General features: G+C 47.2%; 64 protein-coding genes. 8 read left to right on the top strand and 56 right to left on the bottom strand.

Annotated features, from left to right (window positions below; translation table 11 throughout):
* The 44 genes from KO537_RS22615 to KO537_RS22395 form a co-directional block, all read right to left on the bottom strand.
* The coding region (locus KO537_RS22615) for a phage tail tape measure protein (RefSeq protein WP_219235945.1) at positions 1-2,126 on the bottom strand (2,126 nt) is incomplete at its 3' end.
* A 207-nt stretch (positions 2,127-2,333) separates the two neighbouring features.
* Positions 2,334-2,612 carry a phage tail assembly protein gene (locus tag KO537_RS22605; protein WP_219235941.1) on the bottom strand — a complete coding sequence of 93 codons (279 nt, stop codon included), beginning with the start codon at positions 2,610-2,612 and terminating at the stop codon, positions 2,334-2,336.
* An 86-nt stretch (positions 2,613-2,698) separates the two neighbouring features.
* Positions 2,699-3,208 (bottom strand): phage major tail tube protein, encoded by a 510-nt coding sequence (locus tag KO537_RS22600; RefSeq protein WP_173248891.1) that lies wholly within the window; start codon positions 3,206-3,208, stop codon positions 2,699-2,701.
* A 38-nt stretch (positions 3,209-3,246) separates the two neighbouring features.
* Entirely contained in the window at positions 3,247-4,392 is a 1,146-nt protein-coding gene (locus KO537_RS22595; protein WP_219235939.1) for a phage tail sheath subtilisin-like domain-containing protein, read from the bottom strand.
* Between the two features lie 98 nt (positions 4,393-4,490).
* Positions 4,491-4,718 (bottom strand): tail fiber assembly protein, encoded by a 228-nt coding sequence (locus KO537_RS22590; protein ID WP_219235937.1) that lies wholly within the window; start codon positions 4,716-4,718, stop codon positions 4,491-4,493.
* 9 nt (positions 4,719-4,727) lie between these two features.
* Positions 4,728-5,438 (bottom strand): hypothetical protein, encoded by a 711-nt coding sequence (locus KO537_RS22585; RefSeq protein ID WP_219235934.1) that lies wholly within the window; start codon positions 5,436-5,438, stop codon positions 4,728-4,730.
* Positions 5,439-5,441: 3 nt separating this feature from the next.
* Positions 5,442-6,104 carry a hypothetical protein gene (locus KO537_RS22580; protein ID WP_219235931.1) on the bottom strand — a complete coding sequence of 221 codons (663 nt, stop codon included), beginning with the start codon at positions 6,102-6,104 and terminating at the stop codon, positions 5,442-5,444.
* Positions 6,105-6,416 (bottom strand): hypothetical protein, encoded by a 312-nt coding sequence (locus tag KO537_RS22575; RefSeq protein WP_219235930.1) that lies wholly within the window; start codon positions 6,414-6,416, stop codon positions 6,105-6,107. It lies immediately after the preceding gene.
* Entirely contained in the window at positions 6,416-6,802 is a 387-nt protein-coding gene (locus KO537_RS22570; RefSeq protein ID WP_219235927.1) for a hypothetical protein, read from the bottom strand. The genes KO537_RS22575 and KO537_RS22570 overlap by 1 nt, the downstream gene beginning before the upstream one ends.
* Positions 6,803-6,810: 8 nt before the next feature.
* Positions 6,811-7,335: a phage tail protein gene (locus tag KO537_RS22565; protein WP_219235925.1), complete on the bottom strand. Its 525-nt coding sequence runs from the start codon at positions 7,333-7,335 to the stop codon at positions 6,811-6,813.
* The gene (locus tag KO537_RS22560; protein WP_219235923.1) at positions 7,332-8,078 is read right to left on the bottom strand and encodes a phage tail protein I; all 747 of its coding nucleotides are present in this window, start codon (positions 8,076-8,078) and stop codon (positions 7,332-7,334) included. The genes KO537_RS22565 and KO537_RS22560 overlap by 4 nt, the downstream gene beginning before the upstream one ends.
* Positions 8,075-8,935, bottom strand: coding sequence for a baseplate J/gp47 family protein (locus tag KO537_RS22555; RefSeq protein WP_219235921.1), 861 nt, complete (start codon positions 8,933-8,935; stop codon positions 8,075-8,077). Before KO537_RS22555 ends, KO537_RS22560 begins: the two co-directional genes overlap by 4 nt.
* Complete coding sequence (locus KO537_RS22550) at positions 8,928-9,281, bottom strand: hypothetical protein (protein ID WP_173248874.1); 354 nt, start codon at positions 9,279-9,281, stop codon at positions 8,928-8,930. Before KO537_RS22550 ends, KO537_RS22555 begins: the two co-directional genes overlap by 8 nt.
* Before the next feature lie 44 nt (positions 9,282-9,325).
* Positions 9,326-9,958 (bottom strand): phage baseplate assembly protein V, encoded by a 633-nt coding sequence (locus KO537_RS22545; RefSeq protein WP_219235919.1) that lies wholly within the window; start codon positions 9,956-9,958, stop codon positions 9,326-9,328.
* Positions 9,955-10,509 (bottom strand): hypothetical protein, encoded by a 555-nt coding sequence (locus KO537_RS22540; RefSeq protein ID WP_219235917.1) that lies wholly within the window; start codon positions 10,507-10,509, stop codon positions 9,955-9,957. The genes KO537_RS22545 and KO537_RS22540 overlap by 4 nt, the downstream gene beginning before the upstream one ends.
* On the bottom strand, positions 10,499-11,113 hold the full coding sequence (locus KO537_RS22535; RefSeq protein WP_219235915.1) for a hypothetical protein: 615 nt from the start codon (positions 11,111-11,113) through the stop codon (positions 10,499-10,501). The genes KO537_RS22540 and KO537_RS22535 overlap by 11 nt, the downstream gene beginning before the upstream one ends.
* A complete protein-coding gene (locus KO537_RS22530; RefSeq protein WP_219235913.1) occupies positions 11,094-11,417 on the bottom strand; it encodes a hypothetical protein in 324 nt (107 codons plus the stop codon). Before KO537_RS22530 ends, KO537_RS22535 begins: the two co-directional genes overlap by 20 nt.
* Before the next feature lie 56 nt (positions 11,418-11,473).
* Complete coding sequence (locus KO537_RS22525) at positions 11,474-12,472, bottom strand: major capsid protein (protein ID WP_219235910.1); 999 nt, start codon at positions 12,470-12,472, stop codon at positions 11,474-11,476.
* A 38-nt stretch (positions 12,473-12,510) separates the two neighbouring features.
* A complete protein-coding gene (locus KO537_RS22520; RefSeq protein WP_219235908.1) occupies positions 12,511-12,870 on the bottom strand; it encodes a head decoration protein in 360 nt (119 codons plus the stop codon).
* A 56-nt stretch (positions 12,871-12,926) separates the two neighbouring features.
* Positions 12,927-14,306, bottom strand: a complete 1,380-nt coding sequence (locus KO537_RS22515) for a S49 family peptidase (protein WP_219235906.1) — start codon at positions 14,304-14,306, stop codon at positions 12,927-12,929.
* Positions 14,303-15,796, bottom strand: a complete 1,494-nt coding sequence (locus KO537_RS22510; RefSeq protein WP_219235905.1) for a phage portal protein — start codon at positions 15,794-15,796, stop codon at positions 14,303-14,305. The genes KO537_RS22515 and KO537_RS22510 overlap by 4 nt, the downstream gene beginning before the upstream one ends.
* Before the next feature lies 1 nt (position 15,797).
* On the bottom strand, positions 15,798-16,010 hold the full coding sequence (locus tag KO537_RS22505) for a hypothetical protein (protein WP_047533215.1): 213 nt from the start codon (positions 16,008-16,010) through the stop codon (positions 15,798-15,800).
* A gap of 11 nt (positions 16,011-16,021) precedes the next feature.
* On the bottom strand, positions 16,022-18,085 hold the full coding sequence (locus tag KO537_RS22500; RefSeq protein ID WP_219235903.1) for a terminase gpA endonuclease subunit: 2,064 nt from the start codon (positions 18,083-18,085) through the stop codon (positions 16,022-16,024).
* The gene (locus tag KO537_RS22495) at positions 18,078-18,578 is read right to left on the bottom strand and encodes a DUF1441 family protein (protein ID WP_173248854.1); all 501 of its coding nucleotides are present in this window, start codon (positions 18,576-18,578) and stop codon (positions 18,078-18,080) included. The genes KO537_RS22500 and KO537_RS22495 overlap by 8 nt, the downstream gene beginning before the upstream one ends.
* Before the next feature lie 213 nt (positions 18,579-18,791).
* Positions 18,792-19,016, bottom strand: coding sequence for a hypothetical protein (locus KO537_RS22490; RefSeq protein ID WP_173248852.1), 225 nt, complete (start codon positions 19,014-19,016; stop codon positions 18,792-18,794).
* Positions 19,004-19,333 (bottom strand): hypothetical protein, encoded by a 330-nt coding sequence (locus KO537_RS22485; RefSeq protein ID WP_173248850.1) that lies wholly within the window; start codon positions 19,331-19,333, stop codon positions 19,004-19,006. The genes KO537_RS22490 and KO537_RS22485 overlap by 13 nt, the downstream gene beginning before the upstream one ends.
* Positions 19,334-19,456: 123 nt before the next feature.
* Positions 19,457-19,885, bottom strand: coding sequence for a M15 family peptidase (locus KO537_RS22480; protein ID WP_173248848.1), 429 nt, complete (start codon positions 19,883-19,885; stop codon positions 19,457-19,459).
* A gap of 50 nt (positions 19,886-19,935) precedes the next feature.
* Positions 19,936-20,217 carry a hypothetical protein gene (locus tag KO537_RS22475; RefSeq protein ID WP_173248846.1) on the bottom strand — a complete coding sequence of 94 codons (282 nt, stop codon included), beginning with the start codon at positions 20,215-20,217 and terminating at the stop codon, positions 19,936-19,938.
* A 582-nt stretch (positions 20,218-20,799) separates the two neighbouring features.
* Positions 20,800-20,979, bottom strand: a complete 180-nt coding sequence (locus KO537_RS22470) for a hypothetical protein (RefSeq protein WP_219235901.1) — start codon at positions 20,977-20,979, stop codon at positions 20,800-20,802.
* Entirely contained in the window at positions 20,979-21,350 is a 372-nt protein-coding gene (locus tag KO537_RS22465; protein WP_173248842.1) for a hypothetical protein, read from the bottom strand. Before KO537_RS22465 ends, KO537_RS22470 begins: the two co-directional genes overlap by 1 nt.
* Positions 21,351-21,360: 10 nt before the next feature.
* A complete protein-coding gene (locus tag KO537_RS22460; protein WP_173248840.1) occupies positions 21,361-21,651 on the bottom strand; it encodes a hypothetical protein in 291 nt (96 codons plus the stop codon).
* 6 nt (positions 21,652-21,657) lie between these two features.
* A complete protein-coding gene (locus KO537_RS22455) occupies positions 21,658-21,819 on the bottom strand; it encodes a hypothetical protein (RefSeq protein WP_173248838.1) in 162 nt (53 codons plus the stop codon).
* An 11-nt stretch (positions 21,820-21,830) separates the two neighbouring features.
* The gene (locus KO537_RS22450) at positions 21,831-22,145 is read right to left on the bottom strand and encodes a hypothetical protein (protein ID WP_219235899.1); all 315 of its coding nucleotides are present in this window, start codon (positions 22,143-22,145) and stop codon (positions 21,831-21,833) included.
* A gap of 69 nt (positions 22,146-22,214) precedes the next feature.
* Entirely contained in the window at positions 22,215-22,565 is a 351-nt protein-coding gene (locus KO537_RS22445) for a hypothetical protein (protein ID WP_173248834.1), read from the bottom strand.
* A 16-nt stretch (positions 22,566-22,581) separates the two neighbouring features.
* Complete coding sequence (locus KO537_RS22440) at positions 22,582-22,989, bottom strand: hypothetical protein (RefSeq protein WP_219235897.1); 408 nt, start codon at positions 22,987-22,989, stop codon at positions 22,582-22,584.
* Positions 22,990-23,300: 311 nt separating this feature from the next.
* Positions 23,301-23,459, bottom strand: a complete 159-nt coding sequence (locus KO537_RS22435) for a hypothetical protein (RefSeq protein WP_219235895.1) — start codon at positions 23,457-23,459, stop codon at positions 23,301-23,303.
* Positions 23,460-23,469: 10 nt separating this feature from the next.
* A complete protein-coding gene (locus KO537_RS22430) occupies positions 23,470-23,958 on the bottom strand; it encodes a hypothetical protein (protein ID WP_219235893.1) in 489 nt (162 codons plus the stop codon).
* A gap of 292 nt (positions 23,959-24,250) precedes the next feature.
* Positions 24,251-24,451, bottom strand: coding sequence for a hypothetical protein (locus tag KO537_RS22425; RefSeq protein WP_219235892.1), 201 nt, complete (start codon positions 24,449-24,451; stop codon positions 24,251-24,253).
* Between the two features lie 39 nt (positions 24,452-24,490).
* Positions 24,491-25,759 carry a tyrosine-type recombinase/integrase gene (locus KO537_RS22420; protein ID WP_219235890.1) on the bottom strand — a complete coding sequence of 423 codons (1,269 nt, stop codon included), beginning with the start codon at positions 25,757-25,759 and terminating at the stop codon, positions 24,491-24,493.
* Between the two features lie 41 nt (positions 25,760-25,800).
* Positions 25,801-26,145 carry a hypothetical protein gene (locus KO537_RS22415; protein WP_219235889.1) on the bottom strand — a complete coding sequence of 115 codons (345 nt, stop codon included), beginning with the start codon at positions 26,143-26,145 and terminating at the stop codon, positions 25,801-25,803.
* A gap of 96 nt (positions 26,146-26,241) precedes the next feature.
* Positions 26,242-26,739 carry a hypothetical protein gene (locus tag KO537_RS22410; protein ID WP_219235887.1) on the bottom strand — a complete coding sequence of 166 codons (498 nt, stop codon included), beginning with the start codon at positions 26,737-26,739 and terminating at the stop codon, positions 26,242-26,244.
* Positions 26,740-26,793: 54 nt separating this feature from the next.
* Positions 26,794-27,021 carry a hypothetical protein gene (locus KO537_RS22405; protein ID WP_219235884.1) on the bottom strand — a complete coding sequence of 76 codons (228 nt, stop codon included), beginning with the start codon at positions 27,019-27,021 and terminating at the stop codon, positions 26,794-26,796.
* 1 nt (position 27,022) lies between these two features.
* Positions 27,023-27,436, bottom strand: a complete 414-nt coding sequence (locus KO537_RS22400; RefSeq protein WP_219235882.1) for a hypothetical protein — start codon at positions 27,434-27,436, stop codon at positions 27,023-27,025.
* Entirely contained in the window at positions 27,433-27,642 is a 210-nt protein-coding gene (locus KO537_RS22395; protein WP_219235880.1) for a helix-turn-helix domain-containing protein, read from the bottom strand. The genes KO537_RS22400 and KO537_RS22395 overlap by 4 nt, the downstream gene beginning before the upstream one ends.
* Before the next feature lie 195 nt (positions 27,643-27,837).
* Between KO537_RS22395 and KO537_RS22390 the strand changes: the two genes are divergently transcribed.
* The 8 genes from KO537_RS22390 (at position 27,838) to KO537_RS22355 (ending at position 32,188) form a co-directional block, all read left to right on the top strand.
* Complete coding sequence (locus KO537_RS22390; protein WP_173248817.1) at positions 27,838-28,506, top strand: LexA family transcriptional regulator; 669 nt, start codon at positions 27,838-27,840, stop codon at positions 28,504-28,506.
* Positions 28,507-28,623: 117 nt separating this feature from the next.
* Positions 28,624-29,256, top strand: coding sequence for a phage N-6-adenine-methyltransferase (locus KO537_RS22385; RefSeq protein WP_219235878.1), 633 nt, complete (start codon positions 28,624-28,626; stop codon positions 29,254-29,256).
* A gap of 12 nt (positions 29,257-29,268) precedes the next feature.
* Complete coding sequence (locus KO537_RS22380) at positions 29,269-30,153, top strand: hypothetical protein (RefSeq protein ID WP_219235876.1); 885 nt, start codon at positions 29,269-29,271, stop codon at positions 30,151-30,153.
* A 12-nt stretch (positions 30,154-30,165) separates the two neighbouring features.
* On the top strand, positions 30,166-30,399 hold the full coding sequence (locus tag KO537_RS22375; protein WP_219235874.1) for a hypothetical protein: 234 nt from the start codon (positions 30,166-30,168) through the stop codon (positions 30,397-30,399).
* Entirely contained in the window at positions 30,392-30,988 is a 597-nt protein-coding gene (locus tag KO537_RS22370) for an HNH endonuclease signature motif containing protein (protein ID WP_219235872.1), read from the top strand. The genes KO537_RS22375 and KO537_RS22370 overlap by 8 nt, the downstream gene beginning before the upstream one ends.
* A gap of 1 nt (position 30,989) precedes the next feature.
* Complete coding sequence (locus tag KO537_RS22365; RefSeq protein ID WP_219235870.1) at positions 30,990-31,178, top strand: hypothetical protein; 189 nt, start codon at positions 30,990-30,992, stop codon at positions 31,176-31,178.
* A 114-nt stretch (positions 31,179-31,292) separates the two neighbouring features.
* Positions 31,293-31,937, top strand: coding sequence for a ParA family protein (locus tag KO537_RS22360; protein WP_219235868.1), 645 nt, complete (start codon positions 31,293-31,295; stop codon positions 31,935-31,937).
* A gap of 2 nt (positions 31,938-31,939) precedes the next feature.
* Positions 31,940-32,188 (top strand): hypothetical protein, encoded by a 249-nt coding sequence (locus KO537_RS22355; RefSeq protein ID WP_219235865.1) that lies wholly within the window; start codon positions 31,940-31,942, stop codon positions 32,186-32,188.
* 590 nt (positions 32,189-32,778) lie between these two features.
* On the opposite strand, the gene KO537_RS22350 is transcribed toward KO537_RS22355, so the two are convergent.
* The 12 genes from KO537_RS22350 to KO537_RS22295 form a co-directional block, all read right to left on the bottom strand.
* A complete protein-coding gene (locus tag KO537_RS22350; protein ID WP_219235863.1) occupies positions 32,779-33,123 on the bottom strand; it encodes a helix-turn-helix domain-containing protein in 345 nt (114 codons plus the stop codon).
* A 4-nt stretch (positions 33,124-33,127) separates the two neighbouring features.
* On the bottom strand, positions 33,128-33,721 hold the full coding sequence (locus KO537_RS22345; RefSeq protein WP_219235861.1) for a hypothetical protein: 594 nt from the start codon (positions 33,719-33,721) through the stop codon (positions 33,128-33,130).
* Between the two features lie 41 nt (positions 33,722-33,762).
* Positions 33,763-33,960 (bottom strand): hypothetical protein, encoded by a 198-nt coding sequence (locus tag KO537_RS22340; protein ID WP_219235859.1) that lies wholly within the window; start codon positions 33,958-33,960, stop codon positions 33,763-33,765.
* A 230-nt stretch (positions 33,961-34,190) separates the two neighbouring features.
* A complete protein-coding gene (locus KO537_RS22335; RefSeq protein WP_219235857.1) occupies positions 34,191-34,538 on the bottom strand; it encodes a hypothetical protein in 348 nt (115 codons plus the stop codon).
* Between the two features lie 21 nt (positions 34,539-34,559).
* Positions 34,560-34,955, bottom strand: a complete 396-nt coding sequence (locus KO537_RS22330) for a hypothetical protein (RefSeq protein WP_173248791.1) — start codon at positions 34,953-34,955, stop codon at positions 34,560-34,562.
* Positions 34,956-34,963: 8 nt separating this feature from the next.
* Positions 34,964-35,257 carry a korC gene (locus KO537_RS22325; protein WP_251071187.1) on the bottom strand — a complete coding sequence of 98 codons (294 nt, stop codon included), beginning with the start codon at positions 35,255-35,257 and terminating at the stop codon, positions 34,964-34,966.
* Positions 35,258-35,302: 45 nt separating this feature from the next.
* Positions 35,303-35,587: a hypothetical protein gene (locus KO537_RS22320; RefSeq protein WP_219235855.1), complete on the bottom strand. Its 285-nt coding sequence runs from the start codon at positions 35,585-35,587 to the stop codon at positions 35,303-35,305.
* A gap of 720 nt (positions 35,588-36,307) precedes the next feature.
* Entirely contained in the window at positions 36,308-37,324 is a 1,017-nt protein-coding gene (locus KO537_RS22315) for a hypothetical protein (protein WP_219235852.1), read from the bottom strand.
* A gap of 466 nt (positions 37,325-37,790) precedes the next feature.
* The gene (locus tag KO537_RS22310) at positions 37,791-38,765 is read right to left on the bottom strand and encodes a contractile injection system protein, VgrG/Pvc8 family (RefSeq protein ID WP_219235851.1); all 975 of its coding nucleotides are present in this window, start codon (positions 38,763-38,765) and stop codon (positions 37,791-37,793) included.
* 36 nt (positions 38,766-38,801) lie between these two features.
* Positions 38,802-39,026: a tail protein X gene (locus KO537_RS22305; protein ID WP_219235849.1), complete on the bottom strand. Its 225-nt coding sequence runs from the start codon at positions 39,024-39,026 to the stop codon at positions 38,802-38,804.
* A complete protein-coding gene (locus KO537_RS22300; RefSeq protein WP_173248781.1) occupies positions 39,016-39,408 on the bottom strand; it encodes a phage tail protein in 393 nt (130 codons plus the stop codon). Before KO537_RS22300 ends, KO537_RS22305 begins: the two co-directional genes overlap by 11 nt.
* A gap of 88 nt (positions 39,409-39,496) precedes the next feature.
* Positions 39,497-40,445: hypothetical protein (locus tag KO537_RS22295; protein WP_219235847.1), on the bottom strand; the 949-nt coding region annotated here is incomplete at its 5' end.

Genomic DNA, 40,445 nt, shown 5'->3' with positions numbered 1-40,445 from the left:
ACGCCACTGAAGAACGACGTTAACGGCCCCCAGGCGCGAAACAGTAACCCAATGGGCGACCAAGACAGGATCGTCTTGAATAGCTCCCATGCGCCACTAAACGCCGACTTAACCCCATCCCAAAGCGCAGAAAAGAACCCCGTCACAGGGGACCAGTCTTTAACCAGTGACAAGCCCCAAGCGGCTAACATAGCAATCAGGCTCACCACTAACATAATGGGGTTAGCTTTCATCACCAGGTTGAACACCTTCATTGCGCCCGTCATTAACATGGTGGCAAGCGCCGCGCCTCTACTCGCAACTGTCATCACAGTGGTAGCGGCAGCACTGGCCAACATAGCCACCCGATTAACCAGCATTGCACCTTTAGCGCGCAAGTTAGCCAATGTGAAAAAGTCCATCACTTTACGGGCCGTGATCAGCGTGTCAGAAAACATGGCAAAACCAAAACGGGCAACAATACTCGCGGTTTTCAATGCAATTAAACCGACCACTGTAAACGCGATTAACTGGCTTAATAACGGGAAGTTTTCAATAAAGCTACCTAGACCATTAGCAACCCCCCCTAAGACGTTTGCAACCACAACTAGCGCGGGGGAAAATAGCTCACCAACGACTGACGACACGTTAAATATCTGCTGAGTTAAAATATCCATTGCCGCGCCGGGGCCTTTACCTATCGCGTTGGCCATGTCCATTGTTGTGGCCATGCCTTTTTTTAACTCACCTTGCATGACGCCTGTTTTGTCTTTTAGCTCGCCAATTTTTGGTAATAGCATATCGATCATGTCGACGGCTTCTTTCGTGCCAAATGCTTTGGTTAGCTCTTGCTTGTCCATGTCAGTGAGTACGCCCCCGTACTTGTCACTGATTTCTGTCAATATCTCCCCAGTCGATAACAAGTTCCCGTTGGCGTCATGCACTTGGATCCCCAAGGCTTCAGACGCTTTACCCGCACTGGCTAAAAACGATTGATACTTTGTCGCTGCTTGTCCGCCTTGGAACGTAGCCGACAACATACCGCCCACCGCTAGCTGTTCAGCAAATGATTGTTTCGCTTGAGTCGCCGACGCGCCCAAGGTACTCATAAACTGACTTATCTTGTCACCATCAGTTTTGAACTGTTGCACCGACGCAGAGATCCCCGCACTAAAGTATTTCCCGAACTCCATATCACGATCGGCGGTTGACAACTTGTCCCAATCTTTGATGACCGATGCGCCAAATTGATTAAATTGCTCACGATAAATTGAATAACCCGTCGCAAACAAATCAGTCATCGTGGCCACCGACGCCTTGGTTCCGGTGGCGGTTAATGCCGCAATGCGCGTAAAGCCGCCGACCGCTTCATCACTGAGCGACGCAATACCCGACTTAATATCATAAGACGCTTTAATAAAGTCGGTTGTCGTTGTGCCGCGAAACTCTGACGAAAATTCACGGGCCGCTTTAGTGATCGCCTTAATACCGTCATCTTTGATGCCTAAAGACTTAATTTCGCCCTGGGCGAGTGACACCTCACCATAAGCATCCGCCAAGCTTTTAACCCCGTACACAGCCGCCGCGACGCCTATCATGTCGGTAGCGGCGCTAGTTTTTAACTCGCTGTTACGCTCGCGGATTTTAGCTAACTCTTTTTGCTTTAACGCGGTCTTATCAAGCTGACTTTGGTTTTTCTCAAGCTCGCGGTTGTATTTGCTCGTTTGCTCGCGGATCTGGCGTGTAGCCTCATTTAGATTTTTGGTCGACACCCCCGCACCCTGAAGCCGTGACCGTAATTGCTGTAATTCGGTTTGTTCGCGCTGGTGACTCGATGACAAGCGAGTCACTTCATCCTGGGCGCGCTTAAACTCGGCCGTAAGTTTACGGGTCGGGTTTTGGGTTTGCTGCATCTGCCGGGCTAAATCAGCGGCTTTTGCTTTAGCAGCGGCTAACGCTTCTGACGACTGCAAGGTCGCGGCTTTTAGCTTGCGAAAATGCTCAATGTCTTTGGTTGTTGCGCCCAGCTTTTTAAGTTCAGACTGACTCGCCTTTACCTTATCTGCTAGATCTGTTGTTCCCTTTGTAACCTTACGGATAGGGGACGTGATTTTATCAATCAGCCCCATGACCAGGTTCATTTTCATGTTTGTATCAGCCAAGTGACACCCCCTGAAAACCCATACAAAAAAAGGCCGGGCGATCAGTGATCACCCGGCCTTTTTATTAGTCGTCGCTTTCGCGGCGTTCGCTCGCTATCCTGTGCCAATGAATCAATTCATCTAAATGCATTGGCGCAGTATCAGCCGGGCCCCATCCTTGAAACGTCAAGAACAGATCGGCTTCAAGCTCCATTACGCAAGCTGGGATAGCTTCGAGGCCACGAAAAAACCCGCCACCTCAGTTTGTATCGTCAACACGTCTTCAACGTCCAGGCTTAAGAACTCTGCTTCAGTGAGATCAGTTAAACGCGGCACAAGCTTCTTGTGGCTATCAAAATCCAATTCAACCACGTTCGCCGTTTTCAGGCCGCGCAAATGGCCCGCCGTCGGCTTGGTAAGGGTGATCTGTTTAATTTCGGTTTCGCCACGTTTAATAGGGTTAACCAAGGTAATTACTGTGTTTTTACTCATAGGGATTTGTCTCTGTAAAAAAGCCCCGCGGGCGACTAGCCGACGGGGCGAAAATGAAAAACTGTCCGGGTTAATAAGCTAGGCGCTTATTGTGCTAATGCCTGGCGGATCTCTTTGTTGCGGTCTTTGCCGTTAACGCGAAACACGTTGTTCATCTTATCGATGTGAATGATCTCTTTTCCGTCCAGTTCAAAAGTGTAAACCTCGACCGCAATTGAAAACTTGGTCGTGGCTTCTTTTTCTGGCTCCATTTCGTTAAATTCAACGCCTTTCCAATAACCTTGCATTTTGATAACTAAGGTTGAAATTTTGTCACCGACATCGAGCGCGCCGCGCAAGGTCAGGGTTTCTTCACGGCTTGAACGGCTACCGATAAGATCCAGCACCATAGACGAATAATCGCTAATCGTGATATCCGACTCTAATTTTTCCAGCTTGCCGATATCGCGTTCGATATCACCAGCCACCCCAGCCAGCACCATATCAACGGTTTTTGAAACCACTTTAGGCAAAGTGGCTTTATTGGCGATACCTGCAAAACTGGTTTCTTTGATGAAACAGTTAATGTCGGTAACGATAGTGGGTAATTTAGCCATGTAAACAGGCTCCTATATTGAATGAATGACGCTATCGATTAGCTGAAAATGGCTTCGTTGTAACGGTCAGTTACATGCTGACGGAAGGTCATACGCTCGGCGATATCATAGAAGCCTAAATCATAATCCCAATACACTTGGCCCGTACCAATCGCCGCGACGTTCAGTTCGTTATCAAGCCAGCATTCACCGCCTGAAATCACGCTACGACTGATTAGACGACGCAACAGGTTATTAACGCGGTTTTTAACCCCGTCGACATAGCCCTTTGTCACATTGCGATCAAGCATGGCTTGGTGTGCATACAGGATTGAATCACCGACGATATAGCGGATCCGTTGGTGCGGTAACATAGTGCCGTTGGTTAAACGGTTGCCCCATAAGAACCAACCGCCTTGTTGATTAACCGCCACGGTAACGTGTTGCTGGTTATACAAGTTCGCCTTGCTGGTTGAACTGCCAATCGCGTGATCAATGGTTTCAACGGTACGCAATACCCCGTAAATCTTACGGTTTGACGGGCTGTTCCAATAACCTTCCTCGTTATCGACACGGGCAATCACCCCCGCCACAGTGGCCGACATAAAGCGTTCAACTTCTTGCTTGGCCACGGCATCAAAGAACACAAAGCCACCGTTTAAGAAATAGGCTTCATCATACAAGGCCGCTTGCGCAATCACTGCCGAATAGCCAGCGGTGTGGTCGCCGTCAATCAATGGCGTTCCGTTTAGCTTCTTAGCGATAGTTTCAAGCTCTGCGCCCACGCCAGGTAAATAACTGAACTCAGGGGCAATCAGCAAGCGCGGACGCAAACCTAACACTGCTTCGGCCGATAACAGCGCCTTAAGCCCGGTAAATTTGTTAGTTTCGTTGTTGATAGTCCCGATCACCGCGGCAATCTGATCGGCTTCGATAGCTTCTTCAGCCACACGAACCACCACGACCAGCGCGCCGCCTTGGCGATAAATGTCTTCTAACGCTTCACGCAATGAACCCGACACGCCCGCTTTGGCCATGAATGATTCACTGTTAACTAACACAGGTTTATTAATGGGAAAGGTTAGCGCGTCGGCATCATCAGCCGTGGCTACAAGGCCAATTACGCTAGCGGGCAATACTTCGATAGGGCGATTGGTGTTTTCAAGAAAAAACTGTTCGACACCGTGAAGATAATCTCCGGCCATAGCTATAAACTCCATCGTGATAAAAAGAAGCCCTGTTCGCATCGATATAACCAGGGCCATAAATTAAAGGGTTAAAAAAACCGCCTTTAGGCGGTTAGTTATTCAGGTTTAACTGGCCAGACAATTTCGTCCGGGTTGTCAGTCGATGCAGGCAAATCTCGCAAGGCTTTACGATATGCTGCGAATTCATTTCTTTTAGCAGCATCAAGAGCGGCATCTGGTATTTGCGTCCAATCGGTTTGAGTAATCAGAAAATCTCGATACTTACGAATTTCAGACCATTTGATAACTGGGTGTAATCCATCAATAAAAACGGGTTGATTCATGACTAATCCTTAATTCAATCCAACGTTAGGGAACCACTGACCACCATCATCAATATGACCAGTAATCGCAGCTGGGAGAGCTACTAGCAGCTCACCTGATTCAGTTGTAGTAATAGGGTGTAAATTTAAATAAGAACCAAATCCTGAAGGGACTAATTTTGAATTACAGAAAACCCATTTCCCAATTTGGCTACCCTCAGCCCACGCAAATTTCACACCTCCTGACAGCACTTTAACAAAAGCGCCTAAAGTGATGAATGTGTTAACAGGGATTGAAGTGGCGTTGAAGTCGTCAGCAGCGAGGGGAAATGCCACCCATCCGATGTGATTATCCCACTTCATTTTAAAAATATTAAATTCACGGCGGTAATGAGCTGTTTTTCTTAAATCAACGCCCATGTCTTGCTCCATTTGTTGCAATAACTGCATATTTTCAGCAGATTTCACATCCCAATTATTAATAGTCATGTAGAGGGTGGTTGTCACTCGTTCGTGTATAGACATACCTGCCGGAAGCCCCGTATCGGGGTTAATGCTTAATACTTGATTTTTAGTAATGACTATGCGAGGTAATTTTGTCTGAATTTTAGATAATTCAGAATCAACTTTGGCGGTATTTTCTTGCGTCTTTTGGTCAATCTGTGCAATTTTCCCATTCACGGCCCCGGTTAATGCGTTAGCCGATGCCACCAGGGCGGTGACTTGTTGCTCTAAACTCATGGTTTAAGCTCCTATGTTGTTAATTTGATTTGCGCCATTGGTAAACGCCGTTGTGAGTTGGGACAGTGCGTCGCCGACTTCTGTTTCCAACGCTTCTAAACCCGATTGCGGGGCGTAGAATGCCGGATTATTGCCCCCAAACATCGCCGAATCTGCGGCCTTTTCACCTTTCAGCAAAAAGCGCGCGTCGGCGGCTGTCATAGTGTAAACCGTGGTGATATTGGCTTTTTTACCTAACTCGGCGGTCATAGTGGCCGCAAAATCAGGATCATTGCCTAACGCCTCGGCTAACTCGGTTAACGTGTCCAGCGCCACCGGAGCCGCGCCAACCACCGCTTGAATACGGGCGTCAACTTGGGCCGGGGTTAATGTGTCCACCTTGTCGGCTTTATCCGCCAGGGCGGCAACCGTAACCACTAAAGTAATGTTTTCCGCGCCATTGAACGCGGCGGATCCTACCGCATCACCCGACAAGGCAATTTGACGCCCAATTTTTAACTTACTGGCCGTGGCCGCATTTGCGCCCAAGGTTTTTAGCGGGTCGTCAATGTGCGTTTTGGGGTATACGTCGACGGCGTTTGCCTTGTTACGTAGCTTGCCGTCAATCACTCCCATTAAGTTATTCACCGATGTGATCATGTTGGTGATTTTAGTCGCTAATCCCATTTATCCCCCTTGGGCCGATATTGCGCCCGCATGAAAAGCGAACGCATCATCTAAACCCTTAACTAACTGTTCAAGGTCAAGGCTTGCCGTGTTGGCCAAACTTAACGCACCATTGGCGGCTTGCTCTGCTCTTGAGGCGGCGGCTAATACATCTTCGGCAACTGTGCCAACTGGGCCTTGCACCCCGGCACTTATCACAAAGAAATGGGGCTTTGCGGTTATGCTTACGTTGGTTTGGCTTTTGCCGCGGCTAACCTGTACCACATGGCGAACCGCGCTAGACAACACCACTTGAGTTTGTGAATTAACCACTAGGCCCCCTCAAGGATCACCCCTTCAGATATCGCCACAAACCCCGACATCAGCGAATAAACATCACCGGATGGGAAATAAACACGCAGTTCATAGGCAACCTTACCAAGTACAAAGCTTTTTAAGCCGCGGGTTTTGCTTGGGTGAATCGACACGGCAATCTTGCCCATGTTGTCACCCTCAGCCCCGGCATTTAACACTATGCCGTCACCTTCGGTTTTAGCTTGCGCTAACAGCTTGCCGGACACGATTTCGCGCATTTGAAAACACGCAGTACAGCCAGTGATATCGACAGGGACTAATTCGCCCCCATCGGTCTTGGTCTGCCAAGTTAAATCAAAGGCGAATGTCGTTCCGGCCGTAAACTGTAAATCTGTTGCAGCCATAACGCCCCCTATTGACTGCGTTCAAGGTCCATTACACGAAACAACAACTCAGCGTGCCGCGCCATGTTATCGACCGCGGCGGCGGCTAGTGCGGCTTGATGCTCGCCCCAAGCCGCTAACGACAAGTTAGCGCCCGTTCCCTGCACTGTGACCGACTGGGCGGGCAATGCAGCTAACACCAAGTCAAAAGCCAGCAATAACGGCACGGCGGGCGATTTATAAGCCAATGGCTGACTATCAGACCACACCGCTAGCATGGTCCCATCTGCCAAGATAAAGCCGATTTCTCTTACCCAAAATTCCGTTGCACCATCGGCCAGGGCCGTGACATGAATTTGCGTGTCATTAATGCGCTGACCGTCCGCAATCGGGATCCGCATCTTTTCACGGACTAAGCCGATTTCGTTTTTGCTGGGCGTTCGGCCACTTTCCCCAAGTGCAATATGGGTAATTTCAGCCGCGAACCCCGCATTAGTTTGACTAAATACCGCAGCCAAACCTTTTGTGGTGATCACTGGTATTAATACGCTCACTGTGTCGCCTCCATCCGTCTATAAACTACCGCGCTACCCTGTACCCGCGCCGCAACTTGTACGGCCGCGGCTTTGGGTGACGCATCAACAACAGACTGGGCAGAATGCCGGGTGATACCGACCCCCACACCAGCCATTCCCGCCGCAATCGCAGACTGACACGCCAAAGGCTCTTGAATAGCTTGAGTATCACGCCGCGCGATCGCCGCTTGCCCTTCTAACACCGAACCAGCGCCAATGGCGTTGGGGCCAAATTTGGCCCCAACTTTGAACGTAAACCCCGATCGCGTGTTTTTAGCATTTACCACGGCGGCAAATAGCTGATCGTACAATTCAGGGCCTAAGATACTGGGCGCGCCTGGGGCAATGTTTTGATTAACCCAAGCGGTAATATCAAAGGTGTATGGGGCGGCGGCTGGCTGGGCTTGAAACCATTCAACTAAATCAACCGTGACCCCCAAATCAGCAAGCGCGCGCTCAACCGCGGGGCGGGTTCCTTTAATGCGGTGAACGTCAATACTTCCGGCCACCACTTGCCGTTTCACCGTTTCTGACCAATCGCTACGCCACTGATCAACCGATAACGCCCAGGCTAAAAACGGCAAGGCATCAAGCGGACAATGCCACGGGTCCCATAGTTCACTAATCGGAATGTTAATGTCTTCAATGCGGGCTATGGCGACATCAAGGTCGCGCTCAAGGTCGCTTAAGTTACCAGGTAACAGGCTAGCATTATCGGTCATAGATAGCCCCCAATCGACACGGCCAAGCTGTCACAGAACGGCGCTTCACTGGCTTGACATATCACATCTTGCCAGCCTATTAACCGCACTTCGACCACACCTTCAACCGTTAGCGCCCAGTGTATATTTGACTCAACAATTCGACCGCCTAACTTATGCTGTTCGTTAACATAGGTTTGGGCGCGTTGCTGGGCGACCGACCGGACCGTTTCAGGGTCGGGGCCTTGCTTCATAAAGAGTTCCGCCACTACGCCATAATGTGACACGGTCGCGGCTTTGGCTGTGAACTTGTCCGTCATCGGGCGCTTTGGCCATAAGTACGCATCAACCGCCGTTAACAACCCATTTGACGGCACACCGTCACCTTGGCGGCTTAATATATACATATCAACAAAACCGGGGGCTGTCGGGTTAGTCGGCGAATGTGGACCAAATACAGCGGCCCCTTTCACGTCTTTGTGGGCGCTTAAAGCATGGAATAAATACGCCCCATCGGGACCCGCGACAGATAACCCCTCTGGCGAGTGCTGTAAACGAAAACGAAAGGCTTCGTCTTGCTCGTCAGCAAGGCGGGTAACAGGGGTCCCGTCCGGGTGACGGTAATATGTCACCCCGATATGGTCTAACTGTGGGCCTCTGCCAAATGCCAGCATGACGCCTAAACACATTTCGTTAGCGTTTTGGCGTAACATCATTTCGCGGTAGGCCGCGGCTAACGCTACCCTATACGCCGGATCCGACGGACTCGCATTTTCTAACGCGGCTCGGCTGGCTATATCGGCGATAATCGCTTCAAGGTCGACTTGCTGCACCACATCTAGCGGCGGCAGAAGGGCTAAATTGATACCTTCAGACATCGAAAATAATTCCTTCCATTGTGACCGGCTTTCCGTTCGACAAATATGTCCCGGATAAACTAATCTCGACCCGACCATCCCCTGTGGGGGAAACGGTCATTTCGTCTAATTTAAAATCATCTAAACCATTGGCCGGATTGTTTACCGCCTCGGTTAATCTGACATACGCATCCATATAAAAGCGGCGGTCGATATTACGGTCGGTCATTTCATACATTCTCGAGCCAAACTCACGGCGGGCAACCAATGACCCAAGCGGGGTATTAATCACATCAGCTAAACGCTGGCGTAAATACGGGACCCCACTAATCACCCGCCCCGATTCTCGATCAGTGCCTGTTTTCATTGTCGACCTTTGTTGATTGGTTCGTTAATTCGTTAAATAAAGAATTACTGTGGTTGGTTTGGTTTTTTAGTGTTTGGATTGCCGACAGGGTGATCGTGGCCGTTATAAATGCCGCGGTCCGCCGACATGCTGCGGGTCTTATCGCTGATATCTTTATCGGCGGCAATGTTGCCCGTTGTATGCGTATCGCCTTGATGCTCGATATTCCCGATCATCACAAAACCTTTACTGGCGGTCATTTTTATTTGCTCTGGCGTGGTGACATCGATGTCGCCCACGTTGACAATTTTTAGCGTGTGCTGTTCGCGGTTATGCTCAACACTTGAGCCGTCGCCAAACTGCACCAGGAACACATTAGGGTCATTACTGGGCGCGGGGCGCTTGGCGTGAAAACTGCCGGGAAAAACTTCACCCATTCTCAGATCGCCGGGTGATATCACAGTCACCCCCTCGCCAACCTCAGGAAACCACCACACCACCGCTTTACCCGCCCGAATGGGTTTAACGGGTAGCCACGCGGTTTTCATGGGTTTGTCTGCGCTGCCATAAGTCACCCTGACCATGCCATATTGCCCCCGCGCGGGATCGGCTTCGCTTATCACACCTCGAACAACCATTTCAGCCACTGCACGTTCAATGGCCTCTATGCGTTCGGATAAGTCGAATATGTCGGTCATATTTGGCCTTTTGTGTAATCATCTTTATGCGCCGCACCAATTTCAGGCGTCATGCTATAAAACACTTCAGACGGAATCGATTCTTCATTGACATCGATATCACCTAAAAACACATTTTGACGAAACGACACAACCCAAGATTCAAAGCCCTTATCGCCAGGTTTAAACACACCAGGATAAGCGCCGATATCGTCCGGCAATTCAGCAGCATTCGAGAAGCCCCAACGGTTTTTATAAACTACCCTAGCGACTGCGGCCGCATAGTTGCGGATCTCTAATTCCACATTCTTAGTGGAAGTTGACAAAATACAGTGAAAAATAAACTCGCAACTAAACGCTTGTCGACCATCACCAAGGGGTTTACCTGGTCTAAGTTCGGCTAGCTCAATTAACACCGCGGGGGTTTTTACTAAGCTATGCTGTCCGCCGTCACTCTCGGTTGTGGGGTCGTAGGCTTCAACCGTTTTTATATAAGCCATTTTCGCTTTTAGCGCGGTTATCATGGCTTCATGTAACGGGGTGAAGTCTGTTAGTGACAGGTTATCGCTCATGATTCACCACATAATTAAGTTCTTGACCTAGGATTTTTCTAAATTCATCCGGGATCCTAGCTTCAAATCGCTTAAAGACTTCAGCCGCATGATCCTCCATACCAACAGCAATGTGTTGAACTGGGAAACGGCCGCGCATCTTCTTTGAAATCGCGTTAGGGTTCGGCTTGCGTTGTTTAGACGTTGTGTCGTATTGGCCATTGTTGCGACTGGCTCGGATCCAAACGGCACTATCATAGCCGTACATATCCGCCACGAACGCCCCTTCGTAACGACGCTTACCTAAAGAAACCCCCGCTTTCGTTGGTCTTGGTCTGCCGACTTTTTCAGCCAACATTGGCGCAGTACCAAGCCACAATATCGTGACCTGATCCGACCCTTTACCAACGGTTTTCATGACTAAGCGGGGTTTTAATAGTTTTTGAGCCAAGCCCAAGGTTTGGGACAATTCACGCGCAATACGGGTTTGTAACCAACGCATTGTTTTTCTAATTGCTCGCTGGCCCGCTAACTCAAGTTGCTTAGGGGTCGATTGCAATACGGCGCTAGCCTGTTGCAATTCACGGGCAAAGTTAATTTTGACATCAACGCCACTTTGACTCATTGCCTTGTTCGTCCATATCGGGCGACGGGGTCAAGGCATCAGCTAAATAGATCACCGTGCAACCGTCACCATCATTAAGATGATCCGCCGGAAAAAACTCCCGGTTGACATGAGGCACGATGATCCGCCAATCGGTCGACAATTGCCGACAATCGATATCATCATCACAGACAGTTAATGTCGCGGACCGCGTTTTCAGTGCCAAACCACCTTTGCGACCTTTAACGAGCGAATCTTCTTCAGGGGCGCTATACACCCCTTTTATATTGTCGATGCGAACGCCATTGGCCGTGGTGATCACCACAGGCTTTCCCAGCCGTCTAACTATCCGACGGCTGGCCCGTTTAAACGGGTCACGCATTACGCTTTAATGCGTAAACGACGAACCGCTAATGGGCTAGTACAGACGTTAATCACGTTTGATTGTGATTCGATGTCCACACCTTTACCCATGCGCTTTGGTTCAGCTTTCGAGTAGTAAGGCAAGCCAACAGTATTAACGGTTTCGTTATAGTTAGCTGGGGCAAAGCGAGTTAAGAACAAGCCTGGCTTATCTTCAGGGAAGACAACCGCTTCACCGTCTTTCATAAACTTGGCATCTAGCACTTGCTGATCGCATTCCTCCCAGTAAACGCCCATCCAGAACACACCTGAACGGACATCATCACGTAAAGCCGCGCCGTTGTTAAAACGCTCAAACGCCTTAATAAAGCTTTCGTCTTCCATCAATGAATCAAAGAAAGCAGGGGAACACAAACCGCGGTAACGCTTGCCTTTAATACCTTTCTGATTAGCTTCAGACTCACGCTTAACCCCTAGCAACTGGGTTTTAATTGGCTTAGTGAAGTCGATGTCGTGATAGACATTTTTATTCACAGGAATACCAAACTTAGCGTAAAGGTCTTCGATCACAGTGCCTTTAGCGCCAATGATTTTACCGAACAGCGCCCCAAATCGGTGAAACTCGATAGTCGCATCTAGGCTTAAGCGGTGATCTTCGTGCTTCTCGTTGATCAATGCGTCTAGGTCTTCGAGTTCGTCTTCACTACCAAAGGCGCGGGTGTTTTGGATATCATCAGCCATGATCCCCGCTTCAAGCGGCAAATGCACAGCGCGGAAAGTGTAAATGTTGCGGTCGCGGTCATCCATGCGCGTACCATCTGCGCCGCGCTCTTTCTCTGGCACAAGGATGATTTGGCCGTCTTTATATTCGATATCAACCGACGTGGTACGAATGCCGCGTTCCTGGAAGATCTTCAATTCGGCCAAGCGGGTTTTAGGCACTATGGCGTTGTTGATTGAAGCCGTCAGGCTCTTAGTTGTGAACTTTTCAGAACTCAGTGCGTGTTCTAATTCCATGATAATGACTCTCTTACTTAAAGGGGGTTAAAAGCGGATTAGCGGGCGATAATGTGAAGCGCGGCTAACTCTGCAAGGGCAGCGGTCTTTTGTGGTTCTGTGATACCGTTAGGCCACACCAACTTAGACGCATCAACCGCCGTTAAACGGGTATGAGCCAAGCCAGGGGCGGCGGCATCATTAGCATTAACAAAACCAAAAAGCACCGCGGCCGCTGCGGTCGCTTCTGTCGCTTCGGCGGCAACGTCTAACTGAATAAAAGTGCCATCATCTTTTTTGCCTAATACCGTTGCATTAGCCAGTTGGCCCGTGGCGATAATCACTTCATCTTTTGATAAAAAAGGCACTTCACCTAGTACGTGCGCGCTTTTACGCGGCGCTAAACTGTAATTTTCCATTATCGAGTTCCTGATAAATGAGGTTAAAAACTAAGGGTTAAGTTATCCACGCCCGCCTAGCGGTTAGCGTAAATTTGTTTGGTATTGAGTGACGCCTTAGTCTTGCCACCATCACCGATAACTTGGCGGCTAGAATTGCCGGATTCGTCGCCTTGCGCCTGAATTTCATGCGCGACTAAACCCGCTAATTTAACCGGGTCGCTAACATGGCCAACCAATGAGTCAAACGAGGCACTTAAACCCGCGGCGGCTAACGTGTCTTTTAACTCGGTAGCGGCCTTAATTTGTTGTTCAGCGGCGGATTTAGTGACGCCAGGCTTTAACAAACTTGCTGACATAGCCGGGATCCCCGCACTGACACAAGCGGCGGCGATTGCTTCGGCTGACTCAAGCGCGGTAACTTCAGGCGCGGGAACTAATGCGGCAATCACATCAGGGCGTTCGGCGGTAATAGCCGCGACAATCTGTTCAACGCTGGCCGCTTCTGCACCTGGTAAATTTAAGGCGATAACGCTAGCGCCTGTTGTGTCTTTGGCGTTTGGGCCTTTGCTTTCTTTACTCATTGGCTTTCGTTTCCTGTTTTGTAGTTCACTGACAACACCTTCTAAACTGCCTAATCGATGCGCCATACCTTTATCAACGGCCGACTGGCCAACTAACACCCCACCTTTACCGAACTCGTTTAACACTGTGTCGCGGTCAACATTCATGTTGCGCGCTACGCGATCGATAAACACATCGGCGAGTTGGTCCATTTCACTTTGATAAGCGTCGCGGCCCTCTTTCTTAAAAGGGTCTAGGCGCTTATTGGGTGACTGACTCGACACAATCTCAAGGGTTTCTATTGGGTCGGCGTCGGTCGCTTTACGGCGGCGAATATTCAACACAGTGCCGATTGACCCGGCGCGGCCTGTTGCGTCGATAACCACTTCATCGGCGGCGCTTGCTATCCAATAAGCGGCGCTGCAAGCACTGCCGCCAACATAGGCGACGACATGTTTTTCACCACGGCCTTGGTAAACCATTTCGGCAAACTCATGAATGCCGTCGGCATGGCCACCGGGGCTATCGATATAAAGCACAATGCTGTTTACGTCGTGACGCTCAAGCGCCGCGGTCCAGTCTTTGGCGAGGTTTTGCGTCGAAGTTCCGCCGCAAATGTCATCAAACATGCCCGCATAGCGGCTAATAACACCGTTTACATGAATGATTGCGACGTCGCCGCGGATCTCCATGCCGCGGGTTACGGCGCGCCCAGATTTACCCTCTAACGCAGTGGACACACCTTCAGCCACTTGGTTAGCGGGTAGTTTTAACGACGACAAATCAAGATTGTCTAATTCGCGGGCCGATAACCCGGTCATGATGTCAAGATAACCTTGCTCTAACGCCCAAGGCCGAGACATCAAGAAATCAAGTGCTAGGTTTTTCTTCATTCGCCTGGTTCCTCGCTGGTTTCAGGCTCGCTAAATATCCCGGTCATAGTGCCGGGGTTTTCGACGCCTTCTTCTTTACAAATCTCTTGCCAGCGTTTTCTTGCCTTGGCATTGCGGCGCATGTTGTCCTCAATGTCACGGCCATGATCAGCGGCTTCGACTTCGATGTTAGATATGTTCGAGTCAACTGCCTTTTTACGGGCGTTAATCTCTTGTTCCGGGTGTAAGTGCTTGAACGCATCCGGGCGAATGTCCAACATCAAATATTGATAAGGGTCATTAGCAAAGCCGGGGGCATATAAGCGGCCAACAGACACCGCGGCTTCTATCACCCAGCGCCAAATTTTGAACGCCACTTGAAAGCCGGATAAGTTGGTTTGATCAAAGGCGATACCGCGGCGATATTCATTTAAAAACGCGCGAACCAATCGGTCATTAAGCCCCGACCAATCTCCCGTTAATAATGAGTAAGGGATCTCTAATCCCGCGGCGAGCTGTAACGCTTGCCAGCGGACAAAGTCCTTGTAACCTTGCCCGGTGTTGTCACCGTCGAACTGTTCTAACTTCTCACCTGGAACACCTCTTAACAGTGTTCCGGCGGCAACCGTTGTTTGCTCTGGCGCGCCCTCGCCGTCGTCATACAGCGGTTTACCTGTGGTGGGGTCAAACTCCCAGTCGTCTTCCTCGAATGACTCTCGATATAAAAAGCCTGTGAACGCGGCGCGCTCTTTTTTGCGTACCAATTCGGCGTCGTCATAATCCGCAAATGTGCGGTCTTTGAGCAACGCGACGGCCGCTTCAGGCTCAGCCCTAACTTGCCCAGGTCTTGTTTGCTTGTAATGGTGGATCACGTCTTTAACGGGGACACGTTCAAGCTGGTTTAAACTGGCAAAGTCGATCCCGTCTTCCGGGTGACTCAGATAAAACCAGTACGCGACTTTTACTTTGCCGCGAAACTCAACGCCCTGGACAATGCGATTACCGTTATCTAGCTTGCGGTTTAAGTCGATAGGGCATAGATCAGCCTCTAATACTTCAACCTGGACCGGAACTTCTAGCCCAGCCGATAAGCGGCGGCGCAATCGACGGATAAACACTTCACCACTCATGCGGCGGGACCGGACGGCTAAATCAATAATGCCGCCGAAATTCATGTCTCCCCAAGGATCAAGCTGCGTCGATACGACTTTCCAAACTTCGTTTAACGCTTTTTTAAAATCATCATTTTTGGCGGTACTAATCAAAGTGAAGCCGCGGCCCACTTCGTTAGTGACGTTTTTATTGATACCCGATTTTAATAAAAGACTGTTTCGATACCCTGCCCGCGTTCGGTTACGCAGGGTTTTACCCGCGGCAGCTAGTGCGCGATTGGGCCCTGCACTTGACGCATTCCACCCCATAGAACGGGGCGGCTGTGTTGCCCCTTCGTAGGCTTGGCTTCGGCGTTCAAATGGTTCACCGCGGGCGTTAACAATGAGGCTTTTTGCCATATCAACGGATCCCCCTGTCAACCCGAGTGACCATTCCCGCTAGCGGGTTCGATTTTCGGCCCGCTTGACGATTAAGATCACGACAAATTAAACGCCGGGATTTTTGCAACTCATTAATTGAACGGTAAGTGACTTCTCTACCATCAATTTTGACGGTCAGTTCACCGCTGGCTATCGCCTCGTTAATGGCGTCCAGATCGTCTTTTGTAAACATAAATACCCTTATTAGCGGCGGCGACGGCGACGGCGCGGCTGATCCGCTAACTCCCCATCACCGACAATTATTTCGCTGTTTTCTTCAATTGGCAGGGCATACGCGGGGGGATTATCCCAGTCGATGCGATCGGCTTTCTTGCTGTAAATACACGCCCAGTTATAAACAAAAAGGTCGAATGTCTCGTTTCGGCTTTTACTCGACGGCTTAGTCCATTTCCCCGTTGCTTTGCAGCGTGTTTCGACTGTTAGTTCGTCGAAAACCCATTCCGGCAACCAATTAGGAAAATGCACAAAACGCCGCCCTGGTTCAGTGCGGTTTATCGAGTGACTTACTGTGTCTTTGATTTTGTCTGTGTTAAGGATAAACACAGGCAGATCACCGACTGCCTTAGCTTTACGGTCAGATCGCTTTGAGTTATCCGGGTATGATTTATTTATCTTGGGGGCGTTTATAGTGCTGCCACCCTTAACCAGCATAAAACGACGGGCTAGGCCCTCTTTTTTCAATGCTCGATAGTATTCATAGGCGTTATCTGTTACCCCATCTTCACCGCCGCTATCACATGCGGTCATAGTGATTGGCATAAAGCGATCGCTGTCGTCATCGAGGCGATAGGTTCGCTTTATCACCTTATCGGTGATCAGGTCCCAGTCTTCTAAATATTGACCAGGTGATACACGGACAAACTTTGACGGGTCGTCGGGGTCTTTACGCTTTGACTTTTCAATTTTGAAACGGTCAATCACTATCTGTTCTAAATCGGGGCCCCAGCCAAGCACCAACACATCAAAACGACTGGTTAGCGCACCGCCTTGAACGTCGACCGACGCAATCAAGAAACGCACCCAAGGCGGGACGACACGCTGTCCCAGTTCTTGGCGGCGGTCCATTAAGTCGGTACTGGTTCGCTCTTGTTCGCGCGGCGGCGTAAATGGCCAGCCCTGATCTGTGTTTACCGTTGCCTGTAAATCTTCTAGCTGGCCTGTTTTTTCGTACTCTCTCAACGCGGCCACGTACTTATAAACTAACTGACTCCACGACTGGAACGCGGCCGTGGGGCCTTTTTGCCAAAATGACGCAATGCGGCTTTCTCGCGGTTCGCCTAACATCTGGCGGTTTTTGTCTAGCCAACAACCTTCAGGCACCCAAATTCCGCCATGATTTTGAGCCAGCTTAAAGCGACGGGATCCAGCTTTGTCGTCTTCTCTATGGGTTACGCCGCAATGCGGACACAGTAACACTACGTCTTTACTGGCCCGAAATGGGTCGGGTTCGTTTATGTCGTATTGCAATAACTTAAAATCTGGTTCGTAAAAGTCACCACAGTCGGGGCATTGCCAATGAAACAGACGACGATCACCCTGATTATATAAAGACATAATGCCAGGCGACGGCGGCGCTTCATGGCCAGTGCATTTATATGACGGGTCACTGATTAAGAAACCAGGGCTACTTTCCGCTAGCACCATGCCCGATGACATATAGGTTTGCGTTCGCTTACCCGCCAAAATGAAACCGCTACCTTCTCCGCCGATGTCTTGTTCCATGCGGTCATAATCGGTTAGGGCTACTCGCTTCCAATCCGATGACGCGAAAATATTTTTAGTGGGCCAACCTATTTTTAAGAAGTTGCCACTTTTGAAGATCTTGTCGTGAACATTGTTGTCATGCCCGCGCGGCGACATGGCCGCTTTAATCTCAGGGCTGGCGGCAAACTCTCTTGATAAGCGTTTTTTACTGTGCTCGGCCGCTTTATCCTGGGTGATTTGTACCAATAAGAAATCAGCCGGATCATTAACGATTGTGTGGGCTATCCAACCATCAATTAACGATACGGTTTTAGCGGTTCGAGCCGGGCCAGCAAATATCACCGCATCATAGCGGCGAGACTGCAAACAGTTCATGGGCTCCCACATATACGGGACTAAGTCGCCATCCCACGGGACCATTGAGCCGCTTTGTTCAACATAAAGTAATCGACGGGCGCTTTCGGAGATCGGTTCCCGCACTGGCGGTTTAACCAAATTAATGACGTCACGGCGGACATCTTCAGCGCGCGCATAATCAGCCATTATCTTTTATCTCTAACAATTGATTGTGAAGAATTAACCTAAATTCGTCTGTCGCTGTGTCGAGTTCTTCAAGCTGATCAGGGGTAAAGCTGCGGCGGCGTTCCATTTTGTCCGATAGACTTTCAAAAAATGACACCGTCGCTTTAATCGTTTTTAGCAAGCTTTCTCTGTGTTCATGCACACGGATAAGCTCACCGATATTTTCTTGAAACTTTAGACGTTCGTTTTCAGACTGAAACCATTCTTTACGGTCTTTTGGCCAAAGTTCTTCAGGGGTATATTCAAGCTTTGTGCCTGGGGTTGTACTCCCACCGAACAAGGCGGGACCGACTTTTTCTAAGGCGTATAAATCAGCATTACCACGCTTGCTAGCAGGGTTTACCCCCGCTTCTTTTAACCGCTTTCGGACTGTGTCACGATGCAAGCCAAAAGCTTCAGATATTCGGGTTATGTTCCAGTGGTAGGCTTCATTTAGATTTGTTATTTCAGCCACCTTGCCACCTCATTTACAATTAAGGCGGCCCAATGCGCTAGGGCTTTCAATAAGAAGTAGTGGTCCCCATTAGCACTGGGCCTAATCTTTTCCTAATTTTTCGGGTTAGTTTGAGTGTAAGCGGCGCACTCTTTCAGATCGTGAATGTAATTGAGCAATTGGGCGGCCGATTCCTTGGGGTAATAGATCCCGCCGTCTTGCGTTTCAAACCATTCAAGCGTCGGAGGCGTCGGGTCGCACGGGCTTTTGGGTAACATCATCATCGATGCGCACCCGGCCAGCACTATTCCCAAACAACTCAGCATTAGCATTCGCAGGGGCTTCTTCAATGCTCGCTCTCCTATCTTCCCGTCTGATCTGCTTTGCTTCTGCCCGATATTTCTCTAATTCCGACAAAAGCAAACTAAGAATTTGCGCTAACGCCTTTAACCAACCCATTTTTTAAATCGCTCAGGACGGTTATTAATGGCGTTCGCTGCTTGGCCTTTATTTGCCGCCAAAAGCTCCAACAACCAAACAACCCAGCCCGGCAATTTCGCCAAGGTTTCGGCAGATATCAGTTGTCTCAACTGCGCCCAAATAAACCCGATGACGGCAATTGTCACCAGCACATAAGACGCTTTTTCACCCAGCAAACCCACCAATAACGACACAATGTCGAACGTGGGTTCATCTACGACGGGCGCAACATCCAAAGGATCGGCAAAAGTAAGGCATGACACCAAGGCCAAACACATAATTAAAATGACTCGCATAAAACCTCCAATAAACAAAAAGTAAGGGCGGCAACATGCCGCCCCATGACGCAAACCGCATCAACGCCCTACTGCTTAAGTTCAGCTCGATACTGTTCAACACTGACAAGTCCCCGTTTGGGACTAAACTTTGATTAACTCAAAATGAGGCAAATCATGGAACTTCTGATCAAGCGTTCGCCCGTCGCCGTCCCAATCGCCACCCCATCTGAGACGATGCGTGATCAAACCAGCTTTTAACTTTTCTTCCGCCACACGCTTTACATAGCCCGCAAATAAAGCAAAAGCCTTGGCGTCATCCCATGACGTGTTTTTTAATTCTGCAAAATATGGACCCGCATCAACTGCCATGCTTGGGCTTGAATTGTGCTTACTGTTAGGCCATTGCACTTGTGACAATTTGTTGGCGAATGCTTTATCTTGCTCAGCCTGTCCCCGATGACCGCAAAAAATAGAACAATCTATCGACTGAATAACTTCAGAGAAAATGACGCCTAAGTCGGGATGACATGAATTAAGACGGCTTATCGATGTGGCACTAAATTTAGGCATGACCTACCCCTTTTAAAAAGTTAGCTAGCAATAACAAACAGAGGCTGAAATTAGTCATTGTCACCCTCGCTTTTGTTTTTGTTTTTCCCATTGCGGCGTTTATCGACTTCTTTAAAAATGTCTAATGCCAGGCGACCCGCAATAACGACTAGGCCACCGATGGAAACCATTGTTTGAACTGTCAATGTCGGATCCGGGATTTGCTGCGCCATTTCGGCGGCTTGCTGTGCCTTGGCCGCAACTTCATTTGAAAACACGAAAATGCCACTCCCGCCGCCATAGGCGATAAAGCGGCCTTTGAACTCGCTAGCGGCACTAATGACACATTTCATATTCAGGACCCAGAAAAGAGAAAACCCGCCAAGAAAGGCGGGTTTTGTTTAATTTGAATGGTTGTGCCGAACTACTCTCGGCGGTCGGTGTTCGCCCGCGGCTTATAGCAGGGTACTAACATGCTCTTGGTATTGCGGGGCGGCGGCTTCCCTCGATGCCAACTTAATAAGCCAAGTCGCTGACATGTCATAAGGTCAAATATTTACAAGTCGGTACAGCCTGTGCCCCTAGCTGGTTAAATGGTACGGACTTGTAAAACGCAAAAACACCACGTTGGATGAACTTTAAATTAAAGGGCCAAAGATTGCAACACTTTAAGTTGTCAAATTCCGCTTTTAGTTGTCAGGCTCTTTTTACCCTTTGTGACATGTCACGCCCACGGGCGAAAACTGTTACTTTTGCGGCCTTGGGATATGATCCCCGGTCAACGGTAATAGTGGTGAATTTGACTAATTATTAAGTTCTAAAAATGAGGTAAAAACCCGCTAGCTGATTATTACTTTTGGGACGTTAACGGGTGATTTTAACTGAAGTGGTTTTCGGTTATGCGTCAAATAGCCATTATGTTAAATGGTGGCGTTTTAGTGACATTTAAGTGTCCCGCTAGAGATCTGCCTTTCTACCTCTTTTAAAATTTGCTTTACTCTCTTTTTCTTCCCTGGCTGGTCTGCAATGCTTGGATGATTATCGCGCGCGTCTTTAACGCCAGTGCAGTAAGCTTGCCTGATTATTTCTTCTAGTTGATCTGCGGATAATGTCATTAACGATGCCTCCATTTGATTGACTCTAACTTTGTAGCCAAAAATTCGACCACCTTATCGATGCGAGATTCCTTTACTAACAAACGCCCAAGATTGACCACGGCGGCATGAAACTGTTCATGTTCTTGCTGGGGTTTGGTCATAGGTTCCATATTCTTGATTGCTGGGAAATTAAGGATTTCATTTTTTATTAAACTGACATTTTCACAGCGAACCCAACACCATTCATCTAATGGCACATCTTCTTTTTCAGGCACTAAAGCAAAAAGACGTTCAGGGAAGTTTGCGGAAATAACATAGTGTTTTTTACCGCAATAGATAACCCACATATTCGCATGATGCCCGGTGTTATCGAACTCATATAACGTCATAACGGATCCTTTATTCCCTTACCTGAACCTGTTTCGCCCATGATTGACCGCTAATCAACATGGCTGTAATGAAATACTTATTCAGACTTTTATTGATAATGATTTCTTCGTGGCCATCGACTCTTATCACATCTTTGACAGTGGTTTGCTGATCGTCACTTGTAGACTTACCAATGATTGTGATCTTGTCGCCAACCTTTAATTGACCTTCAGAGCTAACAATCCCTGACTGTTCAAAGTCACGCTGACAAGTTAAACAGGCTGTGCCATATAAAATAACCCCATGTTTACACTGCATCATTTCCCCCTATGCTGTTGCTTCATGCTCAATCATTAAATCAATGGCTATCTGAAGCTTATTTTTTAGTTCAATTGCCGCTTTTTTTGTGAACACTAGCGACTCACCATGCAATTCAATCTCAATCGGGAATTTCTTATTTTCTTCAATAAATTTAACTTCAGCAGCCATAAAAACCTCACTTAAGAATTAAGATTTTTTCTAGAATCATCAATAATCCCTAACGACTCTAACTTACCAATCCAATCAAAATTAATTTCTTCCATCTTTTTAGCCGCAAACTTCCTCAGTTCAGGATCATTAGCTCTTTCGCTTATTGAATTAAGGCAAGCCAAGGCATGTGACAATTTAAATTCAGTTTCACATATACGAATATTTAAAGGCTCAGCTTCTACATAGCCAACTGGAACGCCAACGGCAACACACCCACACTTGCCATTCTTAAAAAAACCAGACCCTTGACACTGCTTGCATAATTTAGATGGTTTAAAATCCACGATTAGAGCCTCTATTATTTTTAAAGCATAAATTCACAGCATTCATAATGAGCAATGACCCCACCTTTTTTAGTTATAAGATGTTGACATGCAATCAACCGGGTAATACTCAGAGTAAGGCGTAACAAATGAAATTAAAGGCACAGCATAATGAAAGTCTGAACCTTTGATTAACTTAGCGCCACCTATTGGTTCTTCACATCTAACCGCCGACCACATTACACGCCAGTTTGTCTTTACCTGTTCACAACACTGATAATCTTCATTATTGTTAGGATCGTCATATTCATTTTTTATTGCTTCGGCGCTATAAGCCAAAAATATTTCGCTTTCCTCGCCATACCAAAATAACTTACGGCCCTGCATAGCCACATCAAATATCATCTGTTTTATGCGCTTGTTATTGCCCTTCTTGCTCATAATGTTTAACTCCTAATTAAAGCATCAATTCACGATAGCTAAACGTGTGCCAGCATTCGCAATCACCCTTGAACAAACCATCACACCCGCCAGGTAATGACGATTTACATTTACCGCAATCACCCAAGGCGGCGATTTGTTTTTCAAGCTGTTCATTGTCACGACGGATCAAGGTTTCGATATATTCATCTAAGCCATATTCGCCACGAACGCCGCCGCGGATAACTCGGTTTCTCTCTAAGGTTTCGCGCTGGCCTTTAGTCAATGACACTTCAACAATGCCGATCCCTAAAGCCGATTGGCGTTCACGCTGAATGCGCTTTCGCTTTGCGGCTGCTTCACGCTGCGCCTGTTTTTTATCTTCAGCAGTTGTTCGGCATAACCGAACTACTGAATTTTCATCCTTTAGTTTTCCGCTTGGCATTTGCCGACCTCCGCTTAAACTGATACTTAGCGCCACACTCAACACAAACCACCCTTAAAGATCCTGAACGAGTTTGTTTAAGTTGCCCGTGGCATTTAGGGCAAGGTGACGACTTAAGCTTTTCAGTGACAGCCTGGTTAATCGCCTCGCTGTTATTCGCCCTTACTGGTCCATAACCTAAAGCCTTTGCTACTTGGCGGTATTCCTTCGCAATCCAAGCCCCGTCCGGTTCCTCATGCAAACCGTCGCCCATCATTTCGCCTAGCTTGCAAAGCTGACGATGCAAATGATCCGTACTCAATATTGGCCCCTTAGCGACCGACGCCAAAGTCACGCAAGTTGATTAACACATCTTGCTGAAGATCTTCGCCGCGCAGGTATTGCCAAAACCAGAACCAACGAGCCTCACTATCAAAGCGCCATAGCCAACGGAACGATTGGTAACGAGTAAGTGAAGTTGCACGTTTCATAAAACCGCCTTTAATCTTTATAGTGTCTAAGGCACTTACCAGTGACAGGGTCTTCGTTATCGCAACCTTCAGTGTGAAGGTAAACTCGGCCGGACTCTTTTAGCCTGGTTAACTCAGCCCGAATGCCTTGAACGTCATCACCAAACCACTGCTTAAGTTCTCGATCAGATAGATTCAAAGCGGTTTCAACTTCCATTTGAACATGAGCAGACCACCGCTTAAGTTCTCGATCAGACAGATTCAAAGCGGCTTCAACTTTTATCTGAACATGACCAGACAAAGCTTGCTTTTCGTCTTCGACCTTGAACATGTATTGGTGATTGAACTCACCGCATGTCACAAGCTGGCCAGTTTTGACGCCATGTTCAGCCAGGTAACTCGCTCGGTTATATCCCCAACGTAAATGGCGTTGAATGGCGCTAATGCCAAACTGGCCACGCGAACCTAAAGCCGCTTTCAATTCTTCAAGTGACTTGTCATAACTCTGATCTGAAAACATTTTTAACCCTTAACCTTAGTGAGAAAACAAAGCGGGGCCGACTCTGGCCATGTCATACAAAGGCACACTGCCAACGGTCGAATGTGGCGCGACTCCGGCCCGCCTCAATCGCTTTCGGACTGTCGGTCTGGACAATGCGAACATGTCGGCGATCTGCGAAATGTTTAAATAGCGTATCGACATCTAATTAACCTAAATTTCTAAAACCAACAGCCTACAAGCCGCGGATTAACTGGATTTTTCCAGCTAACTGGAAAGAGTGCTGTCGGCGCATAGGAAAGTGAATATTTTGTCAAATACCGCGGGCCTCGTACCCGTGGTAAACCCTGAAACGCTCAGGGTCCCCCGCCTTCATCTGTCGCCATCGCTCACTCAACCCTTGCAACTCATTGATTGCGCTCTGCATTCTCGGTTGCATCAAGCTGACCACCTCGCCTTCATCGTGTGCGGTTTCGCTATGATTCGGCGCATGTTTTTTTCCAGTCCCTTGCATTGTCCTTACTCCTATATGATAAATGTCTTGATTCATGGTCTAAGCCGCTTGGCTATTGGGATTGAATGAACATGATTTAACAAACGATCTCGGTAATGGATCGGTGTGAAACTCAGTGAACCCCAAGTCATCTAAATGTTTATGATATTGTTCGATAGCATCACGCTTAGGCCCACTGATTAAGGTTTGAAAATAGGCTTCATCGAGTTTACTTAATGAGTGATTTAACAATCGTTCACCGACCATATAGTCGATACTGAGATCAGCCCATATTGACCGGGCTAACTTTCTAAAGTCATGCGCACTAAAGGCACTCTCACTGAATTGTTTGATTAACTTACTGGCGGTTGATTCACAGATAGACCGCTTAGACTTTTGTCCTGGGAACAAATACAAACCCCGATATCCTATTGATTGTTGTTGCTTACGATATGCTGACAACAACCGGATAAATTGCTCTGATAGGGGTAACTCATGGGTTTGACGTGTCTTAGTGTTTTCTTTTGGAATGGTCCAGGTGCGCTTATTAAAGTCGAACTGGTCCCAACGGGCTAACCGGGTTTCACCGATACGAGTAGCAAACCCCAGCAACAGCGCAACAAACATCTGAATGCGAATAGTTTGTTCTGATAAGCTGTTCAACAACTCAGGTAACATCATTGGCTTAATGGCTCCATCACGGGCGACCACACTATCAATAATGAAATCACTGAATACCATTTCACTCATTGGATTTACTGATATGCGTTTCTGTTTCTTAGCCTGGTTAAATGCCGCTTTAAGTACCACGAATGCTAGCCGAACGGTGGCTAATGACCTGTCTTGCTGAAGTGGACAAATAAACAGATCATCAACATCAGTAGGGGTTAAGTCGTCATAACTTAGCGGGCCTAACATCGGCAACAAATGACACTTAATCACTGACTTAATGGTCGACTTACGATGTTTAGATAAGCTTTGCAACTTGCTACAGCGTTGCTCATACCAGTTCAATAAGTCGGCTACCGTCTTGAATTGTTCGGCGCTCAACAACTTATCACCGGGATTAATGGCCGCTTGGGCTGATAATTCAGGCACACAAGCCAGCGCGGCTTTAACGGTCAGTGACGGCCAAGTCCCGACCTTGCGCCAATAAGTTTGGTTATTGCGGTAAGTGACGAAGTGCCAGCTTGCTTTTGTGCGATCGCGGCTAAAGCGCAATCTAAGCGGATATTTAGGATCCTTAAGCTGGGTCACTGTCGCATCATGTTGATAGCGGCGGACAACAGCTTCAGACAAGGCCACCTCAACACTTTTGCTTTGCTTCATACTTACTCACACCTTGTTCATTAAAATTGTGGATAAATTAATCACTGCTTGTTTCTAAAAATTGCGGCGTTCTTGGCAACCACAGCCAGCCAAGACAACAACAAGAACGTCAGCCAACCCCACCACTGGACCAGTGCTAATGAAGCCAGCAAGCAAAAGAAACTCAGGCGAGATAACCAATCAACGGGCGGCTTAATGCCCTTGTGTACGGTCCTAATTTCATCAGCATGAATAAAGACAAAGTTAATAATCAAGAAAGTCCCCAAAGCTACTAAAGCCAACTTAGCAGCCACGCTCACCCAATAAAGGGCCAAGGTATCGCCCGCAACGACTAACCCTATAAGCACCGGGTTAACCCAGTGGTGAGAAATCTTAAAGCCCTTCATATCATCTCGCCCCTTTCGTTAATTCTTTAATTCGTCATTTCTTTATTTATTCAAAACGGTTCTAAGCTTCTTTCGCGTTTTGCCAATAGTCGTTCCTCAAGCTCGCGGCGCTTTGCTACCGCCACGGGATTTGGCACGGTTTTCTTGGCTGGTCGAGGCTGGCGCGGGGGATGACTGGCTAACGTGAATAGATTGCGTGGTGACATGTTTTGCCCTCGACTTAGTTAACTTTTCTGTTATATGCGACCTGACTAACCCAAGCCGCCGCTTATAGGTTCTAACGCTAATCCCCAGCGAATGCGCCTTATCAAACTGAGGTTTCTCAGGATCAAACCCAAGGCGTTTAATTGCGCCATACTCTAACCTGAACAATTCAACCGCCGCCGGGTTGACTGCATACAACGCCATCAACGCCGCTTCGATATCCGCTTCAACACAATTGAGCGCAGGGCCACCGCTACCACTGCCATAATTCATTACACCGTGGTTATCGATAAGCTTACTCAGCACACTTTGACCACTTACCGCCAGCCCGCCGCGGTGAACCCAGCGCGCCCAACTTTCACATAATTCATCTAACTGTTTTGGATACATGGCCCGTCCGCCTTATTAATTGAAGTTCTAAGCGGTAATGCGGGCAGAATAGAATCAACAATCACGATTAGCCCAGTCATTGAACTGCTGGATCAGCGCCAGATATAAGTCACCGGCTTTTTTACAAGTATTCAGTTCGCGGCGGCTCGATACCCCGCAATATTCCCTCACCGCAACCGCCGCCAAATCAGCGTTGGTCACTTCACGGTTAGCGATCAAGCTTAAAAACGCCCTAAAGCGTTCAGATTGACAAAGAATCGCCGCGCCTTTGGTTAGGTTCATATCAACCCACCTTTTTACGTGAGCGGATCAGGCATTCTGATAGCACCTCTGCGGGAGTTAATACGGCTTCGGGCTTAGGCAACGACCAAGAACGGGCAGCAACATGAAGATCAGACAACAACATAGGCACAGAACAAAACACCTTGGCCAAGGGGCCGCGAACGTGGCAGAAAAACGCGCCTAATTGCCGCAATGCCGCAACTTCATCAGGATCTGTCACCCCGACAACAACTGTCACCCGGTCATCACATGTTTTGCGAGAAAAGATAAACTGATAACGCTCGATGCGGCTTTGTGGGGCCGCTAATGCCGCCGCTGAAAACTGACCCACTCGCCCAGGGCGCGCTGCGCAAAAGTCCTTAAAAACGTCTTCTTGGTGGCTAGTTGTGCCACCCATTAACACAATAATCGTCATGCTATTTCCTTCGACGCCACATAAGCGGCGCGCCAGTCTTCTATTGATACCTGATTCAGACTTTCTTTTTTGATTAGCTCTTGTTGGCGAGGTCGCGGGAACCTTTCCAAGTGATACCAAGACCAAACGGTCGCCTGTGCGACCCCTAACCCTCTGGCGGCTTTACTTATCCCGCCTAAGCTGTCTATCCACTCTTTAATTGTCACGGCTTGGATTATTCCTTCTTTACGTGGTCATTCAAGCCACATTAAGTGGTAATACTAGCCACATTAAGTGGTAAATGCAACGATCTAAAAGTGCTATTTAATACTTAATGTGGTATTTTAAAAAGTAATGTATATTTAGGTTTTAATTGGCATTTCCCAAGGTAGGGCTTTGCTACTGCTAAACGAGGCGAGCGTATGGATGACCATGACGAAAAATACAGACTCTTAATCGGGGCGAGAATTAAGGGCCTTCGTCAAGCTAAAGGCTGGACAGCCGAAGAAGCGGGGAAACGGGCAGGTGTCAGCCGTTCGCGCTGGTTGAATTGGGAATGTGGGGCCCGCGCGCCAAGAATTTACATGTTTCCCAATTTAGCTAATGTGCTAGGGACCTCGGCATCTTATCTAGTCGGATTTACCGACAGCCCAGGCGAACAACCCGATAATTGGGGCTATATCACTGCAAATACCCCAAAAATTGAAACCATGAAAGGTTTAAATGAAAGTAAGCAGCTAGTCAGTGATTCAATTGCATTTAGGGCAAGCGACTTAGAAGCCAAAGGCATTGAAGGTCACAAAATAGTATTGCTACGCGTGCCAGATAACAGCATGGTCCCTGATTTATCTAAAGGGGATGACGTATTAATCGACCTCACCGAAACTGACGTAAAAGAGCCGGACATTTACGCAATAAGGGAACAGGACGGTAATATCTGGCTCCGCTGGATAAGAAAAGACATCGGTGGCACATATACGTTATATGCGAACGATAAAACCCACTCTAACGATCAGCAATTAACTGAAGATCAGTTCAATGCGTTAGACGTGTTAGGCCGTTATGTATGGTCGGGCCGCTGGCGTAAATAAGATTTACTAAAAAGCATGGCATAGCTGTGTTTTTTTACGCCCAAAATGACCACTTAAAGTGACTAAATACACATAAAGTTGCAACAAAAACAACTTAAAGAGTAAATAAGGGAAACTATGGCAAGTCATCAGCAAAACTCAAAAACCAAAGAAGAATATCGGGATCAAACCTCAACCGTGCCTTGGTTGTTTGCGGCGCTCGATGACGAGTTCGACTTTGCAATCGATTTGGCCGCGACAAGCATGTCGGCTAAGTGTGCTGTGTACTTCACGCCCGAAACTGACTCATTAAAACAAGATTGGCTTGCTAGCGTTCCGCCGCTATCCAGTGCGACAGGCTGGCTTAACCCACCTTATTCAAAAATATTGCCCTGGATAGAAAAGGCCCAACAAGAACAAGAAAAGGGCTTTACCACCTGTTTTTTGGTTTTCGCTGACTCAAGTTCGGAGTGGTGGCCACAGGGTCGCCCCTGCATCATTCGAGAAATAACGGGTTACTACTACGACCACGAATACAAGACAGGCAAGCGCAAAGGCACAACGGGCAAACGCTGGGCCAGTGGCCGACTTGAATTTGTGAATGCCGAAACAGGCGAAACCATGAAAGACCCACTTAACAAACCCTGCTGTTTAATCATTTTCCCTGGTTTATATCGTGGGCCGACATTACGGGAATCGACCACCAAATTATCACTAATGGAACGCGGTCACGCTCGCCTAGCCAAACTTAATAACGAATTAACGAAATAACTGGATCACGCAATGGAAAACATACAACTCGCCCAAGTCATGCTAAACAATGACGCCGCTAACAGCTTAGAAGCCTTTATCGCCTTATTTAACAAAATGGTTAAAGAGTCAGACCTTATGGCTGAAACGATTAATCTCCTAAACAGTGAAATGACCAGGTTAAAAGAACAGGCATCAACCGCCACCCTATTAAAAAATCAGGTTGACGGTTATAAACGCAAAATTGAAGCCGATGCCGACCAGATAAACCAGCTAGAAACCAGAATGTCAGAAATGAACACGGTTTTACTTCAGGCCGAAAAAAACGCCCATAAGCAAATGGGGCTTGTTCGTGAACTTGAAATGTCACGGGCAAAAAGCACAGAGTTACAACGTCAACTCACCGAACTTAAAGGACCGGATAGCCCCGCAAGGTTAAAAGAGCAACTGAAACGAGTGAAGACAAAATCGGAAGAAAAAAGCCTTAAAATTACACGCCTAGAAAATGAAGCGAACACATTCAAAAAACAATTAGCAGACGCAAATCAGCGAGACATTCGCGCCGCCGATAAAATCAAGCGCCTCATGGCAGAGAAAAACAACATCGATTTAACGGGCATTTTCCATCATGGCCAACACCACCTGATCATGTGGCCACAGCTTAATGAAGTGCAAGGCCAAGACGGCAATACCTATAAATGTCGCTCACTGCTTTACATGCACCAATCAGGCACAGGCAAGTTAATCACCTTTGATAAAGACAATATGACGTCGGTGATCTGCAAAGCCCCAAGCGGCGGCGTTCGCATACCCGATGAAGTAAAGCTCTTTGCTGAAGACTGGCTATTCAATGTGAACGTCACCCAAAACGGGATCGTCACACCCTCTGATATGAAAATGACTGATTTAAACAGCTAAGGAATTGAACTCATGAAAAATCAACTAATCGACTTAAACAATCATTTATTTGCTCAGATTGAGCGCCTTAGTGATGAATCGATAACAGGTGAAAAACTCAAAGAAGAAATTGAACGATCCAAGGCTGTTTCAGGCATATCAAGCCAAATTGTAAGTAACGCGGCGTTAGCTCTTAAAGCCGCCGAATTTAAAGCCGAATATGGCAATCGAGGCGGGTCGCTGATAGGAGTAGACAAAAATGCCTAAAGGAAAATGTATTCACTACACGCCAGAAATGCTGGTATTTATCAAAGCGCATTATGCGGAAAAAACCGACCCTGATTTAACTGTCGCTTTTAATCAAGCCTTTGATACTGATTTTTCTATAGATGCAATAAAGGGAGTGAGAAAAAGAAACAAATGGTTCTCAGGAAGAACAGGACAATTTAAGCCGGGGAATATACCGCACCCGAACGCAAGGCCAAAGGGCCCAAACAAAACCAGCTTTAAAAAAGGTGAAAAGCCGTTTAATTGGCGACCCGTTGGCAGTGAGCGAATTAATGTAGACGGATATATTGAGATAAAAACCCATGAGCCTAATGTGTGGGAATTTAAACACATAGTGGAATGGATAAAGCACTTTGGGCCAATTGATCCAGGGGACGTAATAAGGTTTATTGACGGCGATAAATTGAATATATCCCCATCAAATATGGAAAAAATAACCCGCGCTGAGCATTTGGCATTTAATAGGGAAAAGGTTAGCGAGTATGCACCAGAGTTACAGCCAAGCATGAAACTTATCTGTCGCCTAAAAGTAAAAACCCATCAGCGACTAAACCAGCATAGAGGGTAATATGAAGCCAATATCAAACACTGAACTAGCCAAGGCTGCGGCCAGCATCTTGATTAACTTGGACGATATGGAACACATCAGCGTCACAGACAAGATAGCGATACTCAAATCCGCTGCCAACATATTAGAAAATCAACTCATGGCTGAATGTTTAGCCCACTCACTAAGAAACGCCCTCACCCCTCGCTAACCTCAAGTTAAAGCGTTAATTATACATTTCGTTAATTAACGCTTTACTATCTCCGCCTAATGCTCTAAATTTATCGTTAACGAAATAACGAATTAACGCTAATAGGTGGAGCCAATGGGAATAAAAATCAGCGTTGTAACACAAAAGGGTGGCCCAGGAAAAAGCACCATAGCCAGAGCGATAGCGACATGTTACGCGCGTTCAGGTTGGGATGTAAAAATCGCAGATTTAGACATAGATCAATCGACTAGCTTTAACTGGTTAAAACGACGTCTACAGAATCAAATAGAACCGGTTATAGCAGTAGAAACCTTTGGTACTGCTGCCTCAGCCATAAAACAAGCGGATAACTATGACCTATTTATATTCGACGGAGAACCCAAAGCAAGCCGCGCAAGCAAGCAAATAAGCTTAGTGTCCGATTTGGTTATCATACCTACAGGATTAGCCACCGACGACCTACAGCCAGCCGTAGCGCTGGCACACAATTTAGTGGCTGAAGGTGTAAAACAAGACGCAATTTGCTTTGTGTTCAACCGTGCGACAGGCAGCGAATCCGAATATCAAGAAGCGGTAGCCTACCTGAATAAAACCCCTTACTTTGTCATCGATGGACGTATCGAAGATAAACCGAGTTATCGTCGGGCGATGGACATGGGTTATTCAGTAGTGGAAACCGTTTATAAACAGCCGCGCGAAAAAGCCGACGCTGTCATTCAAAACATCATCAACAGACTAGAAACGCTGATCGAGGAATAATCATGGCCGGACCATCTAAGAAACCAACTAAAGGCAGTGGCAAGGGCGAACCACCACAGCAAGACACACACAACGGCGTTGTGGGTAACAACATACACAAAGCGGCGGCGGGTGAATTGGTTCCGTTAAACTTTAAAATTGACGCTGAACTGAAAAAGGAATTTAAGACCTTTGCAACGGCTCACGATCTGTCAATGGTCGACTTACTGAAAAACGCATTTGAATTTTACAAAGAGAATAAAGGCGGGTAACTGCTTTTAAGTTCAAGCGGCTGACTCTCTGACCTTTCAGCCGCTTGAGTAATCACAACCAACCAATGGGAATTGATAGTTATGTCACAAGCGCAATATACAGCAATACAAAAAGCACGTCTAATTGATCTGCCAACCCTTCCGGCCGCGCTAGTCGCTCAATGGCTGAAGACCAAGCCTGAATGGTTACAAACCCTGTTACGTAAATCATTAGATATCACGGGGGCCTAATGCACGGGTTTACCATGCCTAAATGCTGCAATAGCTGTGAACATTACAGCCACAAAGGGTATGACACAGATCCGCTATCTCCCTTTAAAGATCAATGGGGAAAACCAACAAGTTCTAAGACTGCATGGGGGCATTGCACCAAGCACCAGGCAAACGTCTTTGTCACTGAATTATGTGATCAGTTTGCAAAGCTTGAAGGGATAGAGGTAACGAACGTCGACAACAGGCCCAAGCCAAAAGAAACCCGGCAAGAAAGCCTGTTTTGATTGAAGCCCCGCAAGGGGCTTTTTAATGACATAAATCCAGCGCAATAAAAAACCACCTCATAGGTGGCTTTTGGGAGTGGTAAACGACAGATACTATCGCGCTAACATGTCCCGCTTAACATCATCAACCAGATCAGTGACCACAGATAACGCAAGACGCTGATCCTCGTTCAAATCCTCTGAATCGCTCACAGTAACAACAATGGCCTTGGCTTGGTTTAGTCGTCTATCCATGCGGTCGATATGGTCCATATCACGGCGGGATGTTAGTGTCACAGATAACGCCTTAAACAGCTTAACGAAACTTGGGCCGTCTTTGCTATCATCATTTTCCCAACTTAATAATGTATCAACACTTATATTTAAGCGTTGGCAAAAATCCTCTGCTGTCAGCCCTGATAGCTGGCGTAACTCTTTAACAATCTGAGATAGTACCATTTTATTATTCCTTCATAAAAACAGAAGATTGTGATTGAAAACCTATCTTAAAAAGTAAGAATATTTCATAAACAAATAACGTAACTTTGATAGGGGTATAAAGATAATAAGCATATAAAATATGCTCTGAGATCACGGCCCTGGCTCCATACTCAAGGGACGTAATGACATTGACTAAACAACTAGCGGCATAAAGCAAAATTATTTTAAATTCATCAACATGACGCTGATAAACAATGCTTACTTTGTAATCTCCTTTTACATCTGGCACCAAGAATCCAGCCAGCTTTATGTAAGCAAAAACCACTAATCGAAAGACTTGTAATCGAAACGCGATAAGCAATAAAACGACGATATCAAAAAAACCACTTACAATAAAAAACATATAACTTTTTATGTGAGAGTTATTTAATAAGAAGTCGTTTAAAAACAAAACGTCAAATAGGTGAACAAGCAAGATAACAGAAACCAACAGAAGAATATTATTATTGCTCTTATTCAACAAAGCGGCGAACGCCAAAGCTAAACAAAAAAAGTTATTTAACAGCCGTTGGTCTATGCTGGTAAATATAGAGTCAATATATATTAATACGTCCATTGCATCCCTGCTATCAAGCTATCCATACCTAAATCTAACGACTACATTTCATTTTGCGATGGAGGGGGCTTAGTGCCGCCGCCGATCGCCTTAAGTTGCACATCTTGCTCTTGCTCAAGCACCTGAGCGAACTCGACAGACTGTTCTTTTGGAGGCGGTTTAGTGCCTCCACCAATAGCCTGAGTTGTCGGAACTGTGTCAGTCACTTTCATAGATAAATACTCCCACTTGGTTAACATAAAAAAGCCAAGCCAGTATATTACATCAAGCCATAAAATCACACCTAAAGTGTTATTGACCACGGAAAGTTTTATTAGATAAAAATTCCTATGCAAATGATGCAATTATGTAACAACAAGTCAAAATGTTGGCGCACAGTGTACGCCTAAATGACACGCAGTTAAACCAAAAACATATCAAAATGATAGTAGAGCCTGATTAATCGTTAATTATACATTTCGTTAATTCTTTACTTGTCAGGATTCGCCCAGGCGTTTAACTGAACGCATTCCGCGACTATCACATCGGTTTCTTTGTTGCTGAATGCCAGGTGATCATTAATACAGTTTTGCAACGTCATCGATGCAGCCTTAAACTTATCGCCCTCGACTAATGACGGATCGTTAAGCCAGCCTTTGCGCTCAAGCGATACCAGCCAATAAGCGGCGGTCCCTAACTGCTGTTCATTGGTGGCCGTTGACCACTTAGCGCGATCCAAGCCGTTAATGCTCCCTAACATCATCCATTCAGGCATTTTTGAACAGGCGCTTAACGCTATGGCCAACACACCCACCGCTAAAACTTTATGAGTCATCATCAAAACATTCCTTGGTTTTTGTTACCTTTCGGCAAGCTGATAGTGATTGTAAAAACACTGGCCACAGCGTTCAAAGTGGATCCACTTCTTCGTGTGCGCACATTGCCCTTCCCAATACAAATTTAACGCATTAGCGGCGCACTGTGGACAGGTTAACCCCTCTTTTATGAGTTCGTATTTTGCCAATGATGACGAGACAAAAACCTGAGCATTATCAGGTAAACCAAATTTAGTCGGGTCCGATTTTATCTGCTCAAACAACTCTTGTAGGGCTACTTCGCCGCGTTCGTCAACGCGGAAACGATTTCGCACATATTCAGGCCCAGGTGATAGTTTGTCATATAGTGCAAATTCTCCCGAGAGATTGAGCAAATGAAACGTCGAGCTTTCTGTTTTTGCAATGATTGAATATCGCATCACTCCCCCTATTTAACCCAAATCATACCTAGGCCCGCGCGTTCACAGAGCAAGCACCAAGCCGCGAATTTGATTTCTTGGGCGTCGCTAGTCCACTTACGGATTGTTCGACTACTGACATCGAGCAAGGCCCCGGCTGAACTACCTGTAAGCCCTGCCATTTTTAAGACGATTCGGACATCTTCGCCGCACGGCCTAACCCAAGCGCCCGACTCGGCCGACAACAATGTCGATGGATTTAATCCTTGTTCAAATGCGGCAACTTGTTTTTGTTGCGTGTCTAATGATGGTAACGGGATCATGGTTTTCCTTTTGACTCAATATAAGCGGGGCGAACCCCGCTTTCATTATTGTTTAAACTGGATATTGCCAACATCGGCTAGGGTAATGTGTTGCAGTGAAAGGGTCCCTTTCGCTAGTGCCTTAAAATAACCTGAACTATTCAGGTGTACAAAAACATAAAACAACCATGTATCTAAGATGATGTCTCGTCGTTCAACCGTAACCCCTATATGTTCAGGGTTAAATTGCCTTGTTGGTTTGCCTAGTGATTCTATCGAACCTCGGCGAGTAACCCAAAAGTCGGCGGTAGCATTTCCAGTTTTAAAAGAGCATAAGCTTTTCAGCTTCATCGGGTTAACACCCCCCGGTTTTTGGCCTTGGCAATATGCCCGGCCTTGATTCAAATAATAGGACCTTTCGTCCTAATTATCAAGCGTTAATTCGTTATTTCGTTAATTGATTGCCTTTATATCTGCCCGCTTGCCTGTGACATGTCACGGAATTGACTGACTAAATGATTTAAGCCTCTATTTCGCTCTGGCAAGGTGTTAAGCATTTTCTGTTACCACGCTATCAATTCTTTCCGAAAGCAGTGGAATTACGCTGTCAAGGCTGCGCAGCACCGCGAAGCGGCTTGGCCTTTACTGCGTAATGAAACGAATAGCCTAGGCTCAGGGGGTTGGCTTTAGGACGAAGTCCGTGCCAAGCTCCTGACGCCTCGCGGGCGAGAGGTTCCCCCGGAGGGGGCGGAGGGGGAGATCTTAGGCCCCTGGCGTAAGCCAGGAAATGGCCGCATCATTATATCTTTCTAAGCGTAGCGATAGATAAATTAGATCGCCTTTAGGGCGTCTAATTATCCTTCTTTTTAAAGAAGTGGTTAGTTCAGCGTTTAATTTCGAGATTAAAAATATATAGGCGAGATCATGCGCCAATATTTGGCTACAAACAGACGTATAAATGTGAGTTTCGCGGGATAGCAATGTAAAAACGTCACGCTGTACGGCCTGAAATTAGCTATGGCCAACGTGAAAAGGCCAGCACTAGGCTAGCTTATAAACATTGTTTTAGGGCTATGTGTAGCCGCGCAGGACCTCGTTAAGCAAGGTTAAATACTCGTCGCCTTGGGCTTGCGGGTGATTGTCTTTAATAACTTTCTTAGCTTGGAATATCCAAACAGATGGCAACTGGTTACACAGCTTGAAGTATTCTCTTTCAGCGTCAGAACGCTGCGGCTGTTTGGCCTTGTCTTTAATCGCTTGTTTCAGGCGGCGGTGTGAGTCCATCACTTGTTCTGTGTGCTTATTTGCCCCGGTGAACTCGCGGCGCAATCTGGCCAACAGGTTTTTAAGACTTGGACGATCGAGGCCCGCAATTCTATCGCTGGCAGTTTGTCTTATTACCTCGGCCTCACGTTGTTTCTTCGCGTTCGCTAGTAAACCTTTCTTTTGCATCCAGGCGCGCGACCTTGCGATCAGCGCCTTGGTGTCTTTCATGGTTAAGCCAAACGACTTGAACCACTCCGGGCGAAAGAAAATCCGCATAGCTTTATGTTGTTTTGCTTTGGCGTCAAACTCATGCACAAGCAAGATCAAGTTGCTGGCTGCATAATCTTCGAGGGCGGCAAGCACTGGATCATAAGCAACGCGTCCGTGCCTGTATTGGCCGTTATTACCATCGTAACCCGGTTGATAATGGTGGATTTGGCCTATCATTTCGGCCAGTTCAGGCACAGAGGCTTTAACTTCAAATAAGTAAGGGGCATCAGGATCATAGTCTGCGCGGTAAATCATAGCTCTAGCTAAAGCGTTGAAAGTTTCTTCTCTTTCACTACGTATTGCCGCTCGGCGAGGGGGGATGACTTTTACACGATCGGGGCCGCTTGGATTCTTCTTGCGGATCAATGTTGCACCCGCTGACCGCAACTTGGCCATATAACGGTTTTTTGACCACGAATGCACCTTAAGAATAGCGTCAAGGCGCTTGGCAATCGGATGATTAACCATTTCTAGGTTAAATTCTGGCGTGTATCGTCTGTGCGGCTTAACGCTAAATGCCGTTAAATCCGCATCAATAGCTTGGCTACTCATGCAGCCACCCTAAAAAAATGCTCATCATTTTTGCTTCTTTATCTTTTTAATTGCAAAAAAGAATCCGTCAGCATAAAATGAAAGCTGATCTTGTCGAATTGATCGCTAGCGGTTTTATGCCTACAAAGAGAGCTGGTCTGCCAACCGGCTTTTTTTGTGTCTGAATTCCAGTAAGTTATTTATTTATCAGTCTATTTTATCACCAAGTCAAAGTCCGCATTCTGCGGTAGAAATAAAATGTACCACAATTAGTGGTCATTCTGCCATAAAAATCTAATCATACTAAATAAAATAAGATCTCAACAGCGCATCTTATAGGATCGGGCGTCCTTGTTTAAAGATCTTTTTCACGTTTAGGCAAATACGCTCAAGCACTTAACAACTGAATAATGATGATCGCGCAGACGGGCGCAAGATAAGTAGGGCGAACCAATGCCGCCCAGCTTTGAAGGGGAACTGTGAAGGGCTAATCTTTTGGGGTAATGCCGCGACCACTGGTTGAAGACACCCCCGAACCCTCGATCGAGTGCTCAATAGTTTCTATTAACCAGGTCTTATTTGCGGCGCTATTGTGATTAGCAAACGTGATTTTTGTTTCCGGGGCCAGTGACGCGGTTAACGGCCGGGTAAAGTCAATCGATGCTTGGCCACGTTGAAAACCGTCCAGCTTGGCTTTTGCGGCGCGTTGGGCTTCATCTTTGTTAGGATAGTTGCGGCGGATCTTGTATTGCGGTTCACCACTGCCCGCCATTTCTTGCACTTCAACTTGATTGACTTCATCAAACCAATTAACCACTACAGACTGATAATCGCTGCGCTTTTGTATCGTGACACGCCCGGACGTGTTTTCGGGGTCATCGATGACAAATACAGGCAATTCTTTACCCGACACGCTTTTGCCCTCGCCCTTGGCCACGATCACCAACTTGTTAGCGACAGGTTTAAAAAATCCCCCGGCTTCTCTGGCAAGTCGTGATAATAGGTTCATATCAGATTCAGACTTTTGATCTAAATGCTCATAGGTGATCCCCGCCAACTCTGGCGACACCTTTACATCATAACCATGTGCCGCGGCGATTTTGGCGGCTAAATCCCCCAGGGTAATGTTATCAAAGGTTTCATCTTTAGGGGCCTTTAAGCTGCCTTTCATCTTTACGGCTTTGGCGTGAATGCTAAACACCTGATCATCAAGCGGGACCTCTAATTCATCGACTTCAAAAACCCCCTTATAGACTAACGAATCAGTGTCGCCGATCCACACTTCCAATTCTGCGCCCGTTTCCGGCAACCTAACAATACCATCACGGTTATCTAACTCAATGGCCACAGTGTCAGAGTCAGACCCCGCCGCATCACTGACAGTGAGCTTAAGCAAGCGTGACGCTAACGCCTTGGTGATATCATTGCCATTCGCGGTGACTTTATAACGTGCTTCTTTCATTCGTTAATTCGTCCTTTCTTTGCTTTAATTGTTAGGCTAGTCCCACAACGACACCTTGCTATTATCTACCGCGGCGGCCAACTCTGGCATAAAAACCAAAATGTTAGCGGGTAAGATAGGGCCTAGTTTTGCCAAACCAGGATTAGCAGCCAATACCTGTTCTGTGGCTCCTGGTCTGCCTTGGTAATATTGGTGACAAATACTGTCGAGCATTTCGCCGCTTTTTGTGCGGTAATGCTCGCCGATAGGGTTATTCTTCATCTTCGCCCCACTCAGCAATCATTAGGGTCCCTTTCATTTCAAGCGGGATCCCATTAGTTAAAAAATACTGCTCGGAAATGTCTAGCTTCTCGATGACCCACAGCCCAAGATCCGCGCCGCCGCTTGGGGTTCCTCCCACTAATCGCTGTGGCTTTCCCTTATCACCGATCGCTTTCAATTTACTTAACAGCAATAAATCCGCTTTGTTTTGTGGATAAATCATAATGTCGAGGTTTTTAGATGACGCATCCGGGCCATGAAATTGCCGTGCTGGCTTTTTCCCGACGCGGTCTTTTTTCTGCCAGCGCCAAGCGTGTGACGTTGATAAAGTTTGATACTGGGCCGTATCAATTGAAAATTGAAAATCACCTAATGCCAGCATGACCTCATTGTTTGACCTATCAGGCATAACACCCCCAAAAATAAAGCCCGGACAGTGCCGGGCAATAATAAGTTAATCATGGTTAAGGTTAGACGTCGGTTTGACGTCCACGGCCACGGCGCGCGTTTTGTCGGTCCCGTTCGTCAAGCTTGCGCTGAACTTCGCGGGCGATTTCTTGCGAATCCATCCCAGGGCCCGCGGTAATCGCAAAGTGTGTTTGGCTTTGGTCAACATACGACGGGGCCGCTGACTGCTGCTTAAACCCAGTTTGTAACACAACAGGGCGTTGCATAGGATCGCGCATCATCGGCGGGGCATCCCCCATCATACCTGGCGAATAACCCCCATCGATGGCGGGCTGTTCAGGGGCCAATGGGCTAACCATTGGAGGCGGCGCGGCTTGGCGAACCGTTTTAATCACCTCAGCCTGTGGGCTATCACCAGTGAACCAGTTCCACACCTCACCAATTGCCGACATAATGTCATTAACTGGGCCCATAACCGCCGACACTAACCAGTCAATAAAACCACTGGCCATTGACTTAATGTTTTCCCACAGTCCCGAAAAGAAACCTAACAAGGGATCCCAAGCTTGAACAATCAAGCCTAATGGTGTCCATGATAAAAGTGTTCTAATCGCATCAAGCGGGGCATTAAACACCGCTGTTATTCCATTCCACAAACCACTGAAGAATGACGTTAACGGCCCCCATGCCTGGAACAACAACCCAAGGGGCGACCAAGACAGGATCGTCTTGAATAGCGCCCATGCGCCACTGAACACCGCCCCGACACCGTCAAAAACGCCGCTGAAGAACGACGTTAACGGCCCCCATGCCTGGAACAGAAACCCAAGGGGGGACCAAGACAGGATCGTCTTGAATAACTCCCACGAACCACTGAACACCGACCCGACACCGTCAAACACGCCACTGAAGAACGACGTTAACGGCCCCCAGGCGCGAAACAGTAACCCAATGGGCGACCAAGACAGGATCGTCTTGAATAGCTCCCATGCGCCACTAAACGCCGACTTA

Source organism: Shewanella sp. NKUCC01_JLK (assembly GCF_019345615.1).
GTDB classification, from domain to species: Bacteria; Pseudomonadota; Gammaproteobacteria; order Enterobacterales; family Shewanellaceae; genus Shewanella; species Shewanella oncorhynchi.
This window is presented reverse-complemented; position numbering and strand designations above follow the sequence as displayed.

Bases quoted from the DNA above. Each gene is read 5' to 3' on its own strand.
- KO537_RS22605 (WP_219235941.1), bottom strand. From the start codon at position 2,612: ATGAGTAAAAACACAGTAATTACCTTGGTTAACCCTATTAAACGTGGC.
- KO537_RS22600 (WP_173248891.1), bottom strand. From the start codon at position 3,208: ATGGCTAAATTACCCACTATCGTTACCGACATTAACTGTTTCATCAAA.
- KO537_RS22595 (WP_219235939.1), bottom strand. From the start codon at position 4,392: ATGGCCGGAGATTATCTTCACGGTGTCGAACAGTTTTTTCTTGAAAAC.
- KO537_RS22590 (WP_219235937.1), bottom strand. From the start codon at position 4,718: ATGAATCAACCCGTTTTTATTGATGGATTACACCCAGTTATCAAATGG.
- KO537_RS22585 (WP_219235934.1), bottom strand. From the start codon at position 5,438: ATGAGTTTAGAGCAACAAGTCACCGCCCTGGTGGCATCGGCTAACGCA.
- KO537_RS22580 (WP_219235931.1), bottom strand. From the start codon at position 6,104: ATGGGATTAGCGACTAAAATCACCAACATGATCACATCGGTGAATAAC.
- KO537_RS22570 (WP_219235927.1), bottom strand. From the start codon at position 6,802: ATGGCTGCAACAGATTTACAGTTTACGGCCGGAACGACATTCGCCTTT.
- KO537_RS22560 (WP_219235923.1), bottom strand. From the start codon at position 8,078: ATGACCGATAATGCTAGCCTGTTACCTGGTAACTTAAGCGACCTTGAG.
- KO537_RS22555 (WP_219235921.1), bottom strand. From the start codon at position 8,935: ATGTCTGAAGGTATCAATTTAGCCCTTCTGCCGCCGCTAGATGTGGTG.
- KO537_RS22550 (WP_173248874.1), bottom strand. From the start codon at position 9,281: ATGAAAACAGGCACTGATCGAGAATCGGGGCGGGTGATTAGTGGGGTC.
- KO537_RS22545 (WP_219235919.1), bottom strand. From the start codon at position 9,958: ATGACCGACATATTCGACTTATCCGAACGCATAGAGGCCATTGAACGT.
- KO537_RS22540 (WP_219235917.1), bottom strand. From the start codon at position 10,509: ATGAGCGATAACCTGTCACTAACAGACTTCACCCCGTTACATGAAGCC.
- KO537_RS22535 (WP_219235915.1), bottom strand. From the start codon at position 11,113: ATGAGTCAAAGTGGCGTTGATGTCAAAATTAACTTTGCCCGTGAATTG.
- KO537_RS22525 (WP_219235910.1), bottom strand. From the start codon at position 12,472: ATGGAATTAGAACACGCACTGAGTTCTGAAAAGTTCACAACTAAGAGC.
- KO537_RS22520 (WP_219235908.1), bottom strand. From the start codon at position 12,870: ATGGAAAATTACAGTTTAGCGCCGCGTAAAAGCGCGCACGTACTAGGT.
- KO537_RS22515 (WP_219235906.1), bottom strand. From the start codon at position 14,306: ATGAAGAAAAACCTAGCACTTGATTTCTTGATGTCTCGGCCTTGGGCG.
- KO537_RS22510 (WP_219235905.1), bottom strand. From the start codon at position 15,796: ATGGCAAAAAGCCTCATTGTTAACGCCCGCGGTGAACCATTTGAACGC.
- KO537_RS22505 (WP_047533215.1), bottom strand. From the start codon at position 16,010: ATGTTTACAAAAGACGATCTGGACGCCATTAACGAGGCGATAGCCAGC.
- KO537_RS22500 (WP_219235903.1), bottom strand. From the start codon at position 18,085: ATGGCTGATTATGCGCGCGCTGAAGATGTCCGCCGTGACGTCATTAAT.
- KO537_RS22490 (WP_173248852.1), bottom strand. From the start codon at position 19,016: ATGGGTTGGTTAAAGGCGTTAGCGCAAATTCTTAGTTTGCTTTTGTCG.
- KO537_RS22485 (WP_173248850.1), bottom strand. From the start codon at position 19,333: ATGCGAGTCATTTTAATTATGTGTTTGGCCTTGGTGTCATGCCTTACT.
- KO537_RS22480 (WP_173248848.1), bottom strand. From the start codon at position 19,885: ATGCCTAAATTTAGTGCCACATCGATAAGCCGTCTTAATTCATGTCAT.
- KO537_RS22475 (WP_173248846.1), bottom strand. From the start codon at position 20,217: ATGAAATGTGTCATTAGTGCCGCTAGCGAGTTCAAAGGCCGCTTTATC.
- KO537_RS22470 (WP_219235901.1), bottom strand. From the start codon at position 20,979: ATGACATTATCCGCAGATCAACTAGAAGAAATAATCAGGCAAGCTTAC.
- KO537_RS22465 (WP_173248842.1), bottom strand. From the start codon at position 21,350: ATGACGTTATATGAGTTCGATAACACCGGGCATCATGCGAATATGTGG.
- KO537_RS22460 (WP_173248840.1), bottom strand. From the start codon at position 21,651: ATGATGCAGTGTAAACATGGGGTTATTTTATATGGCACAGCCTGTTTA.
- KO537_RS22455 (WP_173248838.1), bottom strand. From the start codon at position 21,819: ATGGCTGCTGAAGTTAAATTTATTGAAGAAAATAAGAAATTCCCGATT.
- KO537_RS22445 (WP_173248834.1), bottom strand. From the start codon at position 22,565: ATGAGCAAGAAGGGCAATAACAAGCGCATAAAACAGATGATATTTGAT.
- KO537_RS22440 (WP_219235897.1), bottom strand. From the start codon at position 22,989: ATGCCAAGCGGAAAACTAAAGGATGAAAATTCAGTAGTTCGGTTATGC.
- KO537_RS22435 (WP_219235895.1), bottom strand. From the start codon at position 23,459: ATGAAACGTGCAACTTCACTTACTCGTTACCAATCGTTCCGTTGGCTA.
- KO537_RS22430 (WP_219235893.1), bottom strand. From the start codon at position 23,958: ATGTTTTCAGATCAGAGTTATGACAAGTCACTTGAAGAATTGAAAGCG.
- KO537_RS22425 (WP_219235892.1), bottom strand. From the start codon at position 24,451: ATGCAAGGGACTGGAAAAAAACATGCGCCGAATCATAGCGAAACCGCA.
- KO537_RS22420 (WP_219235890.1), bottom strand. From the start codon at position 25,759: ATGAAGCAAAGCAAAAGTGTTGAGGTGGCCTTGTCTGAAGCTGTTGTC.
- KO537_RS22415 (WP_219235889.1), bottom strand. From the start codon at position 26,145: ATGAAGGGCTTTAAGATTTCTCACCACTGGGTTAACCCGGTGCTTATA.
- KO537_RS22410 (WP_219235887.1), bottom strand. From the start codon at position 26,739: ATGTATCCAAAACAGTTAGATGAATTATGTGAAAGTTGGGCGCGCTGG.
- KO537_RS22405 (WP_219235884.1), bottom strand. From the start codon at position 27,021: ATGAACCTAACCAAAGGCGCGGCGATTCTTTGTCAATCTGAACGCTTT.
- KO537_RS22400 (WP_219235882.1), bottom strand. From the start codon at position 27,436: ATGACGATTATTGTGTTAATGGGTGGCACAACTAGCCACCAAGAAGAC.
- KO537_RS22390 (WP_173248817.1), top strand. From the start codon at position 27,838: ATGGATGACCATGACGAAAAATACAGACTCTTAATCGGGGCGAGAATT.
- KO537_RS22385 (WP_219235878.1), top strand. From the start codon at position 28,624: ATGGCAAGTCATCAGCAAAACTCAAAAACCAAAGAAGAATATCGGGAT.
- KO537_RS22380 (WP_219235876.1), top strand. From the start codon at position 29,269: ATGGAAAACATACAACTCGCCCAAGTCATGCTAAACAATGACGCCGCT.
- KO537_RS22375 (WP_219235874.1), top strand. From the start codon at position 30,166: ATGAAAAATCAACTAATCGACTTAAACAATCATTTATTTGCTCAGATT.
- KO537_RS22370 (WP_219235872.1), top strand. From the start codon at position 30,392: ATGCCTAAAGGAAAATGTATTCACTACACGCCAGAAATGCTGGTATTT.
- KO537_RS22365 (WP_219235870.1), top strand. From the start codon at position 30,990: ATGAAGCCAATATCAAACACTGAACTAGCCAAGGCTGCGGCCAGCATC.
- KO537_RS22360 (WP_219235868.1), top strand. From the start codon at position 31,293: ATGGGAATAAAAATCAGCGTTGTAACACAAAAGGGTGGCCCAGGAAAA.
- KO537_RS22355 (WP_219235865.1), top strand. From the start codon at position 31,940: ATGGCCGGACCATCTAAGAAACCAACTAAAGGCAGTGGCAAGGGCGAA.
- KO537_RS22350 (WP_219235863.1), bottom strand. From the start codon at position 33,123: ATGGTACTATCTCAGATTGTTAAAGAGTTACGCCAGCTATCAGGGCTG.
- KO537_RS22345 (WP_219235861.1), bottom strand. From the start codon at position 33,721: ATGGACGTATTAATATATATTGACTCTATATTTACCAGCATAGACCAA.
- KO537_RS22340 (WP_219235859.1), bottom strand. From the start codon at position 33,960: ATGTTAACCAAGTGGGAGTATTTATCTATGAAAGTGACTGACACAGTT.
- KO537_RS22335 (WP_219235857.1), bottom strand. From the start codon at position 34,538: ATGATGACTCATAAAGTTTTAGCGGTGGGTGTGTTGGCCATAGCGTTA.
- KO537_RS22330 (WP_173248791.1), bottom strand. From the start codon at position 34,955: ATGCGATATTCAATCATTGCAAAAACAGAAAGCTCGACGTTTCATTTG.
- KO537_RS22325 (WP_251071187.1), bottom strand. From the start codon at position 35,257: ATGATCCCGTTACCATCATTAGACACGCAACAAAAACAAGTTGCCGCA.
- KO537_RS22320 (WP_219235855.1), bottom strand. From the start codon at position 35,587: ATGAAGCTGAAAAGCTTATGCTCTTTTAAAACTGGAAATGCTACCGCC.
- KO537_RS22315 (WP_219235852.1), bottom strand. From the start codon at position 37,324: ATGAGTAGCCAAGCTATTGATGCGGATTTAACGGCATTTAGCGTTAAG.
- KO537_RS22310 (WP_219235851.1), bottom strand. From the start codon at position 38,765: ATGAAAGAAGCACGTTATAAAGTCACCGCGAATGGCAATGATATCACC.
- KO537_RS22305 (WP_219235849.1), bottom strand. From the start codon at position 39,026: ATGAAGAATAACCCTATCGGCGAGCATTACCGCACAAAAAGCGGCGAA.
- KO537_RS22300 (WP_173248781.1), bottom strand. From the start codon at position 39,408: ATGCTGGCATTAGGTGATTTTCAATTTTCAATTGATACGGCCCAGTAT.